General features: G+C 72.6%; 41 protein-coding genes and 1 pseudogene (1 of these 42 only partly in view). 9 read left to right on the forward strand and 33 right to left on the reverse strand.

Annotation, left to right across the window (positions count from 1 at the left end; genetic code table 11):
• Positions 1 to 119: 119 nt before the first annotated feature.
• The 8 genes from AC060K_RS07645 to AC060K_RS07680 form a co-directional block, all read right to left on the reverse strand.
• A complete protein-coding gene (locus AC060K_RS07645; protein WP_483764832.1) occupies positions 120 to 1,319 on the reverse strand; it encodes a phosphoglycerate kinase in 1,200 nt (399 codons plus the stop codon).
• A 137-nt stretch (positions 1,320 to 1,456) separates the two neighbouring features.
• The gene (gap, locus tag AC060K_RS07650) at positions 1,457 to 2,461 is read right to left on the reverse strand and encodes a type I glyceraldehyde-3-phosphate dehydrogenase (protein ID WP_483764833.1); all 1,005 of its coding nucleotides are present in this window, start codon (positions 2,459 to 2,461) and stop codon (positions 1,457 to 1,459) included.
• 227 nt (positions 2,462 to 2,688) lie between these two features.
• Complete coding sequence (gene whiA / locus AC060K_RS07655) at positions 2,689 to 3,669, reverse strand: DNA-binding protein WhiA (protein ID WP_483764834.1); 981 nt, start codon at positions 3,667 to 3,669, stop codon at positions 2,689 to 2,691.
• Between the two features lie 101 nt (positions 3,670 to 3,770).
• Entirely contained in the window at positions 3,771 to 4,793 is a 1,023-nt protein-coding gene (locus tag AC060K_RS07660) for a gluconeogenesis factor YvcK family protein (RefSeq protein WP_483764835.1), read from the reverse strand.
• A complete protein-coding gene (gene rapZ / locus AC060K_RS07665; protein WP_483764836.1) occupies positions 4,790 to 5,722 on the reverse strand; it encodes an RNase adapter RapZ in 933 nt (310 codons plus the stop codon). The genes AC060K_RS07660 and rapZ overlap by 4 nt, the downstream gene beginning before the upstream one ends.
• On the reverse strand, positions 5,719 to 7,782 hold the full coding sequence (gene uvrC, locus AC060K_RS07670) for an excinuclease ABC subunit UvrC (RefSeq protein ID WP_483764837.1): 2,064 nt from the start codon (positions 7,780 to 7,782) through the stop codon (positions 5,719 to 5,721). Before uvrC ends, rapZ begins: the two co-directional genes overlap by 4 nt.
• A 15-nt stretch (positions 7,783 to 7,797) precedes the next feature.
• Positions 7,798 to 8,511: a hypothetical protein gene (locus tag AC060K_RS07675; RefSeq protein WP_483764838.1), complete on the reverse strand. Its 714-nt coding sequence runs from the start codon at positions 8,509 to 8,511 to the stop codon at positions 7,798 to 7,800.
• 63 nt (positions 8,512 to 8,574) lie between these two features.
• Positions 8,575 to 9,060 carry an OsmC family protein gene (locus AC060K_RS07680; RefSeq protein WP_483764839.1) on the reverse strand — a complete coding sequence of 162 codons (486 nt, stop codon included), beginning with the start codon at positions 9,058 to 9,060 and terminating at the stop codon, positions 8,575 to 8,577.
• Positions 9,061 to 9,377: 317 nt separating this feature from the next.
• On the opposite strand from AC060K_RS07680, the gene AC060K_RS07685 reads away from it, so the two are divergent.
• Entirely contained in the window at positions 9,378 to 10,007 is a 630-nt protein-coding gene (locus tag AC060K_RS07685) for a hypothetical protein (protein WP_483764840.1), read from the forward strand.
• A 17-nt stretch (positions 10,008 to 10,024) separates the two neighbouring features.
• Here AC060K_RS07685 and AC060K_RS07690 read toward each other — a convergent pair whose 3' ends face one another.
• Positions 10,025 to 10,657: an acetyltransferase gene (locus AC060K_RS07690; RefSeq protein ID WP_483764841.1), complete on the reverse strand. Its 633-nt coding sequence runs from the start codon at positions 10,655 to 10,657 to the stop codon at positions 10,025 to 10,027.
• Between the two features lie 22 nt (positions 10,658 to 10,679).
• The gene (gene uvrA, locus AC060K_RS07695; protein WP_483764842.1) at positions 10,680 to 13,595 is read right to left on the reverse strand and encodes an excinuclease ABC subunit UvrA; all 2,916 of its coding nucleotides are present in this window, start codon (positions 13,593 to 13,595) and stop codon (positions 10,680 to 10,682) included.
• A gap of 96 nt (positions 13,596 to 13,691) precedes the next feature.
• Here uvrA and AC060K_RS07700 point away from each other — a divergent pair, with 96 nt between their 5' ends.
• From AC060K_RS07700 to AC060K_RS07710, 3 genes are all read left to right on the forward strand, one after another.
• Positions 13,692 to 14,441 (forward strand): MBL fold metallo-hydrolase, encoded by a 750-nt coding sequence (locus tag AC060K_RS07700; protein ID WP_483764843.1) that lies wholly within the window; start codon positions 13,692 to 13,694, stop codon positions 14,439 to 14,441.
• Between the two features lie 93 nt (positions 14,442 to 14,534).
• Positions 14,535 to 14,750: a hypothetical protein gene (locus AC060K_RS07705; protein ID WP_483764844.1), complete on the forward strand. Its 216-nt coding sequence runs from the start codon at positions 14,535 to 14,537 to the stop codon at positions 14,748 to 14,750.
• Between the two features lie 89 nt (positions 14,751 to 14,839).
• Positions 14,840 to 15,133, forward strand: a complete 294-nt coding sequence (locus AC060K_RS07710; RefSeq protein ID WP_483764845.1) for a YciI family protein — start codon at positions 14,840 to 14,842, stop codon at positions 15,131 to 15,133.
• A 96-nt stretch (positions 15,134 to 15,229) separates the two neighbouring features.
• Here AC060K_RS07710 and AC060K_RS07715 read toward each other — a convergent pair whose 3' ends face one another.
• The 13 genes and pseudogenes from AC060K_RS07715 to AC060K_RS07775 all read right to left on the reverse strand — a co-directional run bounded on the left by AC060K_RS07715 (position 15,230) and on the right by AC060K_RS07775 (position 37,753).
• The gene (locus tag AC060K_RS07715) at positions 15,230 to 16,228 is read right to left on the reverse strand and encodes a TerC family protein (protein ID WP_483764846.1); all 999 of its coding nucleotides are present in this window, start codon (positions 16,226 to 16,228) and stop codon (positions 15,230 to 15,232) included.
• Between the two features lie 267 nt (positions 16,229 to 16,495).
• Positions 16,496 to 18,598 (reverse strand): excinuclease ABC subunit UvrB, encoded by a 2,103-nt coding sequence (gene uvrB, locus AC060K_RS07720; RefSeq protein WP_483764847.1) that lies wholly within the window; start codon positions 18,596 to 18,598, stop codon positions 16,496 to 16,498.
• Between the two features lie 36 nt (positions 18,599 to 18,634).
• On the reverse strand, positions 18,635 to 19,297 hold the full coding sequence (locus AC060K_RS07725) for a pyroglutamyl-peptidase I (protein WP_483764848.1): 663 nt from the start codon (positions 19,295 to 19,297) through the stop codon (positions 18,635 to 18,637).
• Complete coding sequence (gene coaE / locus AC060K_RS07730; protein ID WP_483764849.1) at positions 19,294 to 19,926, reverse strand: dephospho-CoA kinase; 633 nt, start codon at positions 19,924 to 19,926, stop codon at positions 19,294 to 19,296. The genes AC060K_RS07725 and coaE overlap by 4 nt, the downstream gene beginning before the upstream one ends.
• Positions 19,927 to 19,983: 57 nt before the next feature.
• Entirely contained in the window at positions 19,984 to 25,347 is a 5,364-nt protein-coding gene (locus AC060K_RS07735) for an SdrD B-like domain-containing protein (RefSeq protein WP_483764944.1), read from the reverse strand.
• The gene (locus AC060K_RS07740) at positions 25,275 to 27,119 is read right to left on the reverse strand and encodes an SdrD B-like domain-containing protein (RefSeq protein ID WP_483764850.1); all 1,845 of its coding nucleotides are present in this window, start codon (positions 27,117 to 27,119) and stop codon (positions 25,275 to 25,277) included. The genes AC060K_RS07735 and AC060K_RS07740 overlap by 73 nt, the downstream gene beginning before the upstream one ends.
• A gap of 68 nt (positions 27,120 to 27,187) precedes the next feature.
• A pseudogene (locus AC060K_RS07745) lies at positions 27,188 to 31,201 on the reverse strand (SdrD B-like domain-containing protein); the annotation flags it as partial.
• Between the two features lie 164 nt (positions 31,202 to 31,365).
• Positions 31,366 to 32,145, reverse strand: coding sequence for an HpcH/HpaI aldolase family protein (locus AC060K_RS07750; RefSeq protein ID WP_483764851.1), 780 nt, complete (start codon positions 32,143 to 32,145; stop codon positions 31,366 to 31,368).
• Entirely contained in the window at positions 32,130 to 32,930 is an 801-nt protein-coding gene (hpaH, locus tag AC060K_RS07755) for a 2-oxo-hept-4-ene-1,7-dioate hydratase (protein WP_483764852.1), read from the reverse strand. Before hpaH ends, AC060K_RS07750 begins: the two co-directional genes overlap by 16 nt.
• Positions 32,927 to 34,030 carry a 3,4-dihydroxyphenylacetate 2,3-dioxygenase gene (gene hpaD / locus AC060K_RS07760; protein ID WP_483764853.1) on the reverse strand — a complete coding sequence of 368 codons (1,104 nt, stop codon included), beginning with the start codon at positions 34,028 to 34,030 and terminating at the stop codon, positions 32,927 to 32,929. The genes hpaH and hpaD overlap by 4 nt, the downstream gene beginning before the upstream one ends.
• Positions 34,027 to 35,544: a 5-carboxymethyl-2-hydroxymuconate semialdehyde dehydrogenase gene (gene hpaE, locus AC060K_RS07765; protein ID WP_483764854.1), complete on the reverse strand. Its 1,518-nt coding sequence runs from the start codon at positions 35,542 to 35,544 to the stop codon at positions 34,027 to 34,029. The genes hpaD and hpaE overlap by 4 nt, the downstream gene beginning before the upstream one ends.
• Positions 35,541 to 36,233 carry a GntR family transcriptional regulator gene (locus AC060K_RS07770; protein WP_483764855.1) on the reverse strand — a complete coding sequence of 231 codons (693 nt, stop codon included), beginning with the start codon at positions 36,231 to 36,233 and terminating at the stop codon, positions 35,541 to 35,543. The genes hpaE and AC060K_RS07770 overlap by 4 nt, the downstream gene beginning before the upstream one ends.
• Positions 36,230 to 37,753 carry a fumarylacetoacetate hydrolase family protein gene (locus AC060K_RS07775; protein WP_483764856.1) on the reverse strand — a complete coding sequence of 508 codons (1,524 nt, stop codon included), beginning with the start codon at positions 37,751 to 37,753 and terminating at the stop codon, positions 36,230 to 36,232. The genes AC060K_RS07770 and AC060K_RS07775 overlap by 4 nt, the downstream gene beginning before the upstream one ends.
• Before the next feature lie 119 nt (positions 37,754 to 37,872).
• Here AC060K_RS07775 and AC060K_RS07780 point away from each other — a divergent pair, with 119 nt between their 5' ends.
• Together AC060K_RS07780 and AC060K_RS07785 are read left to right on the forward strand one after the other, a co-directional pair.
• The gene (locus AC060K_RS07780; RefSeq protein ID WP_483764857.1) at positions 37,873 to 39,795 is read left to right on the forward strand and encodes an FAD-binding monooxygenase; all 1,923 of its coding nucleotides are present in this window, start codon (positions 37,873 to 37,875) and stop codon (positions 39,793 to 39,795) included.
• Between the two features lie 28 nt (positions 39,796 to 39,823).
• The gene (locus AC060K_RS07785) at positions 39,824 to 41,488 is read left to right on the forward strand and encodes a thiamine pyrophosphate-binding protein (protein ID WP_483764858.1); all 1,665 of its coding nucleotides are present in this window, start codon (positions 39,824 to 39,826) and stop codon (positions 41,486 to 41,488) included.
• Here the strand turns inward: AC060K_RS07785 and AC060K_RS07790 are convergent.
• Positions 41,485 to 41,958 carry a MarR family winged helix-turn-helix transcriptional regulator gene (locus tag AC060K_RS07790; protein WP_483764859.1) on the reverse strand — a complete coding sequence of 158 codons (474 nt, stop codon included), beginning with the start codon at positions 41,956 to 41,958 and terminating at the stop codon, positions 41,485 to 41,487. The two genes, AC060K_RS07785 and AC060K_RS07790, sit on opposite strands and share 4 nt — an antisense overlap.
• A 110-nt stretch (positions 41,959 to 42,068) precedes the next feature.
• Between AC060K_RS07790 and AC060K_RS07795 the strand changes: the two genes are divergently transcribed.
• On the forward strand, positions 42,069 to 44,015 hold the full coding sequence (locus AC060K_RS07795) for an ABC transporter ATP-binding protein (RefSeq protein WP_483764860.1): 1,947 nt from the start codon (positions 42,069 to 42,071) through the stop codon (positions 44,013 to 44,015).
• 63 nt (positions 44,016 to 44,078) lie between these two features.
• On the opposite strand, the gene AC060K_RS07800 is transcribed toward AC060K_RS07795, so the two are convergent.
• The 6 genes from AC060K_RS07800 to AC060K_RS07825 form a co-directional block, all read right to left on the reverse strand.
• A complete protein-coding gene (locus tag AC060K_RS07800) occupies positions 44,079 to 44,636 on the reverse strand; it encodes an NUDIX domain-containing protein (RefSeq protein ID WP_483764861.1) in 558 nt (185 codons plus the stop codon).
• Positions 44,637 to 44,875: 239 nt separating this feature from the next.
• A complete protein-coding gene (rpsA, locus tag AC060K_RS07805) occupies positions 44,876 to 46,351 on the reverse strand; it encodes a 30S ribosomal protein S1 (RefSeq protein WP_483764862.1) in 1,476 nt (491 codons plus the stop codon).
• A gap of 266 nt (positions 46,352 to 46,617) precedes the next feature.
• Positions 46,618 to 48,381, reverse strand: a complete 1,764-nt coding sequence (locus tag AC060K_RS07810) for a dipeptide ABC transporter ATP-binding protein (RefSeq protein ID WP_483764863.1) — start codon at positions 48,379 to 48,381, stop codon at positions 46,618 to 46,620.
• Complete coding sequence (locus AC060K_RS07815) at positions 48,378 to 49,286, reverse strand: ABC transporter permease (RefSeq protein ID WP_483764945.1); 909 nt, start codon at positions 49,284 to 49,286, stop codon at positions 48,378 to 48,380. Before AC060K_RS07815 ends, AC060K_RS07810 begins: the two co-directional genes overlap by 4 nt.
• Positions 49,287 to 49,330: 44 nt before the next feature.
• Entirely contained in the window at positions 49,331 to 50,338 is a 1,008-nt protein-coding gene (locus tag AC060K_RS07820; protein ID WP_483764864.1) for an ABC transporter permease, read from the reverse strand.
• 183 nt (positions 50,339 to 50,521) lie between these two features.
• The gene (locus AC060K_RS07825; RefSeq protein ID WP_483764865.1) at positions 50,522 to 52,171 is read right to left on the reverse strand and encodes an ABC transporter substrate-binding protein; all 1,650 of its coding nucleotides are present in this window, start codon (positions 52,169 to 52,171) and stop codon (positions 50,522 to 50,524) included.
• A 186-nt stretch (positions 52,172 to 52,357) separates the two neighbouring features.
• On the opposite strand from AC060K_RS07825, the gene AC060K_RS07830 reads away from it, so the two are divergent.
• Complete coding sequence (locus AC060K_RS07830) at positions 52,358 to 53,200, forward strand: class I SAM-dependent methyltransferase (protein WP_483764866.1); 843 nt, start codon at positions 52,358 to 52,360, stop codon at positions 53,198 to 53,200.
• A 23-nt stretch (positions 53,201 to 53,223) separates the two neighbouring features.
• Here AC060K_RS07830 and polA read toward each other — a convergent pair whose 3' ends face one another.
• Positions 53,224 to 55,926 carry a DNA polymerase I gene (gene polA / locus AC060K_RS07835; protein ID WP_483764867.1) on the reverse strand — a complete coding sequence of 901 codons (2,703 nt, stop codon included), beginning with the start codon at positions 55,924 to 55,926 and terminating at the stop codon, positions 53,224 to 53,226.
• On the opposite strand from polA, the gene AC060K_RS07840 reads away from it, so the two are divergent.
• Positions 55,925 to 56,365, forward strand: a complete 441-nt coding sequence (locus AC060K_RS07840) for a hotdog fold thioesterase (protein WP_483764868.1) — start codon at positions 55,925 to 55,927, stop codon at positions 56,363 to 56,365. The genes polA and AC060K_RS07840 overlap by 2 nt on opposite strands.
• A 34-nt stretch (positions 56,366 to 56,399) precedes the next feature.
• Here the strand turns inward: AC060K_RS07840 and AC060K_RS07845 are convergent, their stop codons facing one another.
• The gene (locus tag AC060K_RS07845; RefSeq protein ID WP_483764869.1) at positions 56,400 to 57,068 is read right to left on the reverse strand and encodes an N-acetyltransferase family protein; all 669 of its coding nucleotides are present in this window, start codon (positions 57,066 to 57,068) and stop codon (positions 56,400 to 56,402) included.
• A gap of 162 nt (positions 57,069 to 57,230) precedes the next feature.
• A protein-coding gene (locus AC060K_RS07850; RefSeq protein ID WP_483764946.1) for an ANTAR domain-containing response regulator crosses the window boundary here: on the reverse strand, positions 57,231 to 57,671 show its 3' portion. 171 nt of this gene lie beyond the right edge of the window; only the last 441 of its 612 coding nucleotides appear in the window; the start codon falls outside the window, past its right edge; the stop codon is at positions 57,231 to 57,233.

Raw genomic sequence — 57,671 nt, forward strand, 5'->3', positions numbered from 1 at the left:
GCCACAGGGGGGGCGGCGGGGGCCCGCCGCGGGCCGGCGCGCCTGCGGGCGCCGGCCCCCGGCCCGGCGTCGGGCACCAGGGAAAGTGGTGCTCAGTCCTGCCTGTCTGAGGCCTGAGCTCAGTCCTGGAGGACCGTGATGCCGGGGAGCTCCTTGCCCTCGAGCAGCTCGAGGCTCGCGCCGCCCCCCGTCGAGATGTGGCTGAAGCCCGCCTCGTCGAAGCCGAGGAGGCGCACCGCCGCGGCAGAGTCGCCGCCGCCCACGATGGAGAACGCGCCGTCCGCCGTCGCGTCGACGATGCCCTGCGCCACGGCCTTGGTGCCGGCCGCGAACGCCTCGAACTCGAAGACGCCCATGGGGCCGTTCCAGACGACCGTGCGGGCGTCGGCGAGCCGGTCCGTGAAGAGGGCGCCGGAGTCCGGGCCGATGTCCAGGCCCATGGTGCCGTCCGGGATGGCGTCGGCGGGGACGGTGCGGTGCGGGGCGTCCGCCGCGAACGAGTCCGCGGCGACGATGTCGACCGGGAGGACGATCTCGACGCCGTTGGCCGCCGCCGTCTCCAGGTAGCCCTTGACCGTCTCGACCTGGTCCTCCTCGAGGAGGGACGAGCCGACGGCGTGCCCCTGGGCCTTGAGGAACGTGAAGACCATGCCGCCGCCGATGAAGAGGCGGTCCGCCTTGGTCAGGAGGTTCGCGATGACGCCGAGCTTGTCGGAGACCTTGGAGCCGCCCAGCACCACCGCGTAGGGGCGCTGCGGGTCCTCCGTGGCCCTGGACAGCGACTCGACCTCCTTGAGGACGAGGTCGCCGGCAGCGGCGGGGAGCACCTTCGCGACGTCGTACACCGACGCCTGCTTGCGGTGGACCACGCCGAAGCCGTCCGAGACGAACGCGTCGGCCAGAGCGGCGAGCTCGCCCGCGAGCTCCTCGCGCTCGGCGTCCACCTTGGACGTCTCGCGAGCGTCGAACCGGACGTTCTCCAGGAGGGCCACCTGACCGTCCTCGAGGGCTGCCACGACCTTCTGGGCCGACGGGCCCACCAGGTCCTCGGCGAGCGCCACGTCCTGACCGAGCAGCTCGCCCAGACGCGCGGCGACGGGCGCCAGGGAGTACTTGGAGTCCGGGGTGCCCTTGGGGCGGCCCAGGTGCGCCGTGACGACCACGCGGGCGCCGGCCTCGGTCAGACGGCGCAGCGTCGGCAGCGCGGCCTGGATGCGGCCGTCGTCGGTGATGGTGGTCCCGTCGAGCGGGACGTTGAAGTCGGAGCGGACGAGCACGCGCTTGCCGCGCAGGTCGCCGAGCGAGTCGATGGTCTTCATACCAAGCCTTTCCTCATCAGGAGCGCACCGCGCACAGGGGAGCCCTGGTCCCGGCCGGGCCGGCCGAAGCCGGCCCGGCACCGGTGGGACCAGGGCTCCCCTTCGCGGTCACGCGGGTACGCGCTCGCCGGGCTTCGTCAGAGCTTCTCGCCCACGAAGGACGTCAGGGCGACGAGGCTGTTGGAGTAGCCCCACTCGTTGTCGTACCACGAGACGACCTTGACCTGGTCACCGATCACCTTGGTCAGCTTCGAGTCGAAGATGCTCTGGTGCGGGTTGGTGATGATGTCCGACGACACGATCTCGTCGTCCACGTACTCGAGGATGCCCTTGAGGACGCCCTCCGACGCGGCCTTGACGGCGGCGTTGACCTCGTCGACCGTCACCTCGCGCGACGCCGTGAACGTCAGGTCCGTGGCGGAGCCGGTGATGGTCGGCACGCGGAGCGCGTAGCCGTCCAGCTTGCCCTTGAGCTCGGGCAGCACCAGCGACACGGCCTTGGCCGCACCCGTCGAGGTGGGGACGATGTTCTGCGCGGCCGCACGGGCACGGCGCAGGTCCTTGTGCGGGCCGTCCTGGAGGTTCTGGTCGCCCGTGTACGCGTGGATCGTCGTCATCAGACCGCGCTCGATGCCGATCGAGTCGTTGAGCGCCTTCGCCAGCGGGGCGAGGCAGTTCGTGGTGCACGACGCGTTCGAGATGATGTGGTGCGCGGCCGGGTCGTACTGCTCGTTGTTGACGCCCATGACGAACGTGGCGTCCTCGTTCTTGGCCGGCGCCGAGATGATGACCTTCTTGGCCCCACCGTCGATGTGCGCCTTGGCCTTCGTCGCGTCCGTGAAGAAGCCCGTGGACTCGATCACGATGTCCGCACCCAGCTCGCCCCAGGGAAGGTTCGCGGGGTCACGCTCGGCGAGCGCACGGATCTTCTTCCCGTCGACGATGATGTTCTCGTCGTCGAAGTCGACGCTCAGCGGGAAGCGGCCCAGCACGGTGTCGTACTTGAGCAGGTGCGCGAGGGTCGCGTTGTCGGTCAGGTCGTTCACACCGACGATCTCGATGTCAGCACCCGACGCGATGATGGCGCGGTAGAAGTTCCGTCCGATGCGGCCGAAGCCGTTGATACCGACGCGGATGGTCACAATGCCTCCTCAGGGCGCGCCGGCGAACCCGACGCACACGGTTCGTATCTGTGTCGCGGCGCACGGGGCGCTCGCAGCATGCGGGTGAGGTCGGCCGACCCTCACGACCAGGGCGCAGAAGACCACGGTGGAAACGTGAAGGTCACACCGTCGTCACCTGACGCTTGCGAGCCTATACCCGATACCGGCCCTCACGTGACCTCAGGTCGACCTGGGGGCGGGTGGTCTCACAGGTCGAGCAGGTCCGGGCTCAGACCGGCCTCCGTGTCCGGGATCCCGAGCTCCGCAGCGCGCTTGTCGGCGGTCGAGAGGAGGCGCCGGATCCGGCCGGCGACGGCGTCCTTGGACAGCTGCGGGTCGGCGAGCCGGCCGAGCTCCTCCAGCGAGGCCTGCTTGTGCGCGAGGCGCAGCTCCCCCGCCTCGCGCAGGTGCTCGGGCACCTCGTCACCCAGGATCTCGAAAGCCCGCTGGACGCGCGCGCCCGCCGCGACCGCCGCCCGGGCGGACCGGCGCAGGTTGGCGTCGTCGAAGTTGGCGAGCCGGTTGGCCGTTCCCCGCACCTCGCGGCGCGCACGGCGCTCCTCCCACACCGTGAGGGTGTCGGTAGCACCGATGCGCTGGAGCATCGTGGCGATCGCGTCGCCGTCCCGGATGACCACGCGGTCCACGCCCCGCACCTCGCGCGACTTGGCGGAGACGCCGATACGACGAGCAGCGCCGACGAGCGCGAGCGCCGCCTCCGGCCCCGGGCTGGTGACCTCCAGGGCCATGGAGCGCCCGGGCTCGGTGAGCGAGCCGTGCGCCAGGAAGGCCCCCCGCCAGACCGCCTCGGCCTCGGGGACGCCCGCGGACACCACCTCGGGCGCGAGGCCCCGCACGGGCCGGCCGCGCACGTCCAGGAGGCCCGTCTGCCGGGCGAGCGACTCGCCCTCCCGGACCACCCGCACCACGTAGCGGCTGCTCTTGCGCAGGCCGCCGGCCTGCACCACGATCAGCTCGCTCGTGTGGCCGTACAGGTCGTGGATCGCGTGCCGGAGCCGTGCGGCGGCCAGCTCGGTGTCGAGCTCCGCCTCGATGACCACGCGACCGGAGATGATGTGCAGGCCACCGGAGAAGCGCAGGGTCGCCGAGACCTCTGCCTTGCGGCACGAGGTCCTGGCCACCTTGACCCGCGCGAGCTCCTCCTTGACCTGTGCCGTGAGCGCCATGCGGTCATCCTGCCACGGCGGCAAGGGTCAGGGCGGGTGGAATCGCGACCAACAGGGGGAAATGTCCCGGCGTGTCTGGCGCGACGCGCGGATAAACTGCGCTACACGTCGCCCAGCACGCCGTCGAACACGTCCCGGTAGGCGGCGGCGAGGCGCAGCGAGTCGTGCCGCGCCGTGCCGTCGCCCCGGCGGACCTGGCGCATGAGGAGCCGCGCACCCATCGACGCGGCGGCGTCGGACAGGCCCGCCACGTCCTCCACCGCCGACGGGTCGGCGAGCACCGCGTCGACCCGCAGGCCCGGGGCGTGCTTGTGCAGGGCCTCCAGGTGGTCGATCGCCGTCAGGCCCGCCGTCTCCCCGGTGTCTGCCGAGAGGTTGAGCGTGACGCAGCGCCGGGCCGGGGTGTCGTGCAGGGCGGCGGCGAGCTCGGGGACCAGGAGGTGCACCAGCACCGACGAGTACCAGGAGCCCGGCCCCAGCACCACCCAGTCGGCGTCGAGCACGGCCTGGACGGCCTCCGGAGGCGCCGGCGGGTCGGCGGGCAGCAGCCGGAGCTGCTCGATGCGCCCGTCGGTCACCGCGACCTTGCTCTGCCCCACCACGGTCTCCAGCGGCCCGTCGTCCGCGCCCCGACGCACGTCCGCCTCCACGACGAGCGGCACGGACGCCATCGGCAGCACGCGCCCCCGCGCGCCGAGGAGCCGGCCCACCCAGTCGAGCCCCGCGACCGTGTCGCCCAGCCGCTCCCACAGCGCGACGATGAGGAGGTTGCCGACGGCGTGCCGGTCGAGGTCGCCCGCCGACGTGAAGCGGTGCTGGAGCAGGCCGCTCCAGGTCTGCCCCCACTCCGAGTCGTCGCACAGGGCCGCGAGCGCCATCCGCAGGTCGCCGGGCGGGAGCACGTCCAGCTCCTCGCGGAGCCGGCCCGACGACCCGCCGTCGTCGGCGACCGTGACGACGGCCGTGAGCCGGTCGGACATGAGGCGCAGCGCGGAGAGGCTGGCGGACAGGCCGTGGCCGCCGCCGAGGGCGACCACCGCGGGGTTGCGGCTCCACTCGGGCCGGGCCGTGGCGCCCGACGCCCAGCCGGTGCCAGGGCCTCCCGGGGGCAGGGGCGTGCTCATTCGCGTCCCAGGTCCCGGGCGGTGACAGTGACGCGGTGGCCGCCGGCCCGGAGGCGGTCGGCGACGGCGTCGGCCATCGCGACGGACCGGTGCTTGCCGCCCGTGCAGCCGACGGCGATCGTCACGTAGCGCTTCTCCTCCTGGAGGTAGCCGGCGAGGACCGGTTCCAGGGCCGCCACGTACCGGTCCACGAAGTCGCGGGCGCCCGGCCGCGCGAGCACGTAGTCGCGGACGGGGGCGTCCCGGCCGGTGAGGTGGCGCAGCTCGGTGATCCAGTAGGGGTTGGCGAGGAACCGGACGTCCACGACATGGTCGGCGTCCAGCGGCAGCCCGTACTTGAACCCGAACGAGAGGAGGTTGATGCGCAACGCCTCGGGGTTGCCGTCCGACAGGGCGGCCCGGATCTCGCGCGCCAGGTCGTGGACGTTCAGGTCGGAGGTGTCGATGACCACGTCGGCCCGCTCCGCGATGCTGGCGAGGAGGCGGCGCTCCTCCTCGATCCCGTCGAGGATGCGGCCCTCCCCCTGCAGCGGGTGCGGCCGGCGCACCTGCTCGTAGCGGCGCACGAGCACCTCGTCGGACGCGTCGAGGTAGAGGATCCGGTAGAACACCCCGGCCTCCGACATGTGGGTCAGCACCTTGTCGAGCTCCGCGAAGAACTGGCGGCCGCGGACGTCCACCACGGCGGCCACGCGCTCGATCGAGGAACCCTTCGCCATGAGGTCGACCATCGGGACGAGCATCATCGGCGGCAGGTTGTCGACGACGTACCAGCCGAGGTCTTCCACCACCGCCGCGGCACGCGAGCGCCCGGCACCCGACATGCCGGTGATGATCAGCACCTCCGGCTCGGTGCGCTCAGGGGCCGGTGCCGCCGCCTCGATGGCGGCGATCCCGGTCGGTGCGGTGATGGGGGACGGCTCGCTCATGGTCCCAGCATGCCAGGGGCAGGCGCCGTGCTCGAACTCCCCTCGCTGCTCAGGGCGTCGAGAACCGCGCGGGCCGTCTTGTCCCCCACGCCCCGGACGCTCGCGATCTCCTCGACGCTCGCCGCGCGCAGCCGCTTCAGGGAGCCGAAGTGGGTCAGCAGCGTCTTCTTCCGCGCCGGGCCGAGCCCGGGCACGTCGTCGAGCACCGACGCCGTCATGCCCTTGCTGCGCCGCTTGCGGTGCTGGCTGATGGCGAAGCGGTGCGCCTCGTCGCGCACCCGCTGCAGCATGTACAGGCCCTCCGAGGAGCGCTGCAGGATGACCGGGTACTCCTCCCCCGGGAGCCAGACCTCCTCGAGCCGCTTCGCGAGCCCGCAGAGGGCCACGTCCGTGATGCCGAGCTCTTCGAGCGCCCGGGCCGCCGCCGCGACCTGCGGCGGGCCACCGTCGACCACCACGAGGTTGGGCGGGTACGCGAAGCGGGGGCGCTCGGGCGGGGCGTCCGCCGCCACCTCGCCCGACCGGGGCGCTCCCGGCCCAGGGACCGGCGCCTCGTCGGCATCCACCCGGTCGTCCACCTCGACCTCGCCGGAGGCCAGCCGGTCCTGCAGGTAGCGGCGGAAGCGGCGGGTGATGACCTCGTGCATCGCCGCCGTGTCGTCGCGCGCACCGTCGCCCTCGGGGCCACGGACGCTGAACGACCGGTACTCGCTCTTGCGGGGCAGCCCGTCCTCGAACACGACCATGGACGCCGACTGGTACGTGCCCTGCGTGTGCGACACGTCGTAGCACTCGATGCGGAGCGGCGCCGAGTCGAGACCCAGCGCCTCCTGGATCTCGCGCAGCGCCTGGCTGCGGGTGGTCAGGTCACCCGCCCGGCGGGTGCGATGGAGTGCGAGGGCATGCTCGGCATTCTTGCGGACCGTCTCCGCGAGGTCGCGCTTGTCGCCGCGCTGGGGCACACGCACGTCCACGCGCGCGCCCCGCAGGCCGCTGAGCCAGGTCGTGACCTGGTCCAGGTCCGGCGGGAGCACCGGCACGAGCACCTCCCGGGGCACGGCGTCGCGCGCCGCCGCCCGGGCGGAGCCGGCGTCGCCGCCCGAGGCCGCCGCGACGTCGTCGTCCACCTGGCCGTAGACCTGCTGGAGCAGGTGCTCCACCAGCTCCCCGTCCGTGACGTCCTCGACCTTCTCCACCACCCAGCCGCGCTGGCCGCGGATACGGCCGCCGCGGACGTGGAAGACCTGGACCGCTGCCTCGAGCTCGTCGCCCACCAGCGCGAACACGTCGGCGTCGGTGGCGTCGCCGAGAACCACCGCGTTCTTCTCGGTGGCACGGCGCAGCGCCTGGATGTCGTCGCGCAGGCGGGCCGCCTGCTCGTACTCCATCGACGCCGCCGCCTCCTGCATGCGCTGGGTGAGCCGCCTCTCGAACCGGGCGGTGTCGCCCGCCATGAAGTCGCAGAAGTCGGCCGCCAGGGCCCGGTGGTCGTCCGTGCTGATGCGGCCCACGCACGGAGCCGAGCACTTGTCGATGTAGCCCAGCAGGCACGGCCGGCCCGTCTGCTGGGCGCGCTTGTACACGCCCGCGGAGCAGGTCCGGATGGGGAAGACCCGCAGCAGCAGGTCGAGCGTCTCGCGGATGGCCCACGCGTGACCGTACGGCCCGAAGTACCGCGTGCCCGGCCGCTTGGCCCCGCGCATCACCTGTGCGCGCGGGACCAGCTCGCCCATGGTGACGGCCAGGTAGGGGTACGACTTGTCGTCCCGGTACTTGACGTTGAACCGCGGGTCGAACTCCTTGATCCACGAGTACTCGAGCGCGAGGGCCTCGACCTCGGTGCCCACCACCGTCCACTCCACCGACGCCGCGGTGGTCACCATCCGCTGCGTGCGCTCGTGGAGGTTCGCCACGTCCTGGAAGTAGTTCCCCAGCCGTGAACGCAGGTTCTTCGCCTTGCCCACATAGATGACACGGCCGTGCTCGTCGCGGAAGCGGTAGACGCCGGGTGACGTGGGGATCTCTCCGGCGGCAGGACGGTAGGTGGCGGGATCGGCCATGCGGACGAGCCTATTTCAGGACTCTGACACTCCGTCCTCGGTCACGACGACGTCCACCGGCTCGCTCAGGACCCAGCGGCGCGGCGAGCTCACCGGGTCGATCTCGACGAACGCCCGGACCTGGTACTCGCCCTCGGCCATCGGCGTCTCGTAGGTGGTCATGCCCCCGGTCTCCGGGCCTGGCAGGCAGTGGGAGAGCGGGTGCAGCACGGCGTCCAGCGGGGTGCCCGCCTGGGCCTCCACCGGGCCGGAGTCCGCGAGCGCCGGGAGGTGCACCACCACGCCGTCCTGCGTCCAGATCGTCTCGGGCGGGCTCACCCAGGCGACGGTCGCCGGTCCGTCCAGGCGGACGGGCAGGAACCTGTCGCCGCTGTGCGACGGCTCGCCGTTCGCGACGTCCGTGACGGGCCCGGTGACGGTCAGGCGGTACTCCGTGTCCGTCGGCACCAGCTCCGCCTCGGGCATGCCGCACGACCAGGCCGTGCCCTCGAACCACGGGGGCTGGAAGCCCTCCTGGACGGGCATGGGCTCGCCCGCCTCGGGCGGGGCGGGGGCCGTGGCCGGTTCGCTCGTGACCGGCTCGCTCTCGGCCGGCGCGTTGCTGGTGCCCGACGGCGACCCGCTGGCCCCCGGCGTGCCGCCCGGGCTGTCGACGGGGCTCGCGCAGCCTGCGAGCAGGGCGAGCACGGCCCCCGCCAGCGGCAGGGTCAGGGTCAGCCGGGTACGCACGATGGTCCTCCTTGGTGAGCGGTCCTCACCCTCAGGACGCCCGGCACGCCCAGGTCGTTGCCCTCAGGCGGCGAGGCGCACCGGCACCGGCTCGACGCGCACCGAGAAGTTCACCGACCGCGCGATGAAGCACATCGCGTGCGCGCGGTGGTGCAGCGCCGCGATGTGCTCGTCCGTGGACGTCTCGCCCGGGTCGGCCACGACGCGCGGCCGGAGGGTCACGTCCGTGAACTGGCCCTCGCCGCGCGCCTCGACCCGCATGGTGCCGCTGGCGTCGTCGGTGTAGTCGCGCACCACGAGGCCGGACTCGGCGGCCAGGTGCAGGAACCACAGCATGTGGCACTGCGAGAGGCTCGCGACGAAGAGCTCCTCCGGGCTGTACCGCTGCGGGTCGCCCCGGAAGGCAGGGTCGCTCGACCCGGGCAGCGGGGGCTTGTGGGGCAGGAGGACGTCGTGGTCCCGCGAGTACGCGGTGTACGACGCCGTACCGCGCTCCCCCGCTCCCGTCCAGGTCACCGTCACCGAGTAGTCGTGGAGGGCTCCGCTCATGCTCGCCACCCTAGGGGTGGCTCGCCGTCGGGGCCAGGGATGGGGTGGGCGCGGCGCTGGACGCGCGAAACCTGGATAGAGGACCGAAAATGAAAGCGCCCCCCGGATCCGAGGATCCGGGGGGTTGGCTCAATCACTTCGCGCGGTGTCCTGCCCGCGCTCCTGGGACGAGGGTAGACATGCTTCCGACTTCACCGCAAGCGCCCGTGCTGATCCATCCGCTCGAACGGCACATCTCCGCGCCGCGGTTCGCTCCGTATCTCAGCCATGCGGGAAGCTCAGCCCGCGCGGTCGCGCTCTATCGCTGGGGCGGCGAGATGAGCGGAGCACTTCATGAGTCGCTGGGACACGTCGAGGTGGCCATGCGCAACGCCATCGACCGGGAGCTGCGGGCCTGGAACGCCTCGCGTCCGCCCGCCCTCAGGCACGGCGTCTCCGCCTACTCGACGGAGTGGCTCGCCACACCGGCCCAGCCCTTGTGGGGGCTGCTCAATCCGCGCCGAGGCGGAATCGTCTTGTCGACCTACGCGACAGCCCTCAGACGAGCTGAAGCGTGCCGGGCCGATCGCGACCTCTCCCATCCGCGCCGGACCGAGGCGATCACGCACGACGACGTCGTCGCTCAGGTGTCGCTGGGAACCTGGATCCGGCTCCTTCCCGACCCCGGCGCGCCGGCGCAGAAGCAGCGCACCCAGCAGGTGCTGTGGACGAACGCGCTCCAGCACGCCTTCCCGTTTCACGCGGACCCCGCCGTGGTGCACTACTGGGCGTCGCGACTCCACCGGCTCCGCAACCGGGTGGCGCACCACGAACCGGTCATCGGCCACGACCTGCGGGGATACCACCGGACCATGGCCCGGCTCCTCCGGGCTATCGACCCCGACCTCGGCGACTGGTACTCCGGATCATCACGGATCCCGGAGCTCCTGGCCCGCCGACCGATCTAGGGCACCGCCGATCAGAGTCAGTCGAGGGCGCTGTCTTCTACCGGCGGGGTCAGGTTCAGCCACCGCTCCGTGATCTCGTAGCCGACCGCCTCGTTCGCGGCCACAGAGCCCGTGTTCGCTGCCGCCCCGCCCGTGCCGAACAGCGAGTGCCCACGCTCGAAGAGCCCCAGGACCGCCGCAGCCTTCACGCCTGAGGCGAGGCCCCGACGTCGGGCCGTCGAGCGGACCACCGTGAAGTCGGTGTCGACCAAGGGACCGGCGGGGTGGCGCTCCTCCGCGCGGAGGATGGTCGCCGCGTCGAGGTCCCCACCGGCCGAGACGGCGACGAACGCCCAGGCACGGCCTGCGTCCAGGTCGGCTGCGAGCGCCGACGCATCCGGCACCTCGTGGGCGTTCTGCGGCGTCTCCGGGTAGTCGGCGACCGACGCCGCATCGAGGGCGACGACCGCCTCCGCGTCGTCTCCGCCCGCCTCGCGCAACGACCACCCCCGCTGCTCCGCCCGCGCGACGAGGCCCGAGCAGCGCCTCAGGACCGGGTCGCGCTCGCCATTCACGTGCAGGCGGGCACCCCACGACTCAGCGACCACCGACCAGCCGTCGCGCAGCAGCTCAGCGGCCTCCGGCGTGCCGTCCCGGACGATACGCAGCACGGGCCCCGCTGCCGTCACGCCGTCACGCCGTCACCGCGACCTTGGCCCTCGGCTTGCGCTTGGCGGCACCGTTCGACGGCGGCTGCACCACCGGCGGGTGGCCGTCGAGCGCCTCGGCCAGGAACCGGCCGGTGTGGCTCTCGGGCACCTGGGCGATCTGCTCGGGGGTGCCCTCGGCAACCACCCGGCCACCGCCGGAACCGCCCTCGGGGCCCATGTCGACCACCCAGTCCGCGTTCTTGATGACGTCGAGGTTGTGCTCGATCACCAGGACGGTGTTGCCCTTGTCGACGAGCGACTGCAGCACCCCGAGGAGCCGGCGGATGTCCTCGAAGTGGAGGCCCGTCGTCGGCTCGTCCAGCACGTAGATGGTGCGGCCGGTCGACCGCTTCTGGAGCTCGGCGGCCAGCTTGACGCGCTGGGCCTCGCCGCCCGACAGGGTGGGCGCGGGCTGGCCGAGCCGCACGTAGCCGAGCCCGACGTCGACCAGCGTCTTGAGGTAGCGGGAGATCGCCGGGAACGCGGCGAAGAACTCCGCGGCCTCCTCGATCGGCATGTCGAGCACGTCGGCGACCGTCTTGCCCTTGAAGTGCACCTCGAGCGTCTCGCGGTTGTACCGCGCACCGTGGCACACCTCGCACGGGACGTAGACGTCCGGGAGGAAGTTCATCTCGATCTTGATGGTGCCGTCGCCCGAGCATGCCTCGCAGCGGCCGCCCTTGACGTTGAACGAGAAGCGGCCCGGCCCGTACCCACGCACCTTCGCCTCCTCGGTCTCGGCGAAGATCTTGCGGATGCGGTCCCACACCCCCGTGTACGTGGCGGGGTTGGAGCGCGGCGTGCGCCCGATCGGGCCCTGGTCGACGTGCACCACCTTGTCGAGGTGCTCGAGCCCGGTGACGCGCGTGTGGCGGCCCGCCGGGCGCCGGGCGCCGTTGAGCTCGTTCGCGAGCACCGTGTAGAGGATCGAGTTGACCAGGGTGGACTTGCCCGACCCGGAGACGCCGGTGACGGCCGTGAGCACGCCGAGCGGGAACGACACGTCGATCCCGTTCAGGTTGTGCTCGCGCGCGCCCACCACGTTGACGACCCGCTTGGGGTCCGCGGGGCGCCGCACCGCCGGCACCGGGACGGTGCGCCGGCCGGAGAGGTAGGCCCCCGTGACCGACTCCGGTGCCTCCAGGAGGCCCGCGTAGTCGCCCGAGTGCACCACACGCCCACCGTGCTCGCCGGCGCCCGGGCCCACGTCGACGATCCAGTCCGCCGTGCGGATGGTGTCCTCGTCGTGCTCGACGACGATGAGCGTGTTGCCCAGGTCGCGCAGCCGGGTCAGCGTCTCGATGAGGCGGCGGTTGTCCCGCTGGTGCAGGCCGATCGACGGCTCGTCCAGGACGTAGAGCACACCCACCAGGCCCGAGCCGATCTGGGTGGCCAGCCGGATGCGCTGGGCCTCGCCGCCGGACAGCGTGCCGGCCGGGCGCTCCAGCGACAGGTAGTCGAGACCGACGTCCAGCAGGAAGCCCAGCCGGGCGTGGATCTCCTTGAGCACCTCGGTGGCGATCTGCCGCTCCCGCACGCCCAGCTCGATGCCCTTGAGGAACTCAGCGGCCTCGACGATCGGGAGGCGGCACACGTCGGCGATGGACCGGCCGTCCACCTTGACCGCGAGGACCTCGGGCTTGAGGCGGTCGCCCTTGCAGACCGGGCACGGGACCTCGCGCATGAAGGCCTCGTACTTCTCCTTGGACCAGTCCGAGTCCGTCTCGAGGTGGCGGCGCTGGAGGAACGTCACCGCGCCCTCGAAGCCCGTGGAGTACTGGCGCTCACGGCCCCAGCGGTTCTTGTACTTGACGTGGACCTGGTGGTCACGGCCGTACAGCACCGCCTCCTTGGCGCGCTGCGGCAGGGCCCGCCACGGCACCTCCATGGAGAAGCCCATCTCCTCGGCGAGGGCCGTCAGCACCCGCTCGAAGTACTCCGACGACGTCTGCGCCCACGGCACCACGGCGCCGTCGCGCAGCGACTTCTCCTCGTCCGGCACGATCAGCTCCGGGTCCACCTCGAGCCGGAACCCGATGCCGGTGCACTCGGGGCACGCGCCGTAGGGGGCGTTGAACGAGAAGGTGCGCGGCTCGATCTCGTCGAGCGCCAGCGGGTGCTCGTTGGGGCAGGCACGCTTCTCGGAGTACTTACGGATGCGGTCCAGGTCGTCGATATCGGCATCGACGAGCTCGATCATGACCAGCCCGCCGGCGAGCCCCAGGGCCGTCTCGACGGAGTCGGTGAGGCGGCGCTGCACCCCCTCGCGGGACACCAGGCGGTCCACGACCACCTCGATGTCGTGCTTGAGCTTCTTCTCCAGGGTGGGCGGCTCCGTGAGCTGGACCACCTCGCCGTCGACCCGGGCACGCGCGAAGCCCTTGGCCTGCAGCTCCTTGAAGAGGTCGGAGTACTCGCCCTTGCGTCCGCGCACCACGGGCGCCAGCACCTGGTACCGCGTGCCCTCGGGCAGCTCGAGCACGCGGTCCACGATCTGCTGCGGCGTCTGCGACTGCACCTTCTCGCCGCAGACCGGGCAGAACTGCGTGCCGGCGCGCGCGTAGAGCAGGCGCAGGTAGTCGTAGACCTCGGTGATGGTGCCGACGGTCGACCGCGGGTTCCGGTTGGTCGACTTCTGGTCGATCGACACGGCGGGCGAGAGGCCCTCGATGAAGTCGACGTCGGGCTTGTCCATCTGCCCGAGGAACTGCCGGGCATACGCGGACAGCGACTCGACGTAGCGGCGCTGCCCCTCCGCGAAGATCGTGTCGAACGCCAGCGACGACTTTCCGGAGCCGGACAGACCGGTGAACACGATGAGCTTGTCCCGGGGAAGATCCAGGTCCACATTCTTGAGGTTGTGCTCACGGGCGCCGGACACGACGAGGCGGTTGCTCACCGCAATATGGTACGGCCCCGCCGCGAGATTCGCACGTCTGTTCTATGTCACATTCGCCTCCCGACACGGTCAAGACGAACCTGACAAACTGGTTCCATGAGCGACTCTCCCGGCTACACCGGCGACGTCGACCCGGGCGGCCCCGGCGACGTCCGCGAGCTCGACCGGCTCGTCATCCGCAAGGCCTCCGTGGGGCCGCACGACAACAACGTCTACCTGCTGACCTGCCGCCGCACCGGCGCCCAGCTCCTCATCGACGCCGCGGCGGACGCCCAGCGCCTCATGGACCTCGTCGACGAGGCCGAGGGCGACGGGCCCGGCGCGGGCCCGCTCGACCAGGGCCCGCCGCTGGACGTGGTCGCCACCACGCACCAGCACCGCGACCACCTGGGCGCGCTGGCCGACGTGGCGGAGGTCACGGGGGCGCGGACCGTCGCCGGCGCGCAGGACGCCGGGGCGATCGAGGCCGCCACCGGCGTGAGCGTCGAGACTCCGCTCCGCCACGGCGACCGCGTCACCTTCGGCGAGGTCACCCTGGAGGTGATCCACCTCCGGGGGCACACGCCAGGCTCCGTCGCCTACGCCTACACCGAGCCCGCCGGTGCGCACGCGCCGGACGCCGTCGCGCACCGGGTCCACCTGTTCACCGGCGACAGCCTGTTCCCCGGCGGCGTGGGCAACACGGAGAAGGACCCCGAGCGCTTCGCCCAGCTCTTCGGCGACGTGACCGAACGGCTCTTCGACCGGTTCGGCGACGACACCTGGGTCTATCCCGGCCACGGCAACGACACCACGCTCGGCCAGGAACGGCCTCACCTCGACGAGTGGCGGGCGCGCGGCTGGTGATCCGGCCGAGGTGGGGCCATCTGTTGCAGAGGGTGACAACCCGGGACATGCTTCCAGGCGTCAACCCTGACACCTCACCCGAAAGGCACTCCCGTGGGCGTGAACATCAAGAAGCTGGTGGACAAGGCGTACGAGGACAAGTCGATCGCGGAGATCCTGCAGGCGCCGCCGTCGGCGCTCGAGGGCCTCACCGCGAAGCACGACGAGATCCTCGCGGGGCTCAAGATCACGACGATCGCCGAGCTCGGCAACTGGAAGTACGCCTCGAAGGCGGCCGCCCTCGTGGCCCTCGCCGACGGGGAGAAGTGACCTCGCGCTAGCACTCCTGCGACGCCCGTCCACCATCGAAGGTCGATTCCGGTGGGCGGGCGTCGCTGCGCCGGTGGTTGGATACGTGCGTGCCTACCTACGCCGTGACCTACACCTACACCGACGACACCGCCCAGCGGGACGCCGTCCGGGCCGACCACCGCGCCTACCTGTCCGGCCTGGCCGACGACGGCGCCGTGCGCGCCTCCGGGCCGCTCGCCCCCGTCGAGGGCTCCTCCGACGGCGCGCTCCTCATCTTCCAGGCGGCCTCCCGCGACGCGCTCGACACGCTCGTCGAGGCCGACCCGTTCGTGGAGGCCGGCCTCGTCGCGCAGCGCGACGTCCGCGAGTGGAACGTCGTCATCGGCGGCTTCGCCAACTGACGTCGCCCGCCGCGAGACGCCGACGGCGCCCCACGCACCTGGGTGGGTGGGGCGCCGTCGGGCAGCGCGGGTCGAGGCGGCCTGGGGCCGCCAGGGTCACTCGCCGATGCGAGCCGCCACACGCTCCTCGTGGCGCATCTTGACCAGGCTCGCCACCGTGCCCACGGCGAGCGACGCCACGATGACCGTGAGCGACAGCCAGATGGGCACCTCCGGCGCCCAGTGGAACCCGTGACCGCCGTTGAGGAACGGCAGCGTGTTGGTGTGCAGGGCCTCGAGGATCAGCTTGACGCCGATGAAGCCCAGGATGAACGCCAGGGCGAGCGGGAGGTAGACCAGCCGCTCCAGCAGGCCGCCGAGCAGGAAGTAGAGCTGGCGCAGGCCCATGAGTGCGAACACGTTCGCCGTGAACACGATGAACGGGTCCTTGGTGAGGCCGAAGATCGCGGGGATGGAGTCGAACGCGAAGAGGAGGTCGGTCGAGCCGATCGCCACGAAGACGACGAGCATCGGCGTGAACAGGCGCTTGCCGTCGACGACCGTCCGGACCTTCTTGCCGTCGTACTCGGTGTGCATCGGCAGGACCCGGCGCACGTTCCGGATGAGGGCGTTCTCCTTGTACTCCTCGTCCTCGTCCTTGTGCCGCACCATGTTGATGGCGGTGTAGATGAGGAACGCGCCGAAGATGTAGAAGATCGCGGTGAACCGCTCGATGATGGCCGCGCCCGCGAGGATGAAGGCGCCACGCATGATCAGCGCCATGATGATGCCGATCATCAGCACGCGCTGCTGCTGGTCACGCGGCACCGCGAAGCGGGACATGATGATGACGAACACGAAGAGGTTGTCGACGCTCAGCGAGTACTCCGTGAGCCAGCCGGCATAGAACTCGCCTGCGGGGCTCGCCCCGCCGACCGCCCACACGATGCCGCCGAAGATCACCGCGAGCCCCACGTAGAAGCCCACCCAGAGGGCGCTCTCCTTCATGCTGGGCACGTGCGGACGGCGTCCGACGATCAGCAGGTCGAGTACGAGGAGCACGACGACGGCGATGAGTGCCGTCACCTCGAACTCCACAGGTAGCTCGTGGATCATCCAGGTTCCTTCCGAGGAAAGGAGGTCGCCACACGGGCGCGCCAACCTCCGGTACATGACGGGGCACCGGAGGTCTTCTCCGCTCGCTACGACCAGCCTGAGCCATGCTCGGGCGGAACGCACCTGCGAGCCGATGAGACCGGGTCGACAACTCTGGCGACCGTATTGACGACCTCACCGCACGACGGGAGTACTCCCCTCCAACGGGGAGTCATACTACGGGACGTATCTGGCGGCGCGCGCCGTGGGCTGGGTCACACGCCCTGCTCAGGCGGTGGCCGCCTGCATCTGCCGGAGCTCCTTCTTCAGGCCGGAGATCTCGTCGCGCAGGCGGGCGGCGACCTCGAACTGCAGCTCCGCCGCAGCTCCGTGCATCTGGGCCGTGAGCTCCTGGATGAGCTCCGCCAGCTCGCTCGCCGCCGCACCGGCGAGCCGGTTGCCGGTGGTGGCGCCTTCCTTCGGCGAGCCCGGCACCGGGGCCTTCCCGCGGCCTGCCGGCTTGCGGTAGCCGCCCGCCAGGAGCTCGGCCGTGTCGAGGTCCTCGCGCGCGAGCATGTCCGTCACGTCGGCGATCTTCTTGCGCAGCGGCGTGGGGTCCACCCCGTTGGCCACGTTGTACGCGACCTGCTTCTCGCGGCGGCGGTTGGTCTCCTCGATGGCTGTGGCCATGGCGGGCGTGATCCGGTCGGCGTACATGTGCACCTGGCCCGACACGTTCCGGGCGGCACGGCCGATCGTCTGGATCAGCGAGGTGCCGGACCGCAGGAAGCCCTCCTTGTCGGCGTCCAGGATGGCCACCAGCGACACCTCGGGCAGGTCGAGCCCCTCCCGGAGGAGGTTGATGCCCACCAGGACGTCGTACTCACCGAGCCGAAGCTCCCGGAGGAGCTCGACGCGGCGGAGCGTGTCCACCTCGGAGTGCAGGTAGCGCACCCGCACGTCCTTCTCGAGGAAGTAGTCCGTCAGGTCCTCGGCCATCTTCTTGGTCAGCGTGGTGACCAGGACGCGCTCGTTGCGCTCCACCCGCTCGCGGATCTCGTGGAGCAGGTCGTCGATCTGGCCGGTGGTGGGCTTGACGACCACCTCGGGGTCGATGAGCCCGGTGGGGCGGATGATCTGCTCCACGACGCCGTCCGACTGGGAGAGCTCGTACGCGCCGGGCGTCGCCGACAGGTACACGGTCTGCCCGATGCGCTCGACGAACTCCTCCCACCGCAGCGGCCGGTTGTCCATGGCGCTCGGCAGGCGGAAGCCGTGGTCCACGAGGCTGCGCTTGCGCGACATGTCGCCCTCGAACATGGCGCCGATCTGCGGGACGGTCACGTGCGACTCGTCGATGACGAGCAGGAAGTCCTCGGGAAAGTAGTCGAGGAGCGTGTTGGGGGCGGTGCCCGCCTCGCGCCCGTCGATGTGCCGCGAGTAGTTCTCGATGCCGTTGCACGTGCCGATCTGGCGCATCATCTCGATGTCGTACGTGGTGCGCATGCGCAGGCGCTGGGCCTCGAGCAGCTTGTTCTGGCGCTCGAGCTCGGCGAGCCGCTCCTCCAGCTCCGCCTCGATGCCGACGAGGGCCCGCTCCATGCGCTCCGGCCCGGCGACGTAGTGCGTGGCCGGGAAGAGGTAGACGCTCTTCTCCTGACGGATCACGTCGCCCGTGAGCGGGTGCAGCGTCTGGATCGACTCGATCTCGTCGCCGAACATCTCGATCCGGATCGCCAGCTCCTCGTAGACCGGGATGATCTCGACCGTGTCACCACGCACCCGGAACGTGCCGCGGGTGAACGCCAGGTCGTTGCGCGTGTACTGCATGGTCACGAACTTGCGCAGCAGCTGGTCGCGGTCCACGACGTCACCCACGTCGAGGCGCACCATGCGGTCCACGTACTCCTGCGGCGTGCCCAGGCCGTAGATGCACGACACCGACGCCACCACGATCACGTCCCGCCGGGTCAGCAGCGACGACGTCGCGGAGTGGCGCAGCCGCTCCACCTCGTCGTTGATCGACGAGTCCTTCTCGATGTACGTGTCCGTCTGCGCGATGTACGCCTCGGGCTGGTAGTAGTCGTAGTACGAGACGAAGTACTCGACCGCGTTGTTGGGCAGCAGCTCCCGGAACTCCGTCGCGAGCTGAGCCGCCAACGTCTTGTTGGGCGCCATCACGAGGGTGGGCCGCTGCAGCTTCTCGATGAGCCACGCCGTCGTGGCGCTCTTGCCCGTGCCGGTGGCGCCCAGGAGCACCACGTCCTTCTCCCCCGCCTGGATGCGGGAGGAGAGCTCGGCGATCGCCGTGGGCTGGTCACCGCTCGGCGTGTACTCGGAGATGACCTCGAACGGGGCCACCGTGCGCTGCAGGTCGGTCACGGGTCGCATACCACTACCGTACGGCGACCCACTGACATCCTCGGGTCAGTGCTCCGCCCCCGCTGCGAGCGCCGGCTCCGTCAGCCGGCCCGCCGACACGTCGAGCGCGGTGCACACGACGATCCGGAGGGCCTCGGCGAGCGTCGCGACCGGAAGCGCACCCGCCTCGCCGGAGCGCTCCTCCGTGGTTCTCGGCACGTGCACGAAGCCGGCCAGGACGCCGTCGGCTCCCTCCGCCGCCCGCACGAGGCTGTAGAAGGTCGCGTTGCACACGTAGGTGCCCGCGGTGTTCGACACCACCGCCGGGATGCCCGCCTCGCCCAGCGCCGCGAGGGCGGCCTTGATGGGCAGTCCGGTGAAGACTGCTGCCGGCCCCCGCGGATCAAGGGGCTCGTCGACGGGCTGGGCCCCGCCGTTGTCGGGGATGCGCGCGTCGGCGACGTTGATCGCGACGCGCTCCAGCCGGACGTGGGCAGTGCCGCCGGCGAGGCCCACGGCGACCGCGACCGACGGCCGGGCCTCGGCCAGGAGGGCGGCGAGCCGAGCAGGCGCCTCGCCGAACGTGACCGGGAGGACCGCGGTGGCCAGGTCGGCACCCTCGGCGTCGGCGTCCCAGCTCTCGGCGAGCACGCGGACCGCCTCCCAGGACGCGTTGACGGCGTCTCCGCCGAAGGGCTCGAAGCCCGTCAGCAGGACGGTGGGCCTCACGCGCTGGCCTCGGCGTCGGTCTCCTGCGCGATCTCCTCGGCCACCCGCGCCCACAGCCCGTCGACCTGCTCCCGGAGCTCGTCCTCGCTGCCGGTGCCGTCGAGCGTCACGTCCGCGACGGCGAGCCGCTCCTCGTCCGACGCCTGGGCGGCGACCCGGGAGCGCGCCTCCTCCTCGGCCAGCCCCCGCGACTCGACGAGCCGTCGCACGCGCACCTCCGCAGGGGCGTGCACCACCACGAGAAGGTGGAAGTGCTCGGCCTGCCCCGTCTCGACGAGGAGCGGGATGTCGTGCACGACGACGACCCCCGGCTCGGCCGCCCCGGCGGCCGCCTCACGCTCCGCGGACAGGCGGCGCACCTCGGGGTGGACGATGCTCTCGAGCCGCTCGCGCGCGGCGGCGTCGCCGAAGACGATCCGGCCGAGGGCCGGGCGGTCCAGGGCGCCGTCGGCGGTCAGGACGCCTTCGCCGAACGCCTGGACGACCTCCTCCAGGCCCACGGACCCGGGCGCGACCGCCTCGCGGGCGAGCACGTCGTGGTCGATGACGACGGCGCCGAGCTCGGCGAGACGCCGGGCGGCGACGGACTTGCCGGCGGCGATGCCGCCTGTGAGGCCGATGCGGAACATAGGTCCCATCCTGCCTCACGTGCCGGGTTCGAGCCCCGGCACGTGAGGCAGGCCTGCTCATCCGCCCTGTCCACGCCTCCTCACGACCAGGAGCGCCGACCCTCCAAGCACCAGCAGGGCCACCGCGCCGATCGTCGCTCCGACCTCGGCACCCGTCACCGGCAGCGCCGTGGCCGGCCTGCGGGGCGCCGGGGCGGCGTCCGGCCGGGAGGGCGGGCTCGCCACCGGCCGGGCCACGCCCGCGTCGACGTCGAGGTGCTCGGGGTCGTCCCGGGTCAGCACCACGGGAGCGGTCCGCCCGGTGGCCGGGTCGACGTCGGAGTCGGCCCCGGTGTCGCTGCCCGCGCCGGGTGCCGTGAACCGAGCACCCGCGGGCAGGCCGGTGAACCCGACCGTGTACGCACCCAGCGGCACGTCCTCGAAGCGGTAGGTGCCGTCCGCGCCGGTCGTGGTGCGGGCGACCTCCGCGCCGCTCTCGTCGTAGAGGACCACCACGACTCCCGGCACTCCGGGCTCCCCTGCGTCCTGCACGCCGTCGCCGTCGCCGTCGAGCCACACCGTGTCGCCGATCGCCCCCACGGGCTGGACGCCCGCGTCGACGTCGGTCCGGTCCGGTGCCCCCTCGGTGAGGGTGACCTCCGTAGAACCGGTCCGCGGGTCGACGTCGGAGTCGAGCGCCGGGTCACCACCCGGCGCAACCGGCGGTGAGAACGCCGTCCACAGCGGCAGGCCGGAGAAGGCGACGGTGTAGTCGCCCAGCAGCAGACCGGTGAACAGGTACGAGCCGTCCACCCCGGTCCTCGTGCGGGCCACCTCGGCGCCCGTCGCGTCGTAGAGCACCACGGTCACCCCGGCCAGGCCGGGCTCGCCGTCGTCCTGCAGGCCGTCACCGTCGGCGTCGTCCCACAGACGGTCGCCGATCGAGCCGAGCGGGACCAGCCCCGCGTCGGCGCCCGTGCCGTCCGGTGCCTCGTTGGTCAGCACGATCGCGCTGGTGCGGCCGGTGGCCGGGTCGGCGTCCGAGTCGAGCGCCGGGTCGCCGCCCTGACCTGATGGCGAGAGCACGCTCCCCTCCGGAAGGCCCTCGAACCCGACGGAGTAGGCGCCCATCGACAGGCCCGCGAACAGGTACGAGCCGCCCTCGGCGGTCGTCGTCCGAGCCACCTCGGCGCCCGCGGCGTCGTACAGGACCACCGTGATGCCGGGGACCCCGGCCTCGCCGTCGTCCTGCACGCCGTCACCGTCGAGGTCGTTCCACACCCGGTCGCCGATGGAGCCGAGCTGGACCAGACCCGCGTCGAGCGTCAGCAGGTCCGGGACCTCCCGGGTCAGGGTGACCGATGCCGTCCGGCCCGTGGCCGGGTCGGCGTCCGAGTCGGCCGCGTCGTCGCCCACGTCCGGCGGGGCGAAGCCCAGCCCGCCCGGCGCCACGAAGCCCACGACGTACTCGCCGAGGACCAGGTCGTCGAACAGGTACGCCCCGGTGTCGTCGGTCGTCGTCCGCGCGAGCTCCGCTCCCGCCGCGTCATACAGGATCACCGTGACCCCGGCCAGGCCGGGCTCGCCCTCGTCCTGCACCCCGTCGTCGTCCAGGTCGCGCCACGCCGTGTCGCCGAGCGCACCGGTCCGCTGCAGTCCCGCGTCCACGTCCGTCCGGTCAGGGGCGTCGTTCGTCAGAGAGATCGTCCCCGTACGGCCCGTCGCCGGGTCCGCGTCCGAGTCGAGCACCGGGTCGCCGCCCTGGCCCGACGGCGAGAACGCCGTGTCCGCAGGAAGGCCCTCGAACCCCACCGTGTACTCGCCCATCGGCAGGCCCGCGAACGCGAACGTGCCGTCCTCGGCCGTGGTGGTGCGGGCGACCTCGGCGCCTGACGCGTCGTACAGCACCACGGTCACGCCGGGGATCCCGGCCTCGCCGTCGTCCTGCACGCCGTCACCGTCGACGTCGTCCCACACCCGGTCACCGATGGACCCGAGCTGGACCACGCCCGCGTCCACGTCCGTCCGGACCGGGACCTCGTTCGTCAGGGTCACGGCTCCGGTGCGGCCCGTGGCCGGGTCCGCGTCCGAGTCGAGCACCGGGTCGCCACCCTGGCCCGACGGCGAGAACGCCATGCCCGCAGGAAGGCCCTCGAACCCGACTGTGTACTCGCCGAGCACGAGGTCGTCGAAGGCGTAGGTGCCGTCGTCGGCCGTGGTGGTGCGGGCGACCTCCGCGCCGCCGGCGTCGAAGAGCACCACGGTGATCCCGGCGACGCCAGGCTCCCCGTCGCCCTGCACGCCGTCGTCGTCCAGGTCGCGCCAGACCCTGTCGCCGATCGAGCCCGTGGGCTGGAGGCCGGCGTCCACGTCCGTGCGGTCCGAGGTCTCGTTGGTCAGCGAGACCGTGGCTGTGCGGCCCGTCGCCGGGTCGACGTCGGAGTCGAGCGCCGGGTCGGCGCCCTGCGCGGCCGGGGAGAACGCGGTGTCGCCCGGCAGACCCTCGAGCCCGACGGTGTAGTCGCCCATCGGCAGGCTCGCGAACAAGTAGGACCCGTCGTCCGCCGTCGCGGTCCGCGCCACCTCGGCGCCGTCGGCTCCGTACAGCACCACGGTCGTGCCCGGGATCCCCGGCTCGCCCTCGTCCTGCACCCCGTCGCCGTCCAGGTCGCTCCACACCCGGTCACCGATCGACCCGAGCTGGACCAGCCCCGCGTCCACGTCGGTGCGGTCGGGCGTCTCGCGGGTCAGCGTGACGGTGCCCGTGGCCCGCGTGGCCGGGTCGGGGTCGGAGTCGAGCGCCGGATCGCCGCCCTGAGCCGCCCGCGTGAACGCCGTGCCCTCGGGCAGCCCCTCGAACCGGACGGAGTAGGCGGCCAGCACCAGGTCGTCGAACAGGAACGTGCCGTCCGCCGCCGCCGTGGTGCGCGCCACCTCGGCGCCCGAGGCGTCGTACAGGACCACGGTGACCCCGGCGACGCCCGGCTCGCCGTCGTCCTGGATCCCGTCGCCGTCGAGGTCGCGCCACACGCGGTCACCGATCGACCCGAGCGCCTGAACGCCCGCATCCACGTCCGTCCGGACGGGCGCGTCGTTCGTCAGAGAGATCGTCCCGGTACGGCCCGTGGCCGGGTCGGCGTCCGAGTCGAGCACCGGGTCGCCGCCCTGGCCCGACGGCGAGAACGCCGTGTCCGCAGGAAGGCCCTCGAACCCGACCGTGTAGTCGCCCATCGGCAGGCCGGTGAAGGCGTAGGAGCCGTCGTCCGCCGTCGTGGTGCGGGCGACCTCGACGCCGGCGGCGTCGTAGAGGACCACGGTCACGCCCGGAAGGCCCGGCTCGCCCGCGTCCTGCACGCCGTCACCGTCCACGTCGTCCCACACCACATCGCCGATCGACCCGAGCTGGACCACGCCCGCGTCGACGTCCGTGCGGTGGGGCTCCTCACGCGTGAGACTCACCGTCCCGGTCGTCCCGGAGGCGGGGTCGGCGTCGGAGTCGAGCGCGTCGTCGGCGCCCTCGTCCTGGGGCGAGAGGCCGAAGCCCTCGGGCGCCGTGAACGACACCGTGTAGTCGCCGAGCGGCAGCGCGGCGAAGACGTACGAGCCGTCGACGGCTGTCGTCGTGCGGTCGACCTCCGCGCCCGCCGCGTCGAGCAGCACCACCGTCACCCCGGCGAGGCCGGGCTCGCCGTCGTCCTGGACGCCGTCGTCGTCCAGGTCGCGCCAGACCCTGTCGCCGAGGGAGCCCACCGGGAAGAGTCCCGCGTCGACGTCCGTGCGGTCCGGGGTCTCGTTGGTCAGCGTGACCGTGCCGGTGCGGCCGGTGGCCGGGTCGACGTCGGAGTCGAGCGCCGGGTCGGCGCCCTGCGCGACCGGCGAGAACGCCGTGTCGGCGGGCAGGCCCTCCAGGCCCACGGTGTAGTCGCCCATGGGCAGGCTCGCGAACAGGTAGGACCCGTCGTCCGCCGTCGTGGTCCGCGCCACCTCGGCGCCCGCCGCGTCGTAAAGGACCACCGTCACGCCCGGGATCCCAGGCTCGCCGTCGTCCTGGACGCCGTCACCGTCGGCGTCGTCCCAGATCCGGTCACCGATCGAGCCGAGCTCCACCAGGCCCGCGTCCACGGTCAGCAGGTCCGGGACGTCGCGGGTGAGGATCACCACGTCCGCGCGGCCCGTGAGCGGATCGGCGTCGGAGTCGAGCGCGTCGTCGCCCACGTCCTGCGGGGAGAAGCCCAGCCCGGCGGGCGCCTCGAAGCCGACGACGTACTCGCCGAGCACCAGGTCGTCGAACAGGTACGAGCCGTCCGCGGCCGTCGTGGTCCGGGCGAGCTCGCTCCCGTCAGGGCTCCGCAGGACCACCGTGACCCCGCTGATGCCGGTCTCGCCCTCGTCCTGGATCCCGTCGTCATCCACGTCACGCCAGACGACGTCGCCCAGCGACCCCGTCCGCTGCAGACCGGTGTCCACGTCCGTCCGGTCCGGCGTCTCGTTGGTGAGCGCGATCGCGGCCGTCCGGCCTGTGGCCGGGTCGGCGTCCGAGTCGAGCGCATCGTCGCCGCCGCTGTTCGCGGGCGAGAACGCCGTGTCCGCCGGAAGGCCCTCGAACCCGACCGTGTACTCGCCCATCGGTAGACCCGCGAACAGGTAGGAACCGTCGGCCGCCGTGGTGGTCCGCGCCACCTCGACACCGTCGGGCCCGTACAGCACCACGGTCACCCCGGGGATCCCGGGCTCGCCGTCGTCCTGCACGCCGTCACCGTCGACGTCGTCCCACACCCGGTCGCCGATCGAGCCGAGCTGGACCACGCCCGCGTCGATGTCGGCCCGGTCCGGGGCGTCGGTCGTGAGGGTGATGGTCGCCGTGCGGCCCGTGGCCGGGTCCGCGTCGGAGTCGAGCGCGTCGTCGCCGACGTCGGGCGCCGTCCAGGCGAGCTCGGGGGCCAGCCCCTCGAACCCGACCGTGTAGCCGGCGAGCACCAGGCCGTCGAACAGGTACGTACCGTCCGCGGTCGTCGTCGTCCGAGCCACCTCGACACCTGCCGCGTCGTACAGCACCACGGTGACCCCGGCCAGGCCGGGCTCGCCGTCGTCCTGCACGCCTTCGCCGTCCAGGTCGTTCCACACGCGGTCACCGATCGAGCCGAGCTGGACCAGGCCCGCGTCCACCGTGAGCAGGTCGGGGACGTCGCGGGTGAGGGTGACCGCGTCCGTGCGGCCCGTGAGCGGGTCGGCGTCCGAGTCGAGCGCGTCGTCGCCCGTGTCCTGGGGCGAGAGGCCGAGCCCGGCGGGCGCCTCGACGCCGACGACGTAATCGCCCAGGACCAGGTCGTCGAACAGGTACGAGCCGTCCGCGGCCGTCGTCGTGCGGGCTACCTCGGCGCGTGCCGCGTCGTACAGGACCACGGCCACGTCGGCCAGGCCGGGCTCGCCGTCGTCCTGCACGCCGTCGTCGTCCAGGTCACGCCAGACCGTGTCGCCGAGCGAGCCGGTCCGCTGGAGGCCGGCGTCCACGTCCGTCCGGTCCGGGACCTCGTTGGTGAGGGAGACCGTCGCCGTGCGGCCCGTGGCCGGGCGGCGTCCGAGTCGAGCGCATCGTCGCCGCCGCTGTTCGCGGGCGAGAACGCGGTGTCCGCCGGAAGGCCCTCGAAGCCGACCGCGTAGTCGCCCATCGGCAGGTCCGCGAACAGGTAGGTGCCGTCGGCCGCCGTGATGGTGCGGGCGACCTCGACGCCGTCGGCGCCGTACAGCACCACGGTCACGCCCGGCATCCCCGGCTCGCCGTCGTCCTGCACGCCGTCACCGTCGACGTCGTCCCAGACCACGTCACCGATGGACCCGAGCTGGACCAGCCCCGCGTCCACGTCCGTGCGGTCGGGCACGTCGACGGTCAGGGAGACCACGCCGGTGGCGCCCGTCAGCGGGTCGGCGTCCGAGTCCAGCGCGTCGTCGGCCCCCGTGTCCTGCGGCGACAGGCCGAGGCCCTCCGGCGCCGTGAACGCCACCGTGTAGTCGGCCAGGACGAGGCCGGCGAACAGGTAGGTGCCATCCGCAGCCGTGGTCGTGCGAGCCACCTCGGCGCCCGTGGCGTCGAACAGGATCACCGTCACGTCGGCAACGCCCGGCTCGCCCTCGTCCTGGACCCCGTCGCCGTCCAGGTCGCGCCAGACGGTGTCGCCGATCGAGCCCGTGGGCTGGACGCCCGCGTCGAGATCGGTCCGGTCCGGCGCATCGTTCGTCAGGGTGATCGCGGCGGTCCGGCCGGTCGCCGGGTCGACGTCGGAGTCGAGCGCCGGGTCGGCGCCCTGCGACACGGGCGAGAGCGTCGTGTCGGCGGGGAGGCCCTCGAGCCCGACCGTGTAGTCGCCCATGGGCAGGCCCGCGAACAGGTAGGAACCGTCGTCCCCGGTGGTGGTCCGGGAGACCTCGAGGCCGTCGGCCCCGTACAGCACCACCGTGACGCCAGGGAGGCCCGGCTCGCCGTCGTCCTGCACGCCGTCGCCGTCCAGGTCGTTCCACACCCGGTCACCGATCGACCCGAGCTGCACCAGGCCCGCGTCCACCGTGACCAGGTCCGGAACTTCCCGCGTCAGAGTCACCGGCGCCGTCCGGCCCGTGAGCGGGTCGGCGTCCGAGTCGAGGGCATCATCGCCCGCGTCCTGCGGGGACAGTCCCAGCCCGTCGGGCACCTCGAAGCCGACGACGTACTCCCCGAGCACCAGGTCGTCGAACAGGTACGAACCGTCCGCGGCTGTGGTTGTCCGCGCGAGCTCGGTCCCGTCCGGGCCCCGGAGCACCACGACCACCCCAGCCACGCCGGGCTCGCCGTCGTCCTGCACGCCGTCGTCGTCCAGGTCACGCCAGACCCGGTCGCCGACCGAGCCGAGCACCTGCACGCCCGCGTCGACGTCCGTCCGGTCGGGCGCATCGTTGGTGAGCGAGATCGTGGCCGTGATCCCCGTGGCGGGGTCGGCGTCCGAGTCCAGCAGGTCGTCCCCGCCGGCGTTCGCCGGCGAGAGCCCCGTGCCGGCCGGGAGGCCCCCGAACCCGACTGTGTAGTCCCCTAGCGGCCGCTCGGCGAACAGGTACGCGCCGTCCGGGCCGGTCGTCGTTCGCGCCACCTCGGCGCCCGCGGCGTCGAAGAGCACCACGGTGACCCCGGCCAGCCCCGGCTCGCCGTCGTCCTGCACCCCGTCGCCGTCGACGTCGTCCCACACCCGGTCACCGATCGACCCGAGCCGCACCAGCCCGGTATCACGTCGCGCGTGTGCGGGGCATCGACGGTCAGCGTGACGACGCCGGTCGTGCCCGTGAGCGGGTCCGCGTCGGAGTCGAGCGCGTCGTCGGCCCCCGCGTCCTGCGGCGACAGGCCGAAGCCGTCCGGCGCGAGGAACGTCACCGTGTAGTCGCCGAGCGGCAGCCCGTCGAAGAGGTAGGTACCGTCCGCCGCCGTGGTGGTCCGAGCCACCTCGGCGCCCGTGGCATCGTTCAGCACCACGGTCACCCCGGCCACGCCGGCCTCGCCGTCGTCCTGCACGCCGTCGTCGTCCAGGTCGCGCCACACGGTGTCCCCGACCGAACCGAGCTGCACCACGCCCACGTCCACCGTGCGCACGTCCCGCGCGCCGGCGACCAGCGTGATAGTTCCAGTCCGTCCCGTGGCCGGGTCGGCGTCCGAGTCGAGCTCGTCGTCGCCCGCGTCCTGCGGCGAGAGGACCTGGTCGGTGCCGAGCCCCTCGACGGCGACCGTGTAGTCGCCCATGGGCAGGTTCTCGAACAGGTAGGTGCCGTCCGCCGCGGTGGTCGTGCGGCCCACCTCCACGCCGTCGGCGTCGTACAGGACCACGGTGACCCCGGCCAGGCCCGGCTCACCAGCGTCCTGGAGGCCGTCCGCGTCCAGGTCGCTCCAGACCGTGTCGCCGATGGAGCCCAGCGGCGGGAGGACGCCCGCGTCGACGTCCGTGCGGTCGGGGGCCTCGTTCGTCAGGCTGACCGTCCCGGTGCTTCCGGTGACCGGGTCCGCGTCCGAGTCGAGCGCCGGGTCGGTCCCCGCGCCCGTGGTGGTCAGGGTCGCGGCCGTCGGGAGGTCCGCGAAGAGGACCGTGTAGTCGCCGAGCGGCAGCCCCTCGAAGAGGTAGTCGCCGTTCTCGTCGGTGGTGGTCCGGGCGACCTCGGCGCCCGTGGCGTCACGCAGCACCACGGTCACGGCCGGGACACCGGGCTCACCCGCGTCCTGCAGCCCGTCCCGGTCCTCGTCGAGCCACACGGTGTCGCCGATCGAGCCGAGCTGCACCACGCCCGCGTCGGCCGTGCGCACGTCGAGCGCGCCGTCGACGACGGAGACCGTGCCGGTCCGGCCGGTCGCGGGGTCGGCGTCCGAGTCGAGGGCGTCGTCACCGGCGTCCGCGACCGTGAGCCGCTGGTTGGGCGCCAGGGCGGTGAACTCGACCACGTAGCCGCCGACCGGCAGGTCCGCGAACAGGTAGGCGCCGTCCGCGTCCGTCATCGTCCGGGCCACCTCGGCGCCCGCCGCGTCGTAGAGCACCACGGTGACCCCGGCCAGACCCGGCTCGCCGTCGTCCTGCAGGCCGTCACCGTCGAGGTCCCGCCAGACCAGGTCGCCGATCGATCCGAGCGGGGCCAGGCCCGCGTCGACCGTGACGACGTCCGGCGCCTCCGGGGTCAGCGTGACCGTGCCGGTACGACCGGTGGCCGGGTCGGCGTCGGAGTCGAGGGCGTCGTCGCCGCCGAGGTCCTGGCCGGTCAGGACGAGCCCGTCCGGCAGGCCCGTGAACTCCACCGAGTAGTCGCCCATGGGCAGGCCGGCGAACCGGTAGGCGCCGTCCGCGTCCGTCGTCGTGCGCGCGACCTCCGCGCCCGCCGCGTCGTACAGGACCACGGTGACCCCGGACACGCCCGGCTCGCCCGCGTCCTGGACGCCGTCCGCGTCGGCGTCGCGCCAGACCCGGTCACCGACCGATCCCAGCGGCGGGAGCAGGCCGGCGTCGACCGTGACGACGTCCGGCGCACCGGGCGTGAGCGTCACGGTGCCGGTCCGGCCGGTGGCCGGGTCCGCGTCGGAGTCGAGGCTGTCGTCCCCGCCCGCGTCCAGCGGAGACAGCGTGGTCCCCGTGGGGAGGCCGGTGAACTCCACCGAGTAGTCGCCCATGGGGAGGCCGGCGACGACGTAGGCGCCGTCCGCGTCCGTCGTCGTGCGGGCCACCTCCGCGCCGGCCGCGTCGTAGAGGATCACCGTGACCCCGGGCACCCCGGGCTCGCCGTCGTCCTGGACGCCGTCGCGGTCCACGTCGCTCCACACCGTGTCGCCGATCGAACCGAGGGGCGGCAGGATGCCCGCGTCGACCGTGAGGACCACGGGCGCGTCACCGGTGAGCACGACGGGACCCGTCCGGCCCGTCGCCGGGTCGGCGTCCGAGTCCAGCGCGTCGTCCCCGGCGTCCTGAGCGGTGAGCGTGGACGCGGTCGGCAGGTCGGTGAACTCGACCGTGTAGCTCCCCAGCGGCAGGTCGCCGAACCAGTACGCGCCGTCCGCGTCCGTGGTGGTGCGTGCCACCTCGGCGCCCGCCGCGTCGTACAGGACCACGGTGACCCCGGCGACGCCGGGCTCGCCCGCACCCTGGAGGCCGTCGCGGTCCACGTCGCTCCACACCGTGTCGCCGATCCCGCCCAGAGGGACCACCCCGGCGTCGACCGAGCGCACGTCCCGGGCGGCCGGCGTCAGCGTCACCGTCGCGGTCCGGCCGGTGGCGGGATCCGCATCGGAGTCGAGGGCGTCGTCCGCGCCCGCGTCCTGCGGGGAGAGGACCGTGCCGGCGGGCAGCCCGGTGAACTCGACCGAGTAGCTCCCCAACGGCAGGTTCGCGAACAGGTAGGTCCCGTCGGCGGCCGTCGTCGTCCGGGCGACCTCCGCGCCGGCGTCGTCGTAGAGCACCACGGTCGCCCCGCCGAGGCCGGGCTCGCCCGCGTCCTGGACGCCGTCGCCGTCGTCGTCACGCCAGACACGGTCGCCGATCGACCCGAGCTGCGCGATCCCCGCGTCGAGCGTGAGGTTCTGCGGTGCGGCGCTGGTGAGCGTCGTCGCCGGCGTCAGGCCCGTCGCCGGGTCGGCGTCCGAGTCGAGGGCGTCGTCGCCCGCGTCCGGGGCCACGAACGAGAAGCCCGCCGGCAGCCCGCTGAACCGCACCCGATAGGTACCGAACGGCAGGCCGGTGAAGGTGTAGGCACCCGTCGCCGTGGTGGTCGTGGTGATCGGCTGGCCCGTCGCCCCGAGCACGGGGTTGCCGTCCGCGTCGGTGAGCGTGACGACGACCCCCGCGACGCCCGGCTCGCCCGCGTCCTGCAGCCCGTCACCGTCGACGTCCTGCCACACGCGGTCGCCGAGCACGCCGAGCGACGGCAGCCGGAAGGAGATGCGCTGCAGGTCCGCGTTGACCAGGGTGGCCGTGCGGCTCGGCAGCAGGATCGGCTCGCTGTAGGTCACGTTCGCGCCGTTGATGCCGTCGGCATTCACCGTGCCGTTGTTCTGGAACAGCGCGGAGCCCGTGCCGTGCGTGGCCGTCGGGTACAGGCTGAAGGGCGACACCAGCGACTGGATCCGGAACGTCACGGCAGTGGTGGTGCCCGACAGGATGACGGAGCCGCAGCCGGCGAAGTCGGTGTCGGGCGACTCGGACGGCGTGCCGTCGTTCGACTTGTTCTGCGTGTTGCAGAAAGGGCTCGTGTTCCGGTTGGTGACCTGCATCGTGGTGGGGCTGACAGCCAGGTTGGTGCGGCCCGCCGTCGGGTTCGCGAACGTCACGCCACCGCCGACGATCGACCAGATCGTGCTGTTGAACGAGCCGCGCGCGTAGAAGTTGGGGGCCTGCTCGTACTGCGCCGTCGCGTAGCCGCCGAGGCCGCTGATGTCGAGCACCATGTCGGTGACGGGCCGCGAGAACGTCACGGTCAGCAGGCCCACGTCGCACGAGCCGGCGAAGTTCTGGTGCGCCGCCGTCCCGAGCGCGCCGCCGCACCCGCCCGAGGCGTGGGTCAGCAGGCCGAGCGCCGGGACGTTCGCCGGGGTGGGAGCACCGTGGAACATCGCGGGCGTGCCGCCGTAGGCGCTCTGGTTGGTCCCGTTGGTGAGGAACGTGGTCCCGGCGGTCCGCGCCGCCTCGGGCACGAATTCTTTCGGGCTACTGCTCTGGCTGTTGTCGGCGTGCTGGCGCTGTCCGGAGCCGTCACGGCAGGGGTGGTGACGGCGCCGTCGGCGAGTCCGGGTGAAGTTTGCGGGAGGCATAGGCGTCTACGGAGCCGCGGTGAGAGGCGCCTGACCTGCGCACTCGCGCGCTGAGGCCGTCACGTGGTGGCGGCGGATCGCTCTGTTTCGCCCGATTTCCCGTCCGCTTGCGCCGCACTAAAAAGGGCCACAAATGGATAACCGGGCACGCACGGAAACTCGGATCAACCGATGAACCGCTCCGCCAGAGCCTCTGTCCCCCGCGCCAGCAGGGCGACGTCGGCGCCCACGAGCACGAAAGCCGCGCCCGCTTCGAGGTACGCCCGCGCCACGGAGGGATCGAACGCGTTGACCCCGGCGGGCTTGCCTGCGGCACGCACCGCCTCGAACGTGGCGCGCACGGCAGCGACGACCTCGGGGTGCGTCTGCTGCCCCAGCCGCCCGAGGGAGGCGGCCAGGTCGGACGGGCCCACGAACACCCCGTCCACCCCGTCGACCGCCGCGATCGCGCCGGCGTTCTCCACGCCCGTCACCGACTCCACCTGGACGAACAGGGACACGTGCCGGTCGGCGTCGTCCAGGTAGCCCTCGACCCGGTTCCACCGTGCGCTGCGGCCGAGGGCGCTGCCCACGCCGCGCACGCCGCGCGGCGGGTAGCGCACGGCCCGCACGACGGCGCGCGCCTGCTCCACGGTCTCGACCATGGGCACCAGCACGTTCTGGGCGCCGAGGTCGAGCACCTGCTTGAGCCGGACGGCGTCGTCGGACGGCATCCGGACCACCGGCGTGACGGGGTAGGGCGCCACCGCCTGCAGGAGCGCCGTCATGGTCTCCAGGCCGACGGGCGAGTGCTCGCCGTCGACGAGCAGCCAGTCCAGGCCTGCGCCCGCGCAGATCTCGGCCACCAGCGGGCTGCCGGAGCACACCCACAGGCCGATCTGGGGCCGGTCGGCCTCGGCGAGGCGCTCGGAGAACGTGGGCGGGAGGTTCAGACGAATCGGCACGACACGGTCCCCAGCTCTCGGTAGTCGGCGAGCACGGTGTCGCCCCGGTCCACCCATACCGGCCGGGTGAAGGAGCCCGCCAGGACGATCTCGCCCGGCCGCAGGGCGTCTCCGTGCTGGGCGAGCTTGTTGGCGAGCCACGCCACGCCGTTCGCCGGGTGGTTGAGCACGGCGGCGGCGACGCCCGACTCCTCGATGGTCTCGTTGCGGTAGAGCAGCGCGGAGACCCACCGCAGGTCGGTCTCCCCGACCTGCACGGGGTTGCCGCCGTAGACCATGCCGCCCATCGCCGCGTTGTCGCTGATCGTGTCGACGATGGTGCGCCCCGGCATCTCGATGCGCGAGGTCAGGATCTCGAGGGCGGGCACCACGTACTCGGTCGCGCGCAGCACGTCGAACACCGTCGCGTCCGGGCCGGAGAGCCCGTCGCGCAGCACGAACGCCAGCTCCACCTCGATGCGCACGTTCGAGAACCGCCCGTGCTCGATGACCGACCCGTTCTCGAGCACCATGTCGGCGAAGATCGCGCCGTAGTCGGGCTCAGTGATGCCGGTGGCGTCCTGCATGGCCCGCGACGTCAGACCGATCTTGCGCCCCACCGGACGGCGCCCGGCCTCGATGCCGCGACGGCGCCACCTGTTCTGCACGGCGTACGCGTCGTCGACGGTCATGCCCGGGTACCGTCCGGTCAGGAGCGGCACGGTGGTGCGTTCCGCCTCCGCGAGCGCGAGCTCGTCGGCGATCGCGGTGATCGTGGCGTCGTCGAGCGTGCGCTCCCCCGTCACAGCTGGTTCCCCAGCTTGTACTCGCCCTGCTTCCACGACGGCAGCGCGCCGGCGTCCTCCTCCGGGCGGGTGTAGGAGAACCCGTCCGCGCCGATCGTGACCTCCAGCTCGGAGGTGTCCGTGCGGGCGACGACCGGCTGGGGGTTCCCGTCCAGGTCCAGCACGGGGGACGCCTCCGTGTACCAGGACGGCACCACGGGGTTGCCCCACCAGTCGCGACGCTGGTTGTCGTGCACGTCCCAGGTCACCACGGGGTTGTCGGGGTCGCCCGTGTAGTAGTCCTGCGTGTAGATCTCCACGCGGTGGCCGTCGGGGTCGCGCAGGTACAGGTAGAAGGCGTTGGAGACGCCGTGCCGGCCGGGGCCCCGCTCGATGCGGTCCGACAGGCGCAGCGCACCGAGCTTGTCGCAGATGGCGATGATGTTGTGCTTCTCGTGCGTGGCGAACGCGACGTGGTGCATGCGGGGGCCGTCGCCGCCGGTCATCGCGGTGTCGTGCACGGTCGGCTTGCGCCGCATCCATGCCGCGTAGGTGGTGCCCTCGGCGTCCTGGATGTCCTCGGTGACGCGGAACCCCAGGTCCTCCATGAACCGGACGGCGCGCGGCACGTCCGGGGTCACCTGGTTGAAGTGGTCGAGGCGCACCAGCGCGCCGGGCGTGTGCAGGTCGTACCGCCACGCGAGCCGCTCGACGTGCTGCACGTCGTAGAAGAACTCGTAGGGGAAGCCCAGCGGGTCGGTCACCCGCACCGAGTCGCCCACACCCCGGGTGAAGCCGTCCGCACGGCGTTCCACCCGGCAGCCCAGCTCGGAGTAGAACGCGACGGCCCGGTCGAGCTCCTTCGGGCTGCGCACCCGGTAGGAGAAGGCTGCGACGGCCGCGACCGGGCCGCGGCGCAGCACCAGGTTGTGGTGGATGAACTCCTCGAGGCTGCGCAGGTACACCGTGTCCGCGTCCTCCTCGGTGACCACGAGACCCAGCACGTCGACGTAGAAGGCGCGGGAGGCGGCAAGGTCCGTGACGACGAGCTCCATGGACGCGCACCGCAGGATGTCCGGCGGCGGCGACGCCGGCGTGGGGATGCGGTCGGTCGCGCTCATCGGGGCTCCTCTGCCTTGCCGAAGGTCGGGTTGTGCGCCTCGCCGAGGGTGATGTGCACGGCCTGCTGGTCGGTGTAGAAGTCGATGGAGCGGTAGCCGCCCTCATGGCCGAGCCCGGACGCCTTGACGCCGCCGAAGGGCGTGCGCAGGTCGCGCACGTTGTTCGAGTTGAGCCAGACCATGCCCGCCTCGACGGCCTGCGCGAACGTGTGCGCGCGCCGCAGGTCGCTGGTCCACACGTAGGCGGCGAGCCCGTACTTCACGCCGTTGGCCAGGGCGAGCGCCTCCTCCTCCGTGTCGAACGGGGTGATCGCCACGACCGGCCCGAAGATCTCCTCCTGGAAGATCCGGGCCGACGGCGGCACGTCCGCGAAGACCGTGGGTGCCACGTAGTTGCCCGAGTCGAGGCCGGCCGGGCGCCCGCCGCCCGCGACGAGCCGGCCCTCGCTCCTGCCGAGCTCGATGTACGACATGACCTTGGCGTAGTGCTCCGGATGCACCAGCGCACCCACCTCGGTCCGCGGGTCCTGCGGGTCGCCGACGACGACGCGCGCCGCCTGGGCGGCGTACCGCTCGACGAACTCGTCGTAGATCCCCCGCTCGACGAGGATCCGCGACCCGGCGGTGCAGCGTTCGCCGTTGAGGGAGAAGACGCCGAAGATCGTCGCGTCGACGGCGGCGCCCAGGTCGGCGTCCGCGAACACGATCGCCGGGGACTTGCCGCCCAGCTCCATCGACAGGCCCTTGAGGTGAGGTGCGGCGTTGGCGAAGATGGCCTGCCCGGTGCGGCTCTCACCGGTGAACGAGACGAGCGGCACGTCCGGGTGCCGCACCAGCGCGTCCCCGGCCTCCTCGCCGAGGCCGTGGACGAGGTTGAAGACACCCGCCGGCAGCCCCGCCTCCTCGAAGATCCCCGCCCAGAGCGACGCCGAGAGCGGCGTGAACTCGGCGGGCTTGAGCACCACGGTGTTGCCGGTCGCGAGCGCCGGGGCGAGCTTCCACGACTCGAGCATGAACGGCGTGTTCCACGGCGTGATGAGACCGGCGACGCCGATCGGCTTGCGGTTGACGTAGTTGAGCTGGCGGCCGGGCACCTTGAAGGCGTCGTCCACCTGGGCGACGACCAGGTCGGCGAAGAACCGGAAGTTCTCGGCGGCGCGGCGGGCCTGGCCCAGCGCCTGGGTGATGGGCAGGCCCGAGTCGAAGCTCTCCAGCTCGGCGAGCCGGGCGTCGCGGGACTCGACGAGGTCGGCCACCCGGTGGAGCACCCGGGAGCGCTCGCGCGGCAGCAGCCGGGGCCAGGGCCCGTCCCGGAACGCCTCGCGCGCGGCGGCGACGGCGCGGTCGACGTCGGCCGCGTTGCCCGCCGCCGCCTGGAGGTAGACCTCGTTGGTGACCGGGTCGAGCACGTCGAAGGTGGCGCCGTCGGCCGAGTCGACGGACGCGCCGCCGATGTAGTGCTGGATCCGGTCGGGCAGGCCGGCGGGCACGTGGCGGGTCGCCGGTGCGGTCATCGTGTCTCCCGGGGTCGGGTCGGGTGGGGGCGCGCGTCCAGGAACGCCTGCATGGTCGCCCAGCGGTGGTTGCGTGCGGCGATCTCGATCTCGAGCGGGTCGGCCCCGCGGGCGATCAGGTCGAGGAGGTGGTCGTGCTCGGCCACGGACTGCTGGGCCCGCCCCGGGACGAACGCGAAGGTGGAGTCCCGCAGCCCGGACAGCCGGGCCCACCCGCGGTGGACCATGTCGAGCAGCAGCGGGTTGGGGCACGACTCGAACAGCACGGAGTGGAACTGCCGGTTGAGGGCCGTGAACGCGTGCGGGTCGAAGTGGTCCAGCAGGGAGCGCAGGCTGTCGTTGACCTCGGTCGCCCGGGCGAGGTCCGCCGCGGAGATCCGGGGCGCGGAGAGACCGGTGGCGGCGCCCTCGACGACGCCGAGGGCCTGCATGGCGTCGGCGTACCCGTGCGCGTCGACCATGGCCACGCGGGCGCCTACGTTGCGCTCGAAGGTCACCAGCCCCTCGGCCTCCAGCCGCCGGATCGCCTCGCGCACCGGCACCACGCTCATCGCGAGCTCGTCGGCGATGCTCTGCAGCACGAGGCGGTACCCGGGGCTGAGCTCGTGCCGGGCGATGCGGTCGCGCAGGTGGGTGTAGGCGAGCTGGGACTTGCTCGACGCGGTGACCGCGGGCGGGGTGGCGCTCACCGCGCGTCCTTCCAGGCCTCGAAGCACGCGCGCCACCCGGCGTCCGGCGGGAACAGCCCCTGGACCGGGTGGCCGGCGGCCACCTGCTCCGCGACCCACGCGTCCTCCTCCTCCTGGGCGAGGGTCGCGTCGGCGACCTCCTCGGCGAGGTGCGGCGGCACCACGACGACGCCGTCGGCGTCGCCCACGACCACGTCGCCGGGCAGCACCGTCGCCCCGCCGCAGGCGACGGCCACGTCGGTGTCCCAGGGCACGTGGCGGCGGCCGAGCACCGCGGGGTGCGGTCCCTTCGAGAAGACGGGGAGCCCGGTGGCGGCCACGGCCTCGGAGTCGCGCACGCCGCCGTCGGTCACGACGCCCGCGGCTCCGCGCACCTGCGCGCGGAGCGCGAGCACGTCCCCGAGGGTCGCCGAGCCGGTCTCGCCCCGCGCCTCGATGACGACGACCTCGCCCGGTCCGACGCTGTCGAACATCCGCTTCTGCGCGTTGTAGCCGCCGCCGTGCGCGGCGAACAGGTCCTCGCGGTTGGGCAGGAAGCGCAGCGTCCGCGCACGGCCCACGACCGTGGTGCCCGGGGTGAGCGGCCGGACTCCCTCGATGACCACGTTGTCGAGACCCCGCCTGCGCAGCTGGGCCGAGAGCCCGGCGACGGGAGCGCGGCGCAGCTTCTCGGCGAGCTCGTCGGTGAGCACGAACGGGTCGGGCTCCGGCTCCGGCTCCGGCTCCGGGTCGGGCTCCGGCTCCGGCTCGGCCGGGAGGCCGGCCGCCTCCCGGCTCCCCCAGGCCTCGGCGCGCTGCGTGTCGTCGACCTTCGGGCCGGCTCCGACGCCGCTGAACGGCACCTCGCCCTGCACCACCGTGGTGACCAGGCGGCCGGACGTGGGCGCGCCCGGCGCCGTCGGTGCGTCGACCTCCACCTCGACGACGTCACCCGGCACCACCACGCTCGACCCCGCGGGCGTCCCGGTCAGGATGACGTCCCCCGGCTCGAGCGTCAGGTGCTGGGAGAGGTCGGCCACGACCTGCGCGAACGGGAACAGCAGGGCGTCCGGGCCGGTGGTGTCCTCCTGCACGAGCTCGCCGTTGACCCAGGTGCGCAGCCGCAGCGCGGCCGGGTCCACGGCGCGGGCGTCGATGAGCGACGGTCCGAGGGGCGTGTAGCCGTCCCGCCCCTTCGAGCGCACGTTGGAACCCTTGTCGGCCCAGCGCAGGTCGTACACCCCGAGGTCGTTCGCCGCCGTCACCGCGGCGACGTGGCTCCACGCCTCCTCGACCGGCACGTTCCGCGCCGTCTCGCCGACGATCAGCGCCACCTCGCCCTCGAAGGCGAGCAGCTCCGTCCCCGCCGGGCGTTCGGCGACGCCGCCGGTGACGGCCAGCGAGCTGGTGGGCTTGAGGAAGTACGACGGCGCCTCAGGGCGCCGGCCGCGCTGCTCGGCCCGGGAGGCGAAGGCGAGGTGGACCGCGACGATCTTGCCCGGCCGCACCGGGAGCGGACCCAGCTCTGCCTCGGTACCCATGGAGCTCCCTCGCTCGTCCGCGCCGACCTGCCAGGTTGCCTGGTCTTTCGTATCACAGATCGTATATGGTCGAGGAGGGCGCGGCAAGGAAGCGGCTCCCGGAGCAGAACGGAGGGACGATGCAGTTCCACCACCACGGCTACGTGTCCGGCGACCCGCGGATCCGGCCCGCCGAGGGCTACGGCCTCGAGCGGCCCGCCGAGCTGCCCGACGAGGTCGACGTGCTCATCGTCGGCAGCGGCCCCGCCGGGATGATCGCGGCGGCGCAGCTCGCGCAGTTCCCCGGCATCCGCACCCACGTGGTGGAGCGGCGGGGCGGGCGGCTCGAGCTGGGGCAGGCGGACGGCATCCAGGCACGCAGCGTCGAGACGTTCCAGGCGTTCGGCTTCGCCGAGCAGATCACCGCCGAGGCCTACCGGATCACCGAGATGGCGTTCTGGAAGCCGGACCCGGAGAACCCGCGCAACATCGCCCGCGCCGCCGTCCCGCCGGACGACCCGGCCGGGATCAGCGAGTTCCCGCACCTCATCGTCAACCAGGCGCGCGTGCTCGACTACTTCGCTGAGGTGGCTGCCCACGCACCGGCCCGGGTGACCCCGGACTACGGCCTGGAGGTCGTGGGCCTCTCCGTGGCCGAGGTAGACGGCCAGGCGAGCCCCGGCACGCACCCCGTCACCGTGACGCTGCGGCACACGGCGGGCCCACGGGCGGGCAGCGAGCGGACCGTACGAGCGCGCTACGTGATCGGCGCCGACGGCGCCCACAGCGCCGTCCGCGAGGCCATCGGCCGCAAACCCGTGGGCGACAAGGCCAACCACGCCTGGGGCGTGATGGACGTGCTGGCCGTGACCGACTTCCCGGACGTGCGCACCAAGTGCGCCGTCCAGTCGCACGACGGCGGGTCGATCCTGCTGATCCCGCGCGAGGGTGGCTTCCTGGCGCGGTGGTACGTGGACCTCGGCGAGGTGCCGCCCGACGACGGTGGCCGCGTCCGCGCGACGTCGCTGGACGAGATCATCACCCGGGCGAACCGGATCATCCACCCCTACACGCTGGACGTGAAGGACGTGCCGTGGCACAGCGTCTACGAGGTGGGCCACCGGGTCACCGACGGGTTCGACGACGTCCCCGACGAGCTGACCGGCCGCCGCGCGCCCCGGGTGTTCCTCGCGGGCGACGCGTGCCACACGCACAGCGCCAAGGCCGGGCAGGGCATGAACGTGTCGATGCAGGACGGCTGGAACATCGCCTGGAAGCTCGCGCACGTGCTCATCGGCCGCGCGCCGGAGGCCTTGCTCGCCACCTACTCGGCGGAACGGCAGGTCGTGGCCCAGGACCTCATCGACTTCGACCGGGAGTGGTCGCGCCTCGTGGCGACGCCGCCGGAGGACCTGCCCGACCCGACGTACCTCGAGGACTTCTACGTGAAGACCGCCGAGTTCCCGTGCGGCTTCATGACCCAGTACCAGCCGTCGATGATCGTGTCGGGGCCGGACCACCAGGAGCTCGCGACGGGCTTCCCCGTCGGCAAGCGGTTCAAGTCCGCCCCCGTCGAGCGCGTGGCCGACGGCAACCCCACCCACCTGGGCCACCACGCGCGCGCCGACGGCCGGTGGCGGGTCTACGCGTTCGCCGACGCCGCCCCGCCCGGCGAACCCTCAGCACTGCGGGAGTGGGCCACGTGGCTCGGCACCTCCCCCGGCTCGCCGCTGCTGCGGTACACGCCCGCAGGGACCGACCCCGACTCCGTGCTCGACGTCAAGGTCGTCTACCAGCAGGACCACTTCGGGGTGGAGGTCACCGACGTGCCCGGGGTGTTCCTACCGCGGGTGGGACCGTTCGGCCTGATCGACTACGAGAAGGTCTACGCCACCGACCCCGCCCAGGACATCTTCGACCTGCGGGGCGTCGACCGGGGTGGCGCCGTCGTCGTCGTGCGCCCCGACCAGTACGTCGCCGCGATCCTGCCGCTGAGCGCGCGGGACGAGCTCGGCGCGTTCTTCGCCGGAGCCCTGCTCGAGCCGCCCGCGGCCACCCACTGACCACCCGCCCCTGTTCCCTGGAGGACTCGTGTCCACCGTCTCCGCCCACGTCGCCCGTACCCTCGCCCAGCACGTCGACCACGTCTTCGGCGTCATGGGCAACGGCAACGCCTGGTTCCTCGACGACCTCACCCGGTCGACGACGGCGCGGTTCACCGCCGTGCGGCACGAGGCGGGCGGCGTGGTCGCCGCCGACGCGCACTTCCGCGCGTCGGGCCGCATCGCCGCCGCCACCGCCACGTACGGCGCGGGCTTCACCAACACGCTGACCGCGCTCGCCGAGGCTGCGGCAGCCCGGGTGCCGCTCGTGCTCCTGGCCGGCGACGAGCCGACGTCGGGCCCCCGCCCCTGGGACGTGGACCAGATCGCGCTGGCCGCTGCCGTGGGCGCGCGCACCTATACCGTGGGCCGCGCGGACGCAGCGGCGACCAGCATCATCGCCATCGAGCACTCCCTCACCTACCGGGTACCCGTGGTGCTGGCCATCCCCTACGACGTGGCCGCGCTCGAGGCCGGACCGGTCCCGGACGCCCCGGCGCCCGCGCTACCCGGCCCGCTGGCCCCTGCGGGCCCGTTCGACGCGGCCGCCATCACCGACCTCGCCAAGCACCTCGCCGCCGCCGAGCGCCCCCTGCTGCTCGCCGGCCGGGGCGCGTGGCTCGCGGGCGCGGGCGAGGCGCTCGGCGAGCTCGCCGAGGCGACCGGCGCCCTGACCACGACCACGGCGCTGGGCCGGGGCGTGTTCCCCGACGGCCGCTACGACCTCGGGGTGGCCGGCGGCTTCGGCGCCGAGGGGGCGATGGCGCTGGTCCGCGAGGCGGACGTGGCCGTCGTGGTGGGCGCGTCGCTCAACCAGTTCACGATGCGCTTCGGGGACCTCTTCGCGCCCGGTACGCACGTGGTCCAGGTCGACATCGCGCCCGCCGCGACCCACCGGCACGTGGGCGGGTTCGTCCGGGGTGACGCCGCCCTCGTGACCCGCACCCTGCTCGACGAGCTGCGCTCGCTCGACACGGCGCCGTCCGGCTGGCGCGAGTCGGTGGACCTGGCGAAGGCGCGCAGCTACGAGGTGGGGCCGGCCGACGGGATCGCGCCCGACGGGCGCCTCGACCCCCGGTCCGTGGCCCACCGCCTGGCCGACCTGCTGCCCGCCGACCGCGTCGTCGTCTCCGACGGCGGGCACTTCATCGGCTGGGCCAACATGTACTGGCCGGTGGCCTCGCCCGACCGGATGGTGATGGTCGGCACCGCCTACCAGTCCATCGGGCTCGGGTTCCCCAGCGTGGCCGGGGCCGCGGCGGCGCGACCGCAGGACGCCGTCGTGCTCACCACCGGCGACGGCGGCGGGCTCATGGCCCTCGCCGACCTGGAGACCGCGGTGCGCACCGCGGGCGGGCGAGGCCTCGCCGTGGTCTGGAACGACGCCGCCTACGGCGCCGAGGTGCACGTCTACGGACGACAGGGCATCGCGGAGGAGCCCATGCTCATCCCCGAGACCGACTTCGCCGCCCTCGCGACCGCCGTGGGCGCGGAAGGCGTCGTGGTGCGCTCCCTGGGCGACCTGGAGCGCGTCGCGGAGTGGACCGCCGAGCCGGTCGGCGACCGCAGGTTCCTGCTGCTCGACTGCCGCGTGTCGGGCTCCGTGGTGGCGCCGTACCAGGAGGAGATCCTGCGGGCGAACCGCACGCACTAGCGAGGCTCGGCAGGCCCGGCCTGCGGGTCGTCCACGACGACCCGCAGCAGCTGCAGCAGCATCGCGCGCTCGACGGGGCTGAGCCGGTCGAGCCGCCCGGCGATCCCCGCACGACGGCGCCGCCACTGGCTCTCGACGACCTCGCGCCCCGCCTCCGTGAGCTCCAGGAGCCGCGCGCGGCGGTCGCCCGGGTCGGGAACGCGCCGCACGTAGCCGTCGGCCTCCGCCTGGTCCACCTTCGAGGTCACGGAGCGGGGCGCCATCTCGAGCCGCGCCGCGACGTCTGCCGCCCGGACCGGACCGTGGGCGTGGGCGAGGAACCGCAGGAGCCGCAGCTGGCCCGGCGTGGTGCCCGGCCGCGCGTCCTCGGAGTCCTCCTGCCGGCGCATGCGGCGCGACGCGAGGTGGAGCAGCTCCACCAGCTCCCCCGCCTCGTCCCGGGCAGTGGTGTGCGCCGAGGTTGTGTCCATGAGCACACGGTATCATTCTTGTGAGCCAAGCACATGATGAGTTACGCTCACTATCGTCGGGCGCCCCGGTGCCCGGCACACCATTCGCTCCCCACGCTCGGGAGGCACACATGAGCATGGAACACATGACCTCCGGCGGCGGTCGTGGCGGCGGGATGGGTGGTGGTCGCTCGATGCGGTCCTTCACCCAGGACTCGTCCGTCAGGGACCACCACCTCGGCCGCAGCACCCTGCGCCGCATCCTCACCTTCGCCCGCCCCTACCGCGGGCAGCTCGCCTTCTTCCTGGTCCTGCTGGCGGTCGACGCCGCGGCCGGGGCGGCGACCCCCCTCCTCTTCAAGCACCTCATCGACGACGGCGTGGCCAAGGGCGACACCCGTGTCGTCCTCACCATGGCCGGTGGCGCCGTGGCGCTCGCCCTCGTCGCGGCCGGCCTCTCGGTCGCCGAGCGGTGGATCTCGAGCAAGGTCGGCGAAGGGCTCATCCTCGACCTGCGCACGGCGGTCTTCGACCACGTGCAGCGCATGCCCCTCGCCTTCTTCTCCCGCACCCGCACCGGCGCGCTGGTACAGCGCCTCAACGGCGACGTGCTCGGCGCCCAGCGCGCCTTCACCTCGACCCTGCAGACCGTCGTCTCCAACGCCCTCACCATCATCTTCACGCTGGCCGCCATGTTCTCCATGTCGTGGCAGCTCACCCTGCTGTCCCTCGTGCTGGTGCCGGTCTTCGTGCTGCCGGCCCGCTGGTTCGGCCGCAAGCTCGCCGAGCTCACCCACCGGGGGTACGAGCTCAACGCCGACCTCGGCCAGATGATGAACGAGCGGTTCAACGTCGCGGGCGCCCACCTGGTCAAGGTCTTCGGCGACCCCGCCCGGGAGTCCGCCCAGTACGCGGGCCAGGCGCGGGCCCTGCGCGACCTCGGCGTCCGCACGGCCCTCTACTCCACCTGGTTCCGCGTGGGCCTCACCACCGTCGCGTCGGTGGCCATCGCCACCGTCTACGGCCTGGGCGGCCTCCAGGCCATCGCCGGCACGCTGACCGTCGGCGTCGTCGTCGCCATGACGGCCTACCTGGGCCGCCTCTACGGCCCGCTCACGGCCATGTCCAACGTCCAGGTCGACATCATGACCGCGCTGGTCAGCTTCGAGCGGGTGCTCGAGGTGCTGGACCTGGAGCCCACGGTCGCCGAGAAGCCGGACGCGTCCGACCTCCGTGCGGCGGTCGCCGCGCACGGGGCGAGCATCGAGCTCGAGGACGTGCGGTTCCGCTACCCGGGCGCCGACGAGGTCTCGCTCGCATCCCTCGAGTCCGTGGCGACCCTGCGCAGCGACCCCACCACGGACACGCTGCGCGGAGTCGGCTTCACCGTTCCCGCCGGTGCCATGGTGGCGCTCGTGGGGCCCTCGGGCGCGGGCAAGACCACCGTGTCCCAGCTGGTCACCCGCATGTACGACCCCACGTCGGGCAGCGTGCGGATCGCCGGCCAGGACCTGCGAGGCGTCAGCTTCGCCTCGCTGCGGGGCACGGTCGGCGTCGTCTCCCAGGAGGCCCACCTGTTCCACGACACCATCGCGGAGAACCTGCGCTACGTCCGTCCGGAGGCCACGGACGCGGAGCTCGAGCAGGTGCTTCGCCAGGCGCGCATCTGGGAGCTCGTGTCATCGCTCCCGGAAGGGCTGCACACGGTCGTCGGTGACCGGGGCTACCGCCTCTCGGGCGGCGAGCGGCAGCGGCTGGCGATCGCCCGGCTGCTCCTCAAGGCGCCCGACGTGGTGGTCCTCGACGAGGCCACCGCGCACCTCGACTCCGAGTCGGAGGCGGCGGTCCAGGACGCCCTCGACCATGCGCTCACCGGCCGCACCTCGCTGGTCATCGCGCACCGGCTGTCGACGGTCCGGAACGCCGACCTCATCGTCGTGCTCGACGACGGCCGGATCGCCGAGCAGGGCACCCACACCGAGCTCCTCGAACGCGGCACGCTCTACGCCGACCTGTACCGCACGCAGTTCGCGGACCAGTCGCCCCGGGCGGAGGCGGAGGCAGCCACGCTCCCGTGAGCCGCGCGCGATCAGCAGTCTGCCCCGGCCCGGCCCGGCCCGGCACACGGCCCGGCCGTTGCGTCAGGCGAACCTTCCCAGGTGGATCCCCGCGAGCGCCAGCGCGGCGATCGTCTCGCTGTCCCGGATCTCGCCCGCGGCGACGAGGCCCAGCGCCTCGCCGAAGGGCACCCAGCGCACCTCCGAGATGCCTTCCTCGTCCTGGGTGGCGTCAACCAGGCCGGCCGGCACCACCGCCGGGCGCAGACCGCGGGCGAGGAACACGTGCTCGGGAGCCTCGGCGATCCCGTTGAGCGCCTCCATCCGGCCCACCGGCGTCCACTCGGCGGCCTCGAGGCCCGTCTCCTCCAGCAGCTCCCGCCGGGCGGCGTCGAGCGGGGCGTCGCCGTCGGTGCCGCCGCCCGGCACCTCGACCGAGCCCGGACCGGTCGTGTACCGGTCGACGGTCACGAGGAGCAGCCGGTCGTCGTCGTCCAGCGCGACCACGAACACCGACGGCCGGCGGACCTCGAGCACGCCGTAGGTCCCCTCGCCGCCGTCGGGCCGCACCACCGAGTCCTCGCGCACCGTGATCCAGGGGTTCTCGTAGGCGGTGCGGGTGGAGAGAGTGCGCCAGGTCATGCCCCCGACGTTACAGTTCCGGCCTCAGCCACCGTCACCCCGCGTGTTCGGCAATCCGTCGGATGATCGGCAGCCCGAGTTGCCGATCATCCGACAAACTGCCGAACACGTCGCGGCGACACCCCCGACCCGGCTCCGGCCCCCAACGCGAGACGGCCCGCCACCCCGAAGGGTGACGGGCCGTCCGTCATGAGCTGTCACGTCCCGCGGCGGTCAGACCGCCGCGGGGGTGAGAGGACTCAGTTGCCGGTGAGCTTCTCGCGAAGCGCGGCGAGCGCCTCGTCCGAGGCCAGCGTGCCGGTCGCCTCCTGGGCCGGAGCCGAGGAGTACGTCGTGGCGCCGCCACCAGCGGCGGCCGGAGCACCCTCGCCCGAGGCCTCCGAGTCGGCGGTGAGCGCCTCGGCGACCTGCTTGCGGTGCGCGGTCCAGCGCTCGTGCGCCTTGGCGTACTCCGCCTCCCACGCCTCGCGCTGGGTCTCGAAGCCCTCGAGCCACTCGTTGGTCTCCGGGTCGAAGCCCTCGGGGTACTTGTAGTTCCCCTGCTCGTCGTACTCGGCAGCCATGCCGTAGAGCGCGGGGTCGAAGTCCTCGGACTCCGGGTCCACACCCTCGTTGGCCTGCTTGAGCGACAGCGAGATGCGGCGACGCTCCAGGTCGATGTCGATGACCTTGACGAACACCTCGGCACCGACGGTGACGACCTGCTCGGGCAGCTCGACGTGACGCACGGCGAGCTCGGAGATGTGCACGAGGCCCTCGATGCCGTCCTCGACGCGAACGAACGCACCGAACGGGACGAGCTTCGTGACCTTACCGGGCACGACCTGACCGATGGCGTGCGTACGGGCGAACGTCTGCCACGGGTCCTCCTGCGTCGCCTTCAGCGACAGGGAGACACGCTCGCGGTCGAAGTCGACGTCGAGAACCTCGACGGTGACCTCCTGGCCCACCTCGACGACCTCGGACGGGTGGTCGATGTGCTTCCAGGACAGCTCCGAGACGTGGACGAGACCGTCGACGCCGCCGAGGTCCACGAACGCACCGAAGTTGACGATCGAGGAGACGACACCGGGGCGCACCTGGCCCTTCTGCAGGGTCTGCAGGAAGGTGGAGCGGACCTCGGACTGGGTCTGCTCGAGCCACGCGCGACGCGACAGGACCACGTTGTTGCGGTTCTTGTCGAGCTCGATGATCTTGGCCTCGATCTCCTTGCCGACGTACGGCTGGAGGTCGCGGACACGACGCATCTCCACGAGGGAGGCCGGCAGGAAGCCCCGCAGGCCGATGTCGAGGATGAGGCCGCCCTTGACCACCTCGATGACGGTGCCGGTGACGACGCCGTCCTCTTCCTTGATCTTCTCGATCGTGCCCCAGGCACGCTCGTACTGAGCGCGCTTCTTGGACAGGATCAGGCGACCCTCCTTGTCCTCCTTCTGGAGAACCAGGGCCTCGACGGCGTCACCGACGGCGACGACCTCGCCGGGGTCGACGTCGTGCTTGATGGAGAGCTCCCGGGACGGGATGACACCCTCGGTCTTGTAACCGATGTCAAGGAGAACCTCGTCGCGGTCAACCTTGACGATCGTGCCCTCGACGATGTCACCATCGTTGAAGTACTTGATGGTGGCGTCGACAGCAGCAAGGAAGTCCTCCTCGGTGCCGATGTCGTTGACGGCAACCTGGGGTGCGGACTTCGCAGGGGTGGAGATGGTCATTGAGTAGATGCTCCGATGCGGACAGGACGTAGTGCGGACAGGGTCACGGCGAGTACGCTGCGTCCCGACGTCCGACGAAGAAGTCCTGAGGGGCACGAACCGGGATTCTGGTCCGCAGCACCGAGGAAGACCGGGCCTGGAAGACGAGTAGGCGCGGGCGCACTGCACCGCGGAACATCCTAACGAGACACCGTTGCGCGGGTCAACGCGAGACGGCCCCGGGGGGCGTGCGCCATGTCACGTCGACCGGCGCACGCCCGCCCGGATCAGAGCGCGAGCTCCAGGTCCTTGCCCGGGATCGCGTCGAGCAGCGCACGCGTGTAGGCGGTCTTCGGGGCGTCGAAGACCTCGTCCACGGTGCCCTCCTCGACGACCCGCCCGTTCTGCATCACCGCGACGCGGTCGGCGATCTGCCGGACCACCGCGAGGTCGTGCGTGATGAACAGGTACGTGAGCCCGAGGTCCTCCTGCAGCTGCGCCAGCAGGCGCAGGATCTGGGCCTGGACCACCACGTCGAGCGCGGAGACGGCCTCGTCGCACACGACGAGCTCCGGCGAGAGCGCGAGCGCCCGCGCGATCGCGACGCGCTGCCGCTGCCCGCCCGACAGCTCCGACGGGAACCGGCGCAGCACGCCCGTGCCGAGCGCGACCTGCTCGGCGAGCTCCTCGACGCGTGCCCGCCGCGTCGCGGCGTCACCGAAGCCGTGGGCGCGCAGCGGCTCCTCGATGGCGCGGAACACCGAGTACATCGGGTCCAGCGACGAGTACGGGTCCTGGAACACCGGCTGCACCCGGCGCCGGTAGGCGATCCGGGAGCGCGCGTCCGTGCCGCCCACCGGGGCGCCGTCGAACTCGATGGTGCCCGACGTCAGCTTCTCGATGTCGAGGATCATCCGCGCCAGCGTGGACTTGCCCGACCCGGACTCCCCCACCACCGCGACGGTGCCGCCCCGCGGGATGTCGAGACTGACGTCCTCGACGGCGGTGAAGTCGCGTCCCCGGCTGAGGAGGCCGTTGCCGCGGATGCGGAACACCTTGGTCGCGTTCCGCACGGCCACGAGGGGCCGCTCGGCGGTGCCCGACGGCGGGGTGGTCGCCCCGGGCTCGTCGGCCACCTGGGCGGTGCCCGCCTCGGGCGACACGTCACCGTGAGCGAGCAGGGCGGTCTCGAGCACGTCGTCGAGGCCGCGCTCGCGGGCGATCTCGATGCGGCGCGAGGCGAGCGACGGCGCCGCCGCCATGAGGCGCTTGGTGTACTCGTGCTGCGGCGCGGTCAGGACCTGGCGGGCCGGCCCCTGCTCCACGATCTCGCCGCGGTACATCACCACCACCACGTCGGCGCGCTCGGCCGCGAGGCCGAGGTCGTGCGTGATGAGGAGCACCGCGGTACCGAGGTCGCGGGTCAGGCCCGCGAGCTGGTCCAGGATGCCGCGCTGGACCGTCACGTCGAGGGCCGACGTCGGCTCGTCCGCGACGAGGAGCGCCGGCCGCCCGGACAGGCCCATCGCGATGAGCGACCGCTGCCGCATGCCGCCGGAGAACTCGTGCGGGTACTGGGAGGCGCGGCGGGCGGCGTCGGGCAGCCCGGCCTCCTCGAGGAGCTCGACGGTGCGGGCACGGGCGTCACGCGGGGAGCGCAGGCCCTTGTCGATGAGCCCCTCGTCGATCTGGCGGCCGATCCGCATGATCGGGTCGAGGTTCGTCATCGGGTCCTGGGGCACCAGGCCCAGGTCGGTGCCGCGCAGCTGCGCGAAGCGCTGCGGGGTCACCGCCCCGAGGTCCTCGCCGCGGAACCAGATGTGGCCCTCGGCGACCTCGCCGTTGCTCGCGAGGAGCCCGAGGACCGCCATCGCGAGCGTCGTCTTGCCGGACCCGGACTCGCCGACGATGGCCACGGTCTGGCCGCGGCGCACCTCGAGGGACGCACCGGACACGGCGCGCGCGGCCCCGGAGTCGGTGCGGAAGTCGACGGAGAGGTCCTCCACCCGGAGGACGAGCTCGTCGGCGGGGGTGGTGGTCGTGTCGCTCATCGGCGCGTCCTGTTCCGCGCGTCGAGGGCCTCGCGCAGGCTCTCGCCCACGAGGGTGAAGCCGAGGGCAGTGACGGCGATGCAGATGCCGGGCAGGATCGCCAGGCGGGGCGCGACCGCCAGCTCCTGCTGCGCGGCGGTGAGCATGCGCCCCCACTCCGCCGTGCTGGGCTCGCCGCCGCCCAGGCCGAGGAAGGACAGCGCGGCGGCCTCGATGACGGCGGTGGCGAGCGTGAGCGTGGCCTGCACGATCACGGGCCCCACACTGTTGGGCAGCACGTGGCTCATCGTGACCGAGCCCCGCGTGAGGCCGAGCGCGCTCGCCGCGAGCACGTAGTCCTGCCCGCGCTGGGCGAGCATGGACCCGCGCAGCAGGCGCGCGAAGATGGGCACCTGGACCACGGCGATGGCGATGATCACCGACGACGGCGACTGGCCGGCGATGGCGGCGATCGACACCGCGAGCAGCAGCGACGGGACGGACAGCATGAGGTCCACCAGGCGCATCGCCGCGACGTCGACCCAGCCGCCGAACCAGCCGGCGAGCAGGCCGAGGGCCACGCCACCGGCGAGGCCGAACAGCGTGGACAGCACGCCCACGAGCAGCGAGGCGCGGGCGCCCCAGATCAGCTTGCTCAGGACGTCGCCGCCGTAGCGGTCGAGGCCGAGCGGGTACTCGGCGGACGGCCCCGGGATGTGGGTGGGCCGGATCTCGCCGCGGCCGGGCAGCTCCTGCGCCCCGAAAGGCGCCAGCAGCGGCGCGAGCAGCGCGACCAGGAGGAAGACCGCCACGATGACGAAGCCCGTGATGGCCACGGGGTTCCTGCGGAGCGTGCGCCACGCACGGGCCCACACGCCCTCGCCGGAGTGGTCGCCGCCCTGGGCGGCGGAGTCGTGGATGTTCAGCGGCGCGACCGGCGCGCCCTGGACGGGGGGAAGCTCGTTGGCGGTCACTGCTGCCTCCTCAGCCGCGGGTCGATCAGCCCGTACGACACGTCGACGATCAGGTTCACGAGGGCGTACACCACCGCGATGAGCAGGACGAAGCCCTGCAGGACGGGATAGTCCGCGCTGAAGACGGCCTCGGCCAGGAAGCCGCCGATGCCGCTGAAGGCGAACACCGTCTCCGTGAGCACGGCGCCGGAGAGCAGGAGGCCCACCTGGAGGCCGATCGTGGTGAGGACCGGGAGCATGGCGTTCCGCAGGATGTGCTCCGAGCGCAGGCGCGAGGCCTTGATGCCCTTGGCCCGGGCGGTCCGCACGTAGTCGGCGTTCTGCACCTCGGACACGGCGGCACGGGTCATGCGCGCGATGATCGCCAGCGGGATCGAGCTGAGCGCGAGCCCCGGCAGGACCAGGTGCATGAGCGCGTCCCACGCGGCGTCCCACTCGGCGGTGAGCAGGCCGTCCAGGACGTAGAAGTTGGTGGGGTGCGTGGCGACCATCGTCACCGACTGCCGGCCGGCCGACGGGAACCAGTCCAGCTCGACGGCGAACAGGTACTTGAGGATGAACGCCAGGAAGAACACCGGCACCGTGACGCCGATCAGCGAGACGACGACGGACGCGTGGTCCACGACGGAGCCGGCCCGGCGCGCGGCGACGTAGCCGAGGGGGATGCCCACGCCGACGGCGATCACGAGCGCCACGACGGTGAGCTCGATCGTGGCCGGGAAGCGGGTGAGGAACTCCTCGACCACGGGGCGGCCGGTCCGCAGCGAGTTGCCGAGGTCACCCTGGAGGAGCTGGCCGAGGTACTTGCCGTACTGGACCCAGACGGGCTGGTCGAGCCCCATCGCAGCCTCGATGCGGGCGGCGGCCTCGGGGGTGTAGCGCTCGCCGAGCATGGCCGTGACCGGCCCGCCGGGGAGCGCCCGCACCCACGCGAAGAGGAGCACCGAGAGCCCCAGGAGCAGCGGTATCAGCAGCAGCAGCCGCTGGACGACGAGTCTGAGCATGTGGTCGTCGGGTCCTTGTCGGTCTCGCGGGCCTTGGGTGCGGCCCGGCTGTTCGGGTCTGCGGGGCGGGTGCGCCCTGCCGGTGGGACGAGCGATGCCCGTGCCCGACGGCGGCCGCCGGGCACGGGCATCGATGCTACGTCCTCGCGGGGCGACCCCTGACAGGGGCCGTCCCGCGGGGGATCACTCCGTGAAGGTGATGACGCTGTAGACCTCGTCCTGGACCGGCGAGATCGGGTAGCCCTCGACGCCGGGCGCGACGGCCAGCGACGGGACCGGGCTCGCGATCGGCAGGCCGGGGAGGAAGTCCATCAGAGCCTCGTTCGCGGCCTGGTAGGCCTCCTCCTGCTCGTCGACGGGCGCGTTGCGCGCGTCGTCGATGACCTGGAAGATCTCGGCGTTGTCGAAGCCCCACTCGTTCGACGGCGCCCCGAAGAAGGTGCCGATGAAGTTGTAGGTGTCGTTGTAGTCACCCGTCCAGCCCAGCAGGTGCAGGCCGTGCGTCGTGCTTCCCTGGATGGTGTCCAGGTAGGTGGGACGCCACGGGGCGGCGGTGGCCTTGACGGTGATGCCCACCTCCTCGAGGTCGGCGGAGATCGCCTCGAAGTACGCGGCGGGGTCCGGCATGTACGGGCGCGACACGTCGGTCGGGTAGTTGAACTCCAGCTCGAGCGTCGGCACGCCGGCCTCGGCGAGGAGCGCCTTCGCCTTCTCGGGGTCGTACTCGTAGGTGGTGACGTCCTCGCTGTAGCCCGAGACCGACTCCGGCACGAACTGGGTGGCGACCTCGGTGCCCTCGGGCAGGGTGGCCTGGACCAGGGCCTCGCGGTCGATCGCGTGGGCGATCGCCTGGCGCACCTTGATGTTGTCGAGCGGCGGCGTCGCCTGGTTCATGCCCAGGTAGAGGATGTTGAACGCCGGGCGCTGGTGCAGCGTGAAGCCGGCCTCCTCGAGCGCGTCGACGTCGGCGGGGGCGACCAGGTCGTAGCCGTCGATGTCGCCGGCCTCGAGCGCCTGGCGGCGGGCCGTGCCGTCCGGGATGACCGTGAAGACGATCTTCTTGACGTCCTGGATCTCGCCCCAGTAGCCGTCGAACGCCTCGAGCGTGACGCTCTCGCCGGTCTTCCACTCGACGAACGTGTACGGGCCGGTGCCGACCGGGTGGCCCTGGCCGTACTCGGTGAGCTGCGGTGCGTCCTCGGTGCCCTGGACGTCGTCCGCCCCGAACTCCTCAAGTGCCGTGGGCGACTGCATGGAGAACGCCGGGAGCGACAGCGCCGCGACCAGCTCGGGGACCGGCGCGTTGAGCGTGACGACCGCCGTCGTGGCGTCCGACGCCGCGCAGGAGGCGTACTTGCTCTCCGCGCCCCAGCCGCCGAAGACCGCCTTGTAGTAGTACGACAGGCTCTCCGTCGCGGCGAGACCCGTGAAGTCGCGCCAGCGGTCGAAGTTGAAGCACACGGCCTCGGCGTCGAAGTCCGTGTCGTCGTGGAACTTCACGCCCTCCTTGAGGTGGAACGTGTACTCCAGGCCGTCCTCGCTGATGTCCCAGCTCTCGGCGAGCAGCGGGGCGGGGTCGGCGGTGCCCGGCTCGACGCCGACCAGGCCTTCGAAGATCTGACGGGCAACCCGGAACGTCTCGCCGTCGCTGGCGAACGCGGGGTCGAGCGTTGCGGGGTCGGCCGAGCCGGCGAACACGAACGTGTCCTTGCCGACGGCCTCCTCACCGGTTCCCTGCTCACGGTCGCTCGCGACGCAGCCCGTGAGGGCGACCGCGAGCGCGGCGGCCAGTGCGACGGTGCCGGTCAGTCGGCTTGGTGCGCGCAGACGCATGGCACTCTCCTTCCTCGGGCACGGCGGTTCCCCGATCGGGTGCCGCTCGTGCATGACGTTGGCCCCGACTGTAAGGACGCAGAGGTTGCATATGTGTTTCGGCCGAGTGCTCCGGGGCAATCGTGACCATTTCGTGACGGTCAGTACGGGGCGGCGTGAGGCGGCGTGACCGGCGATGATGTGGCGGTGAACTCCCCCGCCACTCCCCCTCCCGGCGCACCGGACCTGCCGGAGCCCACGTCGTTCGGCTACCGTGACGTCCCTGCGGACGAGGGCGGCACGGCGGGCCGCGCCTGGTGGGACGCCAACGCCGGCGAGTACCTCGACGAGCACGGGGAGTTCCTGGGCGACGCCGGGTTCCGGTGGGGGCCCGAGGGTCTGTCCGAGGCGGAGGCGGGCCTGCTGGGCGACGTCGAGGGCCGAGACGTGCTCGAGGTGGGCTCGGGCGCCGCCCAGTGCGCACGCTGGCTCGTGGCGGCGCGCGGCGCCCGTGCGGTCGCCACCGACGTGTCGGGCGGCATGCTCGCCGGCGCCCTCCGGCTCGACGCCGCGACCGGCGTCCGCGTGCCGGTGGTGCAGGCCGACGCCCGAGCGCTCCCCTTCGCCGACGCCTCCTTCGACGTCGTCTTCACGTCGTTCGGCGCGCTGCCCTTCGTGCCGGACGCGGACCGGGTCCACCAGGAGGCCGCCCGCGTGCTCCGCCCCGGCGGGCGCTGGGTCTTCTCGGTGACGCACCCGGTGCGGTGGGCCTTTCCCGACGACCCCAGCCGGGCAGGCCTCACGGCCAACCGGTCCTACTTCGACCGGCGCCCCTACGTCGAGTCGGCCGACGACGGCGCGGTGCTCTACGCGGAGTATCACCGCACCGTGGGCGACCACGTGCGCGAGGTCGTCGCCGCCGGGCTCCGGCTGCGCGACCTCGTGGAGCCGGAGTGGCCCGCCTGGAACGAGCAGACCTGGGGCGGCTGGGGCCCCGAGCGGGGCGCCTACCTCCCCGGCACGGCGGTGTTCGTCACGACGAAGGACTGAGGAACGCCGCCGGGTCAGTACAGCTAGTGCCCGGCCTCGTGCCAGGTGCGGCCCGCGCCCACGGAGACGTCGAGCGGGACGTCGAGCTCCACGGCGGCGCCCATCTGCTCGCGCAGCACCTCCTCGGCGGCGGCCCGCTCCCCCGGCGCCACCTCGACCACGAGCTCGTCGTGCACCTGGAGCAGGAGGCGGGAGGACAGGCCGCGCGCGACGAGCTCGGCCTGCACCTTGAGCATGGCGAGCTTGATGATGTCGGCCGCGCTGCCCTGGATGGGCGCGTTGAGCGCCATGCGCTCGGCCATCTCGCGACGCTGCCGGTTGTCGCTCGTCAGGTCGGGCAGGTAGCGGCGACGGCCGAGGATCGTGGCCGTGTACCCGGTGGCCCGGGCCTCGTCGACGACGTGTCCCAGGTAGTCGCGCACGCCGCCGAACCGCGTGAAGTAGTCGTCCATGAGGGCCTGCGCCTCGCTGCGCTCGATGTTCAGCTGCTGCGAGAGGCCGAAGGCCGAGAGCCCGTAGGCGAGGCCGTACGACATGGCCTTGATCTTGGAGCGCATCGCCGGAGTCACGTCCGCCGGAGCCACCTCGAAGACGCGCGAGCCCACGTAGCTGTGCAGGTCCTCCCCGGACCGGAACGCGGCGATGAGCCCCTCGTCGCCCGACAGGTGCGCCATGATGCGCATCTCGATCTGGCTGTAGTCGGCCGTGAGGAGGGTCTCGAAGCCTTCGCCGACGACGAACGCCCGGCGGATCTGGCGGCCCGCCTCCGTGCGGATCGGGATGTTCTGCAGGTTCGGGTCGGCCGAGCTCAGGCGGCCCGTGGCCGCGATGGTCTGCTGGAACGTGGTGTGGATGCGACCGTCCGGCTGCACCGACTTGAGCAGCCCCTCGACCGTCTGGCGCAGCCTGCTGGCGTCACGGTGCGCCAGGAGGTGCTCGAGGAACGGGTGGCCGGTGCGGGCGAACAGGTCCGCGAGCGCCGCCGCGTCGGTGGTGTACCCGGTCTTGATCTTCTTGGTCTTGGGCATGCCGAGCTGGTCGAACAGGACCTCCTGCAGCTGCTTGGGGCTGCCGAGGTTGACCTCGCGGCCGATCACGTCGAAGGCGTCGCCCGCGGCCCGGGCCACGGCCTCGCCGAACTCCTTCTCGAGCCCGGTGAGGTACTCGGTGTCGGCGGCGATACCGGTGCGCTCCATGCGGGCCAGGACGTCGGACAGCGGCAGCTCCACGTCGGTGAGCAGCCCCGCGGCACCCCGGTCGTCGAGCTCGCCCGCCAGCGCGTCGGCGAGCTGGACGACGGCGTGCGCCCGCACGGCCTCGCGCTGCCCCTGGCCCTGCCCGTCGAGCGACAGGTCGAGGGCGCCCTGGGCACCCTCGGGCTCCTCCACGCGCAGCTCGCGCCCGAGGTGCCGGACGGAGAGGTCGCCCAGGTCGTACCCGCGCTGGTCGGGGTGGCAGAGGTACGCGGCCAGCTCGGTGTCGAAGACGACCCCCTGGAGGTCGAGGCCGCGCGAGCCGAGGGCGTGCCAGGCGGCCTTGGCCCCGTGCACGACCTTGGGCGCGGCGGGGTCGGCCAGCCAGGCGGCGAGCGCCTTCTCGTCCTCGGCGGCGATCTCGACGAGGTCGAGCGCGACCGCCTCGCCCTCTCCGTCGGCCACCGCGACGCCCCACGCGTCGCCACCGCCGGGCACCGCCTGGCCGGACACGTCGAGCCCGAGGCGGCCCGTGCGGGCGGCGAGCCAGGCACCGAGGCCGCCGGGCGCGACGTCGGCCAGCTCGATCTCCACGCCCTCCGCGGGGCGCTCGGGGTCGGCGTCGGCCGCCGGGTCGACGGCGAGGAGCCGGTCGCGGAGGGGGCCGAACTGCAGCGCGTCGGAGACGCGGTGGACCGCCTCCCGGTCGAACCCGGCCAGCGCGAGGTCGTCGGGGCCGAACGGCAGCTGGACGTCCCGGAGGAGGGCGTTGAGCTCCCGGTTGAGCCGGACCTGCTCAAGGTGGGCACGCAGGTTCTCGCCTGCCTTGCCCTTCACCTCGTCGGCCTGCTCCAGCAGGTTCGCCAGGCCGCCGTAGGTGGTGACCCACTTCGCGGCCGTCTTGGGGCCCACGCCCGGCACGCCGGGCAGGTTGTCGCTGGACTCACCCACCAGGGCGGCCAGGTCGGGGTACTGCTCCGGCGGCACGCCGTACTTGGCGACCACGGCGTCCGGTGTCATGCGGGCGAGCTCGGAGACGCCCTTGACCGGGTAGAGCACCGTCACGTGCTCGGTCACCAGCTGCAGCGAGTCACGGTCCCCCGAGCAGACGAGCACGTCCATGCCCGCCGCCTCGGCCGACCCGGCGAGCGTGGCCAGGATGTCGTCCGCCTCGATGCCCTCCTTCGACAGGGCCGGGACGCGCAGCGCCTCCAGCACCTCGAGGATCAGGGGCACCTGGCTCCGGAACTCGGGCTTGCTCTCGCTGCGCGTGGCCTTGTACTCGGGGAACCGCTCCGTGCGGAACGTGACGCGCCCCACGTCGAACGCCACGGCGAGGTGCGTGGGCTTCTCGTCGCGGAGCAGGTTCGTCAGCATGGACGTGAAGCCGTAGACCGCGTTCGTGACCTGACCGGAGGTGGTCGCCAGCGTGTCGGGCAGGGCGAAGAAGGCCCGGTACGCCATCGAGTGGCCGTCGATCAGGAGGAGGCGGGGTCGCGCGGAGGTGCTCACGGGTGCAAACCTAGCGCCCATGACTGACACGCACCCTGGCACGGAGACCCCGTCCGCCGCTCCCGCTGCTCCTGCCGCCCGCTGGGCCGCCGCCTCCCGCGGCACGCTCATCGAGCGGATGGGCATCGACCTCACCGAGGTCTCGGCCCAGCGCACCGCGGGCACGCTCCCGGTGGCTGGGAACACCCAGCCCGCAGGGCTGCTGCACGGCGGGGCGTCCGCCGTGCTCGCCGAGACGCTCGCCTCCGTGGCGGCGCAGGAGCACGCCGGCGAGGGCCGCCAGGCCGTCGGGATCGAGCTGAACGCGACGCACCACCGCGGGGTGCGCGACGGAGTGGTCCGGGGTGTGGCCACGGCGATCCACCTGGGCCGCACCACGGCGAGCTACGAGATCGTCGTCACCGACGACCAGGACCGGCGGGTGTGCACCGCCCGTCTCACCTGCATGATCCTGGGCTGACGCTCACAGCCATACCCACAACGAACGGGAGGAGTCAGCCGACCTCGGCGCGGTGGCCCTCGCGGTACACCGTGTGCAGCTCGCGCAGGTCGATCGGACCGGACTCGGCCACCGAGCGTGCGCGACGGCGCCGCGCGATGAGGTCCTCCAGGCCGCGCGCGCCCTGACGGAGACGGCCGCGGCTGCCCGCCGCGGCTGTCTCGCGTGCGGCAGCTGCGGCCTCGACGAGCCGGCGGTGGAGGGTGGCGCACGACACGACGCGGTGCCCGGCGGTGGGCGCGAAGCCCAGACGGGCGAGGAACCGCTGGATCCCGCGGTGCCCCGGGACGGGGGCCGCGTAGACCTCGGCGCAGTCGTGCGCGTCCGCGAGGTCGGCAGCGCCGCGCAGGAGCGCGTGACCCACGCCGCGGCGCCGGGCGCCGGGCGTGACGTAGACGAGATCGATGTAGAGGCTGGGCGTCCCCGCGAACAGGTAGGGGCCGACGACGCGCGCGACGACCACTCCGACCACCTCGTCGGCCACCTCGGCCACGAGGACGTGGCCGTCGACCGACAGGAGCACGCTCAGGTGCTCCAGCAGGCGGTCAGGGTCCGCGGTCGCCAGCTGGGCCGCCGCGGGCGACTCGTCTCGCGCCTCGCTGCTCAGGGCCACGACGGCCAGGAGATCCTCGCGGCTCGCTGGCCGTACCTCGACAGTTCGCACCGGCACACCTCCTGAGTGTCTGGGTCCGGGCCGGCGAGAGCCGATCCGGACGAGCGTCCAACTGACGGCAGACGATAGACCCGTCCCCCACAGCACACAATGCTGCAGGGGACGAAGATCACCCGCTCCTGCCCGGGATGCCCCGGTGCGGGATGTTTCGAGTCAGGCGCCGCCGACCTGCTCGATCACCGCGTCCGCAACCTCACGCATGGTGAGGCGACGGTCCATCGACGTCTTCTGGATCCAGCGGAAGGCCTCGGGCTCCGACAGGCCCATCTTGGTCTGCAGCAGGCCCTTGGCCCGGTCCACGCGCTTGCGGGTCTCGAACCGCTCCTGCAGGTCGGCGACCTCGGACTCCAGCGACGTGATCTGCGCGTACCGCGAGATCGCGATCTCGACAGCCGGCAGCAGGTCGGCGGGAGTGAAGGGCTTCACCACGTAGGCCATGGCGCCCGCGTCCCGCGCGCGCTCCACGAGCTCCGTCTGGGAGAACGCGGTCAGCAGCACGACGGGGGCGGCGTGCGCCTTGCCGATGCGCTCAGCAGCGGAGATGCCGTCAAGCTCGGGCATCTTCACGTCCATCACCACGACGTCCGGCTTGAG

The sequence above is a fragment of the Antribacter sp. NEAU-D49 genome, assembly GCF_057158775.1.

Coding starts and splice junctions, on each gene's coding strand:
- AC060K_RS07645 (WP_483764832.1), bottom strand. CDS start 1,319: ATGAAGACCATCGACTCGCTCGGCGACCTGCGCGGCAAGCGCGTGCTC.
- whiA (WP_483764834.1), bottom strand. CDS start 3,669: ATGGCGCTCACGGCACAGGTCAAGGAGGAGCTCGCGCGGGTCAAGGTG.
- AC060K_RS07660 (WP_483764835.1), bottom strand. CDS start 4,793: ATGAGCACGCCCCTGCCCCCGGGAGGCCCTGGCACCGGCTGGGCGTCG.
- rapZ (WP_483764836.1), bottom strand. CDS start 5,722: ATGAGCGAGCCGTCCCCCATCACCGCACCGACCGGGATCGCCGCCATC.
- uvrC (WP_483764837.1), bottom strand. CDS start 7,782: ATGGCCGATCCCGCCACCTACCGTCCTGCCGCCGGAGAGATCCCCACG.
- AC060K_RS07680 (WP_483764839.1), bottom strand. CDS start 9,060: ATGAGCGGAGCCCTCCACGACTACTCGGTGACGGTGACCTGGACGGGA.
- AC060K_RS07685 (WP_483764840.1), top strand. CDS start 9,378: ATGAGCGGAGCACTTCATGAGTCGCTGGGACACGTCGAGGTGGCCATG.
- AC060K_RS07700 (WP_483764843.1), top strand. CDS start 13,692: ATGAGCGACTCTCCCGGCTACACCGGCGACGTCGACCCGGGCGGCCCC.
- AC060K_RS07715 (WP_483764846.1), bottom strand. CDS start 16,228: ATGATCCACGAGCTACCTGTGGAGTTCGAGGTGACGGCACTCATCGCC.
- uvrB (WP_483764847.1), bottom strand. CDS start 18,598: ATGCGACCCGTGACCGACCTGCAGCGCACGGTGGCCCCGTTCGAGGTC.
- coaE (WP_483764849.1), bottom strand. CDS start 19,926: ATGTTCCGCATCGGCCTCACAGGCGGCATCGCCGCCGGCAAGTCCGTC.
- hpaD (WP_483764853.1), bottom strand. CDS start 34,030: ATGAGCGCGACCGACCGCATCCCCACGCCGGCGTCGCCGCCGCCGGAC.
- hpaE (WP_483764854.1), bottom strand. CDS start 35,544: ATGACCGCACCGGCGACCCGCCACGTGCCCGCCGGCCTGCCCGACCGG.
- AC060K_RS07775 (WP_483764856.1), bottom strand. CDS start 37,753: ATGGGTACCGAGGCAGAGCTGGGTCCGCTCCCGGTGCGGCCGGGCAAG.
- AC060K_RS07780 (WP_483764857.1), top strand. CDS start 37,873: ATGCAGTTCCACCACCACGGCTACGTGTCCGGCGACCCGCGGATCCGG.
- AC060K_RS07790 (WP_483764859.1), bottom strand. CDS start 41,958: ATGGACACAACCTCGGCGCACACCACTGCCCGGGACGAGGCGGGGGAG.
- AC060K_RS07795 (WP_483764860.1), top strand. CDS start 42,069: ATGAGCATGGAACACATGACCTCCGGCGGCGGTCGTGGCGGCGGGATG.
- AC060K_RS07800 (WP_483764861.1), bottom strand. CDS start 44,636: ATGACCTGGCGCACTCTCTCCACCCGCACCGCCTACGAGAACCCCTGG.
- rpsA (WP_483764862.1), bottom strand. CDS start 46,351: ATGACCATCTCCACCCCTGCGAAGTCCGCACCCCAGGTTGCCGTCAAC.
- AC060K_RS07810 (WP_483764863.1), bottom strand. CDS start 48,381: ATGAGCGACACGACCACCACCCCCGCCGACGAGCTCGTCCTCCGGGTG.
- AC060K_RS07820 (WP_483764864.1), bottom strand. CDS start 50,338: ATGCTCAGACTCGTCGTCCAGCGGCTGCTGCTGCTGATACCGCTGCTC.
- AC060K_RS07825 (WP_483764865.1), bottom strand. CDS start 52,171: ATGCGTCTGCGCGCACCAAGCCGACTGACCGGCACCGTCGCACTGGCC.
- AC060K_RS07840 (WP_483764868.1), top strand. CDS start 55,925: ATGACTGACACGCACCCTGGCACGGAGACCCCGTCCGCCGCTCCCGCT.
- polA (WP_483764867.1), bottom strand. CDS start 55,926: ATGGGCGCTAGGTTTGCACCCGTGAGCACCTCCGCGCGACCCCGCCTC.